We start from the raw sequence: 57,671 nt of genomic DNA on the forward strand, positions 1-57,671 counted from the left end.
TAGCAAAATCAAAATCTGAAATACACAAATATTCTCCCGAAGTTTTTACTGTCTTTTTCTAATCGGTGATAAAGTTTTTTTATTTCGGGTTGTTGTAAGAAACGAATAACTTTCTTTTTTAACTGACCACTTCCTTTACCGGGAATAATTTCAACAGTTTCTATTTTGCAATCTATTGCTTCCTGAATAATATCGTGCAAAAATTTATCAATATCTTTACTCTTATTGTATATTTCGTGAAGATCAAGCTTAAGTTTAGCCATCAAACACTATTATTTCTTAACAGCTTCTTTTATGTCAACTGCAATCACCTTAAGTTTTACTGGACTACTACCGGCATTTAGAATGCTAACTAAATCATCAGCTTCTTCTTTAGTGAAATTTCCTGAGATTGATGAGTTTCCACCTTTTATTTCCTGATTAACAATTGGAAAAGAATAAACATAATTGTCGAGTACAATTGCAATTTGTTTTCCAACATTGTCACGGGTTAATCTAGACCATATTTTAGCTCCCTCTGAATTCATTTTCATTGTAACTTCTGGACTGCCACTATAACCCATTTCTGTTTTAGCACTAGTAATTACACTTCCGTCTAATGGAGCACGCCCGTCACGATTTGAAACGCGAATACCTATTAACTGATATACTGTTGAGTTGTTATAAGGTTTTAATGACCACATAAAACGAATATTTGATGGAAATAATAATTTAATCTGTCTTAATTCAAGATATTTATTAACCTGTGCTGTATCTTTTGCGTCGGCAAGGCCAACAACTGCACCGGGGATTAACTTTTGCTGGTTATCAATATTAAGAAATAAAATAGACAATAATGGGTTTTCTGCACTGAACTTTTTATTTACTGAATCACTGCTTGATTTGATTTCATCTAAAAGTGAATTATCATTTTTTTCTTCTTCAATTATTGGTTTTTCAATACCTAAACCTAATTCAAATATTTTTTTATTTGCAGCATCGATATATTGATAAACTTCAGAATTATCATAGGTTTCCCAAAAACCAAGGCTTCCGGTAGATTGAAGTAAATTGGAAATTCTTTCTTTTTGAAATAACCCTGGAACTTCAACAAGTATAAGATTATATTCAAGTTGTTTAACATTAGCAGTCTGATCAGAAAATTTTTCCAATCTCTTAGTAACATTAGTCACTGTTTGCTCTATTCTCTTTTGTAGCTCTGATTTTAATACAGCTATAACCTGTTCATTTGTTGTAGTAAATGATATTTTATCTTTCAACTCAATTGATGCAAAATATGATGCTAACTGAATTGTAGGGTCAGTTTCTTGAATTGTTTTATTAAATACATCAAGAAATTCATCTAAACTATTATATTGACCACTACTTGTTTTTTGTAGGCAAAGATTAAATATTGAATCTTCCGGATTAACGCACATTTTCTTTAATAAATCTATATTATCAACTTCTAAATTTATTCTTATCCCACCAATCATCTCAACAGTTTTAACTTCGCTGTTGCAACCATATAAAGCCATTGCAAGCATTGATAATACAATTATTAGATTTTTCATTGTTATAGTTTATATTTTTCCAAATATAGAAAATTAATTTAATCAGGGTAATAACATCTAATATCTTTAAAAACATAAAATTTAATTGTTTGTAAATTTTTATTGACATATGTATATTTTAGTTTAAATTTGGTCATAAATTTTTTAATACAAAAAAATAGCAGAAATGATTAAGAAAATTATTTTTTCATTATTGATTTTTGTTATACTTTTTCAATTATCTGCTAACTCACAGCGATTAAATTTTGGATTTGGCTTTAATTTTCTGGGTTTTTATACTACACATTTTAAAGAAAATATTGTTTTTGCAGATCATTCTTATAAAGCATATTATGTAAATAAAACTCAGTTTTCAACAGCAGGAGCTTACCAATTTAATTTTTTAACAAATTTAGATTACGGGAGATCTACATTTACACTTGAGCTTGGGTATTTTGTAATGAATGATGGTTTAGTTACTAAGCTTTCATATCCTGTAGCAGGAAATAATTTTGAAAATTATTATTCAAAAATCTCATATGGTGGTTATTGTATAACACCAATAGTAAGTAATGTGTTTTCCTCACGCAGAATGTTTAAATTATATGCAGAAGCCGGTTTGCCATTTATGATTCTGAATAAAGCTCTTATGTCTGAAACTGTTTCATATGAATCAAGAAAGGGAGGTTCATTAACTTATTTGAAAGATAAAAATGAAATGATTAATGAATTTGGGATGACTCATGATTATTTTAACATATTAGTTGGAATAGGATTCAAATCATCAATGTTTTCAATTAGTTTACGTTATATTAATAAGATTAATAAAATTAATGATCCGGCAAATAATTTAGGTTATTTTACTTTAAATATGTCAGTATATACTAAGTTTTCTAAAATTAAAAAACATTATTTATATATTGAATAGTATGGCTAGGAAAATTGTAAATATTGTTATGGTTTTTCTGATTATATCAGTTTCTTCATGTAATAAAACAGAGCCAACTGATATTTTACCATACAGGTATGATGTTCCGGTTTTATATTCTGCAGAGAATACTAATTATCAATTAAGGGAAATAGATTTTAAACTTAAAATTGCTGTTCTTAGAGGTAATAATAAAACCGAAGCAGATATTGAGGAATATACCGGCATACCTGATACTTCATTTAAATTTACAGATTATGAGTTTAATAATGGTTGGGTAAGATTTTATCTGAACAGTGTTAGCTATTCTAATGATGTACCTACAACACCTTATTATACTTCAGTAATGTTAGATCAGAGTTCTTCTCCTGAATCATTTGATATAAACGATAAATATAATGAACGTTTTGAAGCAATTAACGGATATCTTAGAAAACTTAATGGAGATAATCAAGTATTGGTGTCTGGTTTTGCAAGAAATGGAAGTCTTTCAGGAAATATAGAATATTGTAACAACGAGCCAATTACTACATGGGATAAAACAACAGCAAAAAATTTACTCGATTTTACTCATAAGATTGGTGGTACCTCATGTTTGTTTGATGCTTTAAATTCAATGTTGGATAGGTTGATAACAGTAAATGCTGCAAATAAATCTATTGTTATTCTAATTATGAATAAGGATGACGGATCAAGTTCTTCAGATTTGGAAAGCGTTATTCAGAAAGCAAAAACAAATAACATAAAAATAAACCTTATATGGCTTATTGATAATTATGAGAATGTTGATTTTGTTACACTAACACAGTTGCCTTGTCGTACCGGTGGTTTTCTTATTTATATGGGAGATATTTATCAAGTATCAACAATTTTTTACGGACTGGACAAACTGCTCTCCAGAAAAGTAAATTATTATAATTTAGATGTTAAACTTGTAATAGATTCACCAAATTATTTCTTAGACAAGTATCGTAGCGGTGTTAAAATTTATTATCCTAACAGTAAATATTACGGTTGGAGTCATGTGCCATTTATGGTTTCGAAATATGGAAAATAGTAAATGGATATTATTGTTTTTATTGCTGTTGTTATTTAATAGCAGTTGGTGCCAGAAATCTGAATTGTCCGTTCAAACAGGTCATACATCGATGATTAAAGGACTTTCTTATTCACATGATGGAAAAATACTTGCCAGTGCAGATGGTCAGAATAATATTATTCTATGGGATATGGAAACCGGTTGCCAGATGGCAAAATTTTATTTTTCCGGTAAAAATAATTCTTATTCAAATATGTGTTTTAATGCTGATGATAATTTACTTATTGTTGGTACAACAGATGGAAAAATATTTGGATTTGATTTAATTACATCTGAAATAGTTTTGCAAACTGAAATAATAAATCCTATTAGTGTTATTTGTCCTTCTGAATCACCTGATTCAATTTTTGTTATTACTAATCAACTGTATTCATATAATCTTAAAAGTAAAAAATTAACAAAACTTAGTGAAAATTATATAGTAAATCTTTTTCTTTCTAAAAACAAGCAATATTTTGCTTTAGGTAATTTTGGCGAGTTGTATAGTATAGATAACAGTGTGCTGAAAAGAGAGTCGTTTTGTATTGTTAAACCCGAAATTCTGGAAGAAAGGCAAAAAAGATATGAAATTATTTCGGCCAGAATGGATCAGAAAATTAGTCAGACTACCAAACAGAAAAAAATAAGTAATTATCAGGCAAGAAAATATTATTCAGGCTCATTTATGACCAGATCTACTATATCCAGAGCAGTAATATCTGAAGCCGGTGACAGAATGTACCTGATTCAGATGGGAAGTCGAATAGCAGGATACTCAATTACAAGCAAAGAACGATTATTTGTCAGATCGGGGATGTATTTTGATGATTACTTTACTTCAATGGTATTATGCCCAGATAATAATTATTTATTGGCAGGTAATACTGATGGTAAAATTTATGTGATTAATAAGGAAAGTGGAAAGCTCGAGAAGTTATTAAAAGAACATAATTCAGAAGTAAATAGCTTAGCAATATCACCAAATGGTAAATTCTTTGCTTCGGCAAGCACTGACAGATCAATAATTATCTGGAATAGTTTAACATTAGAGCCTGTAAAAAGACTTTATTCAAGGGCTTTCCCAATTACTTCCCTTGATGTTTCGGAAGATGGTAGTAAGCTTGTAATTGGTGATGAGATTGGTTTTATTAAAAGTATTAATCTTAATGATGCACTTTTAGGAATTAAATTTATGAAACCTCACAATCAGGAAGTATATGTAATTTCATTTCTAAATAATGATTCATTAGTATTTAGCTCAGGTAAGGATAACAGAATAATAAAATCTAACATTAATCAGATGTCTGTTATTCAGAAAACTGCTTTTAAGAGACTGTTTAAATTGAACCTGTTTGCATTTAATATACTTGAAGCCATTGGTGTTTATATTCCTGAAAGAACTTATTTTAATAAATTTAATATAAAGACTGAAAATCATTTTGAAATAGTTGGAGGAAGATATGCTTTCGGAAATGCAAGAAAATATCATTCTATTGAATTTAATATTTCTTTTAATGGAAATAACCTAAAAAAAGAAAAAATAGAAAAACTAAGAAAAATTAAATATGCTGAAAATTCTACTTGTTTATATGATTCGGCTGCTTCAATAGAAAGTAAAATTGATTTTTATAACAAATTAAACGGACATGCAGATAAAATTACAGGATTTAAGACGATTAAAAATAAAAACCTTGTTGTTACATCCAGTCTGGATGCTACTATTAAAATATGGGATTTAAAATCTCATGCCCTTTTATTAACCTTAATTCCAATTGATAAAAATAAACTGATAAAATTAACTGCCGAAAATTATTATATGGCTCCTAAGTCAGCACTTACTGCTATTGGCTTCAAGTATGGCAAAGAGTTTTATCCTCCCGAGCAATTTGATGTCAGATTTAACCGACCAGACAAAGTGTTGTCTGTACTTGGCAACTCTGATCCTGAGTTATTACGGGCATATGAAATAGCATACAATAAAAGAATTAAAAAGCTTAATTTTAATGATGAAATGCTGAGTGATGAATTTCATGTGCCAACTGTTACAATTACTAATGTTAGCGAAGAGAACGGAACTAATTCTTCAATTATTAAAGTTAATCTCTCAGTTAATGATACAAAGTATAATCTTAACAGAATAAATATTTTCAATAATGATATTCCGGTATTTGGTACAAGTGGTATAGAATTAAAAGATAAAAATACCGGTCAGTTTAATTCAACTGTTGAAATTCCTCTAATTCCTGGTAAAAATAAAATTCAGGTTTCAGGTTTAAACGAAAAAGGAGCTGAATCACTAAAGAAAACTATTGAAATAATAAGAGCCGAATCTAACGAGAAACCAAATTTGTATATTGTTTCTATTGGAGTATCAAAGTATACAGACAAACGATTTGATTTAAATTATGCAGCAAAAGATGCAAAAGATGTTGCTAAATTGTTTTCAGAATCAAAAATGAATTATGGAAGTGTAATATGTAAAACTTTAACAGATTCTGAGGTAACAAAAGATAATATAGAGAAGTTGAAAGATTTTTTAAAACAGTCAAAGCCAAATGATGTGGTAATAGTGTTTATTGCAGGTCATGGTATGCTCGACGAGCAGTTTAATTACTATTTTGGAACAAGTGATATTGATTTTAATAATCCTTCGTTAAAAGGAATTGAATATGCTGAAATCGAGAATTTGCTAGATGGTATACCTGCAATGAAAAAAATACTTTTTATGGATACCTGTCATTCCGGTGAAGCAGATAAAGAAGATCTTGAATTAACTTCTCAAACTGTTGTTGAAACAGGAAATGTGAAGTTCAGAAACGCAGGGGCAGGAGTTAGGAATAAAAAAGCATTTGGTATGTATAATACCAGTGAAATGATGAAGGATGTTTTTGCTGATATTCGTAAAGGTACTGGATCTACCATTGTTTCATCAGCAGGTGCAGCAGAGTTTGCATTTGAAGGAAAGGACTGGAGTAATGGATTATTTACATATTGTTTAATTAAAGGCATAAAAGATAATGCTGCTGATTTAAATCGCGATAAAAAAATAGTAATTTCCGAGTTACAGGATTACATTCGAATGAAAGTTACAGAATTATCAAATGGTATGCAGGTTCCAAATGCACGTCTAGAAAATTTAAGTATGGATTTTAGGGTTTGGTAAATGCTTAATAAATGTAAATAATACGTAATTTAATTAAACTTAAAATTTTATTCCCATAACAGTAATATCATCTGTTTGTTGATAGGTTGTGTTTTTAGCATTTCTCCAGTTTTCAATAGCTTTATCCAGCAGTTCTCCTTGTTCTTTTAGGGGTTTATTACAGTTAGTTTGTAATAATTGCTTAAGTTGTTTAGAGTAAAATTTCTTTCCTGATTCTCCGCCAAACTGATCACTATATCCGTCTGATGCTAGATATATTGTATCACCCTGTTCAAGTTTTATAATGTGATTTGTGAAAGATTTCATGTTAATATAAATAGAAACAGGCATTTTGTCTGGTTTTATTTCTTTAAGCTCATTTGTTTTACTGGAAATAATGTATAAAGGACTATTTGCACCTGAATATTGTAATGTATGTGTAATTGTATCATAAGCAATAATAGAGATGTCCATTCCGTCTTTTTGTTCACCAATTATACCTTTTTGCTGGAGCGAATTTACAACGTGATTTCTTAACTCATTTAATACATGGTCAGCCTGTTTCATATTTTCTTTTGCAATGATTTCATTTAAAAATGAAACTCCAAGCATGCTCATAAATGCTCCGGGTACACCATGTCCTGTGCAGTCTGCTACTGCTGCAATTATTATATTATTGCGTTTTGCAACATAATAAAAGTCACCGCTAACTATGTCCTTAGGCTTAAAAAGAATAAAATAATCCTTTAGTAGATTACCCATAAAATCAGGTGAAGGCAATACAGCTTTTTGAATCTTTTCAGCGTAATGAATACTATCAGTTAATTCACTGTAAATATTTTCAATTTGTTTTTTCTGTAATGATACTAAGTCTCGCTGTGCTTCAATTTCATCGCGTTGGGTAATAATTTCTTCAATTTGTTGATTTAGAATTACATTTTTTTCGTCAACAACCAATTTCTGATTTTCAATAATTAATTTTTGTTTGCGGGATATACGTAATCTATGAACAATAAATATTGCAAAAATAACAACTAGCAATAATCCTCCGATTATAAATAAAATTGTTATTCTTTGTTTTTCGCCATGTTCCTTTTGAATAAATAACTCCGATAGATTTAATTCTTGTTCCTTATTAAGTTTATCAATTATTAACTGCTTTTTCTCACTCTCAAATCTTTTTTCTGCATCGGCTACAGATTTTGTTTTTTCCTCTTTAAACATGCTGTCTTTTGTGGCAATATATATTTCTGCATACTCAAGACTTTTTTCAAAATTATTTAGCTTTTTATATGCCGACATAAGTGTAAAAGCAGTAGGGTTTTCAAGAGGTATGGCATTAATTTCATGTGCTATTTCAATTGCTTTTAAACCGTATCTTACAGCCGAAACCAGATGTTCATTTCTTTTGTTTTCTTTATTGTTATAAATTGAATCTGCTATGAATACATGTAGCTGGGCTATATTAGCATTTACCATTGCAATTCCATATTTGTCTTCAAATTCTTCTTTTATTTTTAATGATTTTATATAATAATTAAGAACCAGATTGTATTCACCCTGAAGTAAAAGAATATTTCCAATATTATTATAACATTTTGACATAGCTTTTTTATCTCCGAGTTTTTCGGCAATTTTTAATGATTTAAAATAGCAATCTGTTGCTTTATCGTTTAGCCCTTGATCAAAATATACATTCCCGATATTTACATAGCATCCCGAAATTTGTTGTGTATTATCGAGTTCTTCATGAATTTTTAAAGCCTTTAAGAAATAATTTAATGCGTTACCGAAGTTTCCCTGATCATACTGAATATTTCCCAAAGGAACGTAACATTGAGTCATTCCGTTCTTACAATCAATAATATGCTGCTCACTATCGTTAAAAGTAATAAGCTCATCATAAATTTTCAGTGATTTTAAAACAAATTGTATTGCTTTATCAAAAGCTCCTTGTTCATAATAAATTATACCTATATATCTGAGTGAATTTGCTTTTAGTTTTAGGTACCTGATTTTAAGAGAAGTTTTATTTTTACTTAATTCTAAAATATTTTTATTTGCAAGTTTAATGGCTTTTTGATAATAAAAAATCGCAGAATCAGGATTTTTTCTTTCAAAATAATATCCAATTTCTTCATTTAATAAAGAGATTCTTATTGAATCCTGGCTGGCATTTTTATAAAGAATATTTAAAGAATCAAGTATGTGGTCTTGTCGGGATGTTTTAATACTTGATTGTCCAAACACATTATTAACACTTAAAATAATAAGCGTTAAAATAAGTATATGTCTGGCAGAATTCATATTTTCTTTTTACCAAATATAATGTTTTTTATGAAAAATAATTCTATATTATGTCATATAAGAGATATTAAAAATCACACTTGGTGTTGCAAGACATAAATAAAATTTAAAAAGTGACAGTTAATTAGTTTGGAACAATCAAACTCAAAACTTTATATTTTGAATAATTTAGAGTAATTTATTTCTAAAAAAGTCGTTAATAAAAATTAATATGAATAAATTAGTTATATATTTATTAATTAAAGAATATTTTATGAATAAAGCATTTTGTCTTATTTTGTCAGTCCTGCTTTTAACACAGTGTATAAACGCACAGGTAACAAAAGATGATGTGACTGCAAGTGGTTTTTCTGAAACATTATTATTTGTTAAGGATAATTCACCTGTAAATATTCAGGATTTAGGAATAGATGTTAAGGTAATAGGTAATATTGCAGTAACAACTTTCGAAATTACATTTGCAAATCCAAACAACAGAGTACTTGAAGGTGAGCTTAATTTTCCTTTAGGTGAAGGTCAGACTGTAACAAGGTTTGCTATGGATATTAATGGTGTTTTGCGTGAAGCTGTTCCTGTCGAAAAAGAAAAAGGGCAATATGTTTTTGAAGATGTTATTCGCCAAAAAGTAGATCCAGGATTACTTGAGAAAACAAAGGGTAATAATTATAAAGCACGTGTATATCCGATACCTGCAAATGGAACAAAACGTATATTAATATCTTACGAACAGGAATTAAAACCTGTAAATGGTGGCTATTTATATTTACTTCCATTAGGGTTTAATAAACCAATAGGAAAGTTTTTAGTAAATATTGAGGTACTAAAACAATCTATAGCACCCGTTATTGAGAAAAATGAATTAGAGAATTTTTCATTTCAGAAATGGAACGATTCATATAAGGCAAGTGTTATAAAAGAAAATTTTATAGCATCAGGTCCAATTGCATTTACTGTTCCCGGTGAATCAGGTTCATTAATAACGTTTGCTGAATCAGGAATGAAATCAATAAATCAGAAATATTTTTATGCTAGTATTAAGCCTGAAATTATTAAAAGAGACAAAAAATTACCAATTGATATTTGCCTTTTTTGGGATGCTTCTTCTTCAAATAAATATATTAAATATGATAGAATATTTGAGGTTTTGGATGGATATTTTAAGAAAATTGGTAATACTAAAATTAAGTTTGTAACATTTAGTAACGAAATTCAATCTGAAAAGGAATTTCAGGTTATTGCAGGTAATTGGGATGAGCTAAAATCTGTAATTACTAAATTAAATTATGATGGTGGGACTCAATTAGGGTGCTTAAATCTTAAAAAATATAATAGTGAAGAATTTATTTTAATTAGTGATGGTATTTCAACTTTTGGCGATAAAGAAATTAAAACTTCAACTGTTCCTGTAATTGTTATAAATGAGAATCAGTCGGCGGATCATTCATATTTAAAATTTATTGCTTCTTCAACCGGTGGAGTATATCTTAATTTGCTTAAATATAATACAGAACAGGCATTGAGTGCAATGTTAAATCAACCCTTTCAATTTATTTCTGCAACATTTAATTCTAATGAAATTGAAGAAGTTTATCCTTCAATACTAACACCTGTTAATGATGATTTTTCCATTTCGGGACTAATAAAAAGTACAACAGCAACAGTTACTTTAAATTTTGGTTTTGGAAACGAAATTGTAAAATCAGTTCCTGTTACTTTAAATATAAATAACACTCAACCTTCAAGTGGTATTGCAGAAAGAATGTGGGCAGTGAAAAAAATAAACGAACTTGATATTCTTTATGATAAAAATAAAGCTGCTATTTCAGAAGTTGGAAAAAAGTATAGTATTGTTACAAGAAATACCTCGCTTATTATTCTTGATAATCTTGAAGATTATATAAAATATAAAATTGAGCCACCAACAGATTTACTGAAGGATTACATTGCTACCATTGATAGATCAAAGGAAGAAATAATTGAAAAGCAAAAAAAACAAATTGAAATTGTTGTTAATGGTTTTAATCAAAAGAAAGAATGGTGGAACAGAGAGTATAATCCGGCAACTATTGCAAATACTGCATGGATAACTCAAAAGGGCGATAATATTGGAGTAACAGGGGGAGTTATAACCGGCACATTATATTCTGCAATGGATAATAATCCTATATCAAATGCTACAATTGAAATTGGTAACACCGGAAATGGAATAGTAACTGATAATGAGGGAAAATTTTCACTCGTATTGCCGGCAGGAAGTAATACTATAACATGTAAAGCAAATGAATATGTATCACAAATTGTAAAAGTAAATTCAAATATTCTGTATATATGGCTTAAAGAGAAATCAATTGCACAGACACAAAAAAATGTAAGATTTACTGCACCTGTTGTCGCTGATACGATGTATATTGAAGATGCAGAGTCATCAGAAATTGTTCAAAATGAGGAACGACTTCAATTTTTTTCAGTACAGGAAAATATTACAGAAACTAACGGAATTAGTGGAAATGGAAACGGAAATTCTAATGCAAATATGAATACAAGTAATATTTTGCGAAAAAATAAATCTGATGTTAAAAGTAGCATTAAAATGGCAGCATGGAATCCTCAAACGCCTTATTTGACTAAAATAAAAGCTGCTTTACCTGATAATATGTATAATGTATATATTGTTTTGAAAAATGAATATGGTAATGCTCCATCATTTTATATTGATGTAGCCGATTATTTTTTCGAGAAAGGAAGAAATAAAGAAGGACTAAGAATATTGTCAAACCTGGCTGAACTTGAAATGCAAAATCATCAGACTTTAAGAGTTTTGGCACATCGTTTAGAGCAATTAAAAAAGTACAATCTAGCAATCTCAGTATTTGAAGAAATATTGAAGATAAGAAGAGAAGAGCCTCAATCATTTCGCGATTTGGGATTAGTATATGCACAAGATGGACAATATCAACGTGCAATTGATACTTTGTATAATGTTGTAATAACAGAATGGAATACCCGTTTCCCTGAAGTAGGAGTTATCGTGGCAAATGAAATAAATGCAATTATTAATGAAGCAGCTAATAAAAACATTTTACTTAATACTGATAAAATAGATAAAAGGCTATTAGCTGAAATGCCTGTTGATATTAGAGTTGTTCTTAATTGGGATTCCGATAATTGTGATATTGATTTATGGGTTACAGATCCAAGAAATGAGAAATGTTATTATTCTTATAACTTAACCAGAACAGGTGGCACTATTTCCAAAGATTTTACAGGTGGATACGGACCTGAGGAATTTCAGATTAAAAATGCTTTAAATGGAAAATATCTTGTTCAGGCAAATTATTATGGCACCAGAACTCAGACAATAACAGGCCCTACAACAATTCAATTGGAGGTGTACACGCATTATATGAATAAAACTCAGAAGAAAGAAACTGTAACACTTAGGTTGACTCAGAATAAAGAAGTAATTAAGATAGCAGATGTATTATTTGATAGAAATATAAAATAAGTATTTTGAATGTATTAATTATGTAAGTAATGAATGATATATTTGCCTTTGTTTATAGTATTCTTGAGGGTATGTCAAAAATTACCGGATTAAGTTATAAAGAAATAAATATTATTGTTTATTATATTGTTGTACCTTTTGTTTATTTATCTTTATTTGATAAGCTTTTAAAAAATCATTTCTTAAAAATAGGGTTTAGTATTGCTGTTATTTTATTTTTGATATTTGTTAAAGATTTCAGTCTTTTTTCAAATGATTTATTTGATAAATCTGTAAGGTTTTTACAGTGGTTTGAAATAATTGGATGGAATTATATTGTAGCATCTGTAATTATTTGTGTTGTAGTTCCATTTTTGATTTTCGCATTACTCTTGTACTTTGTTTATGAATCAAATATTAATTCATTTTTTAATAAATTTAGAAACAATAATGAAATTAAATATTAATATGAAGTCATATCTGTATGATATTGTACTTGTTGTTATATTTATATCTTGTGGTTTTAATGAACCCGGTAAGTCAAATGCCATAAAGAATTTAATTAATGATAATGTGCCAGAATTATCCACTGTTGATAATATCTTGGATACTTTAATTGCGGATGGTTTTGATTTTCCTGTTGGAAATGTTGATGGTAAAGGAAAGTATACATCCATAGCTGATGGAAAAGTTTACGATTCATGGTATATAGCTACAAAATTTGCCGAAAACTATAGTTTAGGAGTTCATCCCGGAATTGATTTAAATGGAACCGGAGGTGGTAACACAGATCAGGGACAACCTGTGTATACTATTGGTAAAGGTGTTGTTATAGATTCTGAGAACTTTGGTTCTCCATGGGGTAATGTTGTTTTAATTAAGCATTATTATCTCGAAAACGGAAAAATTATAAGTTGTTTTTCACTTTATGCACATCTGGAGGAAATTTTTGTTTCTAAAGGTGATGTGGTTAAAAAACGGACAAAAATAGGAACCATAGGAACTGGAGGGGGGAGTTATCCGGCACATCTTCATCTCGAAATCAGAAAAGATAAAATGAAAGATTATGAAACTACTTTCTGGCCTGGTTCAAATTCAAAAAATACAGAATGGGTAAAAGAATACTACGAAGCTCCTGATGAATTTATCAATTCACACAGAGTATTAACTTGTCCATATAAAGAAGATAGAATTATAGTTGCAGTAAAAAATAAATACAAACTATTTTATTACGAAAAAGGTGAACTTAAAAATGAATATGTAATTGCCCTAAGCCAAAATCCAAATGGACCAAAGGAGAAAGAAGGTGATTTAAAAATGCCCGAAGGTGAGTATTTTATTTTTGGAAAACAGAAAGGTCCGTTTTATGGTGACTTTTCAGAGTATCTTGGAAATGAGTTGTTACGAATTAGTTATCCAAATACATTTGATGCTGAAAAAGCTTATAGCAATGGAAATATAACAAAAGAAATAAGAGATAAAATAACATCTGCAAATAAAAAACAAATTGCACCACCACAAAGTACATTTTTAGGTGGTGGAATTGTTATACATGGCTGGTTTGGAGACTGGATAGCAGATGGTAATCAAAACCTTACATGGGGTTGTATTAGTATGCACAATTCTGATTTGGAAAAATTCTACGATATAGTTCAATTAAAAACTAAAATAATTATTTTACCATAATACTAGATAGTTATGAAAAAACTATTTCTATTTGCCTTTACTATTATTAATTGCGTTGGTTGTAATTCGCAAACTCCAAATTTTGTAAATAAACAAATGGAGGAAAACATTATTAATGTTCCTATACATAAGAATGTAAGTCAATTTGATACGACAACAAAAACTATTCATGTGTTTGTTGCATTATGTGATAATAAATATCAGGGTATAGTACCTGTGCCCGAGAAAATAGGAAATGGCAAGGATCTTAATAATAATTTATATTGGGGTTGTGGGTATGGAATCAGATCTTTTTTTAAAAACAGTAAAGAGTGGAAACTTATTAGAAAATATAAAGTGGATACTTTAATTCTGGAAAGATTGGTTTTTAAAAATGTCACAAAGAATATTTATTTAGTTGCCGATGCATATGATGGACAATATATTAAAACCTGTACTGAAGACTTTTTTTATAGTTGTTCTGGCCAAACAAAAGATACATTAATTATAAAAAATATTATTATAGGTATATATGGTAATTCAAAACTAGTTTCATATATAGGACATGATGGATTAATGGATTTTCAGCTTGACAAAACATTTGAAAATAGTGATGGTAAACAACGTGATTGTATAATACTTGCATGTATAAGTAAAAGCTATTTTGCAAATCATTTAAAAGAAGCTAAGGCAAATCCATTAGTTTGGACTACTGGTTTAATGTGTCCTGAAGCATATACATTGCATGATGCATTAACTGCTTACATTAATAATGAGTCAAGAGAAAGCATTAGAACTAAAGCTGCTTTAGCTTATTCTAAATATCAAAAATGCAGTGAGAAAGCAGCTAGGAATTTATTAGTAACTGGTTGGTAAAAAAATATGAAATGAAAATTGCAATTATAGAAAAGAAAAAAATATTTACAATACGTATAATAAATAGAGTGAGTATGAAAAACTAAATATCAATAATTAACTTTTCCTAACACCTCAAATTTAATTTTAACAGAAATTCCATTTTCATCAATAAGCATAAGCCTATGTTTACCTGCTGAAGGATTTAAGGATATTTGATGAATTTCTTTTGTTTCACCAATATACTCTTCATCCATATGCCAGTATATTTTAGTGTTGTTATTTCTGTGAGTTGCTTCAAAAACTGTACGACCCATTGTGCCATCAATCTCAACCGGGACATATATTTTACTATTTGGTTTTGGATATAATATTGCAATTGCCTTGTCAGAAATTTTTGCAAGGCACTCTGGTTTAAATTCAGGTAATGCTTTATAATTAGGGTGATTTGTTTTGTAGTATTTCTCGATTAATGGAGGTAGAATAAACCATGCAATATTTTTCATGTTATAAATGGATTCACAATCGCTGTCAACTCTGTATTTACCGTTTTTAGTAAGATGCACTATTTGATGATATGGGCAAGCTGTTGTATTTAAGCATGTTTTTGGCATTTGTTTAGTTTCTTTTTTTTCGCATAAATCAGATGCACGGTAGCCACTTTCACTACAAATAGTTATTTCACATTGTTCCGAACGAGGTTCAATAAACCAGCTTTCTGATTTTGGTAATTGTGAAAACAAATCAAATAACAATGGAGCAGCGGCTTTTATTCCTGTTAAACCAGGTCTTCCTTCGCCATCAGCATTGCCAATCCAGACAGAAACTACGTAGTCAGGTGTAATACCTGTAGCCCATGCATCGCGAAAACCAAAGCTGGTTCCTGTTTTCCATGCAATTTTTTGTGCAGATGTAAATGCTCTCCAGTTTCCATCATCATCGGGTCTGTTAACTTCTACCATTGCTTCAAATGTACTGTAAATGGATGCTGCATTATTTTTTTTATAAGAATAATTACATTCTTGCTTTTCTGTTTTTGACGATTCTAAAATATATTTTAATGGTTTTATTTTGTTATATTTTAACTCCTGAGCCATTTGTGTATATATTTTATTTAAATCGTAAAGCTTTGCTTCTGCGCCTCCGAGAATCAAAGATAAGCCATAATGTCTGGCTGGTTTATTGAGCGTTGTTAAACCAAAGTTTTTTAAATCGAGATAGAATTTTTCAAGTCCATACTGATTTAATAAATTTACCATTGGTATATTTAAGCTTCTTGACAATGCAGAGTTTGCTGGTACTGCACCATCATATTGTTGTGAAAAATTTTTTGGCGAAAAACTTCCATAATGTGACGGAATATCTGGTAACAGCATTGTTGGTGTAATAATACCATCCTCAAGGCATTTTTCATAAAGTAAGGGTTTTAATATGCTTCCTGTACTTCTTGGTGCAACTATACAATCCACATCACTGCTGTTTTCAATATCTGAATTTTTAGTATTACCAACATAAGCCAGAATTTCTCCTGTTCTAACAGAACTGATTATTACAGCACCATTGTAAATTTTATTTTCTTTTAATAAGTCGTTATGAGCTTGTAATTGCTGAATTGCCTTTATTTGAATGTTGTTATCAATTGTGCTTTTTATAGTTTTTCCTGCATATCCGTTTTTTATTAATTTTTCCAATAAGTGTGGAGCTGACTGTGGCAGCTTTAATGGTTTATCTGGTAATGGCTCTGTTAAGGCTAATTGGTAAGTTGTTAAATCTATTTTTTTTCTATTGTATAATCTTTTTAATAATCTGTTTCGTTTATTTAAAAGCCTGTCATGATTTTTTCCCGGATAAATTAATCCTGGCGCGTTTGGTAAAACAGCTAAAGTTGCACTCTCTGCCCAGCTTAATGAATTTGAACTTTTTCCATAATATCTCCACGAAGCTGCCTCTAGTCCCACAACATTATTCCCAAATGGTGCGTGGGAAGCATAATATATTAAAATTTCTTTTTTACTGTATCTTATTTCCATTCTGGTTGCTAGAATCATTTCCAGAATTTTTTCATAGTAAGTACGGGGTGGATTTTTTCTCATTATTCTGGCTAACTGCATTGTTAAGGTACTTCCGCCGCTTACAACTTTTTTATGTTTAAAATTTTGAATAAAAGCTCTTCCAATTCCATTTATGCTTATTCCATAATGACTATAAAATGTTCTGTCCTCAAATTCAATTAAACATATTTTAAATTTATTAGGTACGCTATCGGCAGGACTAAATCGCCACTGCCCGTCAGAGGCTATTTTAGCACCCAATAAAACTCCGTTTCTATCTAAAAGCACAGTTGATGTGCTATCGTTAAAAAGTTTTTCAGGTAGGCATTGAGCATACCAAATAAGGAATATCAATAAAAATAAGATTAATAATCTGATGCTCCATTTTTTTATTAATCTCCATTGAATTTTTAATTTTTTCATGGCATTGGGGGTAAAATCTCATCAAAATTATAAGCTAATCTTAGCTTATTTTGGGTATTTTATTATTCGCTGCTATTTTAATGGGAAAAGTTTTTTAATTTTGATTATGCGTGAAAACCTATTTTTTTATTCTACTTTGAAGAAAACGACTTTTATATTATTCCTGATATTGCTGATATCCTTTACTGGGTTTTCACAGCAGTATAATTTTCATAATTACTCTGTAAAAGATGGTGTTGCTCAGTCGCAGGTGTATAGCTTATTACAGGATAGCAGAGGCTATTTGTGGATGGGAACACGTGGTGGCGGTTTATCAAAATATGATGGTGTTAATTTTAAAACGTATTCTGTAAATGATGGATTAATAAATAATTATATTTTCTGCATTAAAGAAGATAAAGAGCATAATTTATGGATTGGAACAAATAACGGACTTTCAAAATATAATGGAATATCATTTAAGAATTATCAGCCTTTTAATGATTCTGCACAGGTTTGGATACAGGATTTAGATATTGATATTAAAGGCAGAAAATGGCTTGCAACAAATACGGGGGTATTGTTACTCGATAACGACAAATTTATTAATATAACCGATTTGATAAATGTAAAAAGAACAGTAATAAACTCTATTCTTGTTGATAAAAGTGGAGCAATATGGTATGGGAATGGAGAAGGCTTATTTAAAATAATAGAAAAAGATTCAAAATATAGTCTTGTAAGTTTTGATAAGTCTCAGGGTTTAATTAAAAATTCTATTACAAGCATTAAGCAGGATAAAAGTGGAAATATCTGGATTGGAACCTATGGTGATGGAGCTTATGTTTACGATGGTAAAAAGTTTTTCAGAATAGATTACAATCTTGAATTATATCGTAAGACTGTTTTGGATATTTATTTTGATACTCATAACAATGTGTGGTTTGCAACTTTATCGCACGGTGTTGCGGAATATAATACAAGCTCAAAATCTTTTAGCTGGTTAACCGAAAATGAGGGGTTAAGCAATAATCATATTCAGTGTATTATTCAGGACAGGAGCGAGAATTACTGGTTTGGCTCATCAGGTGGAGGTGTTTGTAATTATTTTGGAAAACAATTTACAAATTACGATAAATCGTCAGGATTAGCTGGAAATTTTATTTACAGCATTTTTCGTGATAGTGAAAATCGTTTATGGATAGGAACGTCAGACAAGGGATTAAGTGTTTCAGACAGCTCTGGTTTTTATAGCTATAATACAGTAAATGGATTTTCTGAAGTTAAAGTAAAAGCTATAAATGAGGATAATAATGGAATATTATATTTTGGAACAGACGGACAAGGAGTATTTGAATATAATGGGATTGATTTTAAGCCTGTAGCCGGATTAACATCTAAATATATTCGTGCAATAGTTAAAGATAGAAATGGTAATTTGTGGATTGCCACTGCCGGAACAGGCTTATTTAAGCTAAATATAAATGCAGGAAAAAACAAATTGCAGAATTTTACTACTTCAGATGGCTTGCTTCATAACCGTATTACCTGCCTGCATTATGATAAACAGGGAAGGTTATGGTATGGGACCGAAAATAACGGAATTGGTATTATTGTAAATAATAAAGTTCAGAAGAGATTTTTCAGTAAAAAAGACGGGCTTATTTCAAATACAATTCGTTGCTTAACCGAAGATGAAAGTGGTTATTTGTGGATAGGAACTGCAGGATACGGAATTGCAAGTTTTCCTTTATATCAGGGAGATTTTAAAATAAATTGTTATGATTATAATAAAGGATTAACATCTTCAAATATTTATTTACTGACTTCCGATAATCAGAATAATTTGTTTGTTGGAACAGAAACAGGATTGGATTATATAACATTAGACAAAGGAAGAAATCCTACAGACATAAAACATTATAGTAAAGGAGAAGGTTTTACTGGTGTTGAAACTTGTTTGAATTCTGTTTTTAAAGATAAAGATGGAACAATATGGTTTGGTACTATCAATGGTTTGTCAAAATATAATCCAGCAAATCTGGTAAGAAATAATAATGAACCTATAACAAATATTAATGATGTTAAATTGTTTTATATTCCAATTTCCAAAACCGCATATAAAGAATTTGTTGGTGACTGGAATACAATCTCTTCTATTGATTTGCCTTATGATCAAAACCATTTAACATTTGATTTTTCGGCAATAAATTTTAGTAATCCTGATGCAGTAAAATACCAATGGAAGCTAGAGGGATTTGATGAGGAATGGTCACCTGTTTCTAAAAATCATAGTATTTTATATTCAAACCTTGGTGCAGGCGATTACACATTTTTAGTGAAGGCTTGTAACGAGGATGGTGTTTGGAATAAAGAACCGGTTAAATTGCATTTTAAAATCTCAGCACCAATATGGTTGCGTTGGTGGTTTATAGCATTTATTGTGATTATTGTTTTTGGAATTGTATTTTATGTTTTTAAATGGAGAGAACAACGAATTACTGCAAAAGCCAACGAAGAACAGAAGAAACTTCAACTAGAGAAAGAAGTAGTGGAACTTGAGCAAAAAGCCTTGCGGTTGCAAATGAATCCTCATTTTATTTTTAACGCGTTAAATTCTATTCAATCGCAAATTGGAAACGATAACGAGCAAGTTGCACGTTATTATTTAGCTAAGTTTTCTAGATTGATGCGTCAGATATTGGATAATTCACGTAATGCAACTATAAGCCTTGAAGATGAAGTAAGTACTTTGGAAAATTATTTGCTTATTGAGAAATTCTGTAATGGCGATAGGTTTGATTATAAAATTATTGTTGACACAAAAATTGAAATTGATTTTGTTAAGATACCTCCAATGTTATTACAACCTTTTATAGAGAATGCAATTAAGCATGGTCTGAAACATATGGATAATACAATTGATCCTCAAACAGGAGAGGTTAAAAGGGGTATAATTGAAGTTGAATTTAAAGAAATAAATAATGTTTTAGAGTGCTCTGTTATTGATAATGGTATTGGTAGAATGAAGTCTGAGGAGTTGAATAAATTCAGTAAAGAAACTTACCATAAATCAACTGCACTAATTGTTACACAGGAAAGATTGGATTTATTAAAACTTGATGAAAATATTTTATCACTTGAGATATTAGATTTGTATGATGAGCAAGGCAATGCGAGTGGTACAAAAGTAATTTTAAGATTACCGGTAGTTTAATTAAATTTGAAGATATGATAAAAGCAATAATAATCGATGATATAGAGCAAGCCCGAATTACTTTAAAAAAAGATTTACAGGTTTATGCTTCAGATGTAATTGTTATTGGTGAAGCAAATGGAGTAGTAGAGGGAGCAAAATTGTTAAAAACAACTTGTCCTGATGTTTTGTTTCTGGATATTCAAATGCAGGATGGCAGTGGTTTTGATTTGTTGGATATTTTAAAAGATATTCCATTTAAAATCATTTTTATTACTGCTTCTGATGCTCATGCAATAAAAGCTTTCAGATATGCGGCAATAGATTATTTGTTAAAACCTGTTGATCCTGATGAATTGATTGCAGCATTGGATAAATTCAGAAATCAGAAGTTAAATGAAAATGAAAAATATAAATTACTAAATGAATCTTTAAAGAATAATTATAAGCCTCATGAACGCCTGGCTTTGCATACTCAGGATAAGATACATATTGTTAATATTAATGATATAATTCGTTGCGAGAGTAATGTTAATTACACTGAGTTTTATTTTAATAATGGAAAAAAGCTTCTTGTTACAAAGACTTTAAAAGATTTTGAAGATTTGTTAAACGATCAGGGATTTTATCGCGTACATCAATCACATTTGATAAATACAAAATTTATAAAAGAATTTATCAAAACTGATGGTGGTTATTTGTTAATGACTGATGGCAGCAATGTGCCAGTTTCTACAAGAAAACGACCTGAGGTGATGAAGATGCTGGAGGAGTTGTGAAAAGCAAAATACGTTTTCTGGCGCAAGCATCTGCTTGTGCCTACATTGTATTTTGTTTTAAATTTGTATTGTAGAATTTTTAAAATTATATGAGCAGAAAGTATAAGTTTGGTGATAAAAACGAATTGTATTTTGTGACTTTTACAGTTATTGAATGGATAGATGTTTTTACTAGAAACTCATATAAAGATATATTGTTAAATAGTTGGGAATATTGTAAGAAAAATAAAGGGCTTGAAATTTATTCATGGTGTATAATGACTAATCATGTTCACATGATTATTTCAAGTAAGCAAGACGAAGTACAAAATATAATGCGGGATATGAAAAGACATACATCAAGTATGTTAAAGAAGTCAATCGAGGAAAATCAGAACGAAAGCCGAAAAAAATGGATTTTAGATATGATGAAAAAAGCAGGTAGTTATAATAATAACAATAAGGGTTTTCAATTCTGGCAACAACATAATCATCCAATAATTTTAGATAGTAATTTTTTAATTGATCAAAAACTTGGTTATATTCATAATAATCCTGTTAAAGCTGGGTTCGTAGATAAGCCTGAAGATTATTTATATAGCAGTGCAAGAGATTATGCTGGAATGAAGGGATTATTGGATATTATAATTATCGATTAGATTAATTGTTTTTTAGGAAAGGCACAAGCAAATGCTTGCGCCAAATATAAAAAAAAACCGGGTACCAAAGGCACCCGGAAAACAATTAACCCCCATGAATAATTATTTTTTTGCAGTTATTTCTTCTTTCACAACTTCAACCCATCTGCCAGGAATACGTGCATTAATTGTGTTGTCATACATTGCTTCGCTATAAACTGTAGGCAAATAGAACCTACCCAGGTAAGTTGCATTTAATTGTATCTCGAATGTTTTAGTTGCGTTCTGGTTTAAATTGTAATAGCTGTAAACTCTGTCATCTCTTATGTCTTGGTAACGTGCAGGATTTGTTGCCCCAGTTTCATCCATTCGTGTATTATGGATTTCCCAGCCGGATGGGAAAATCTGATTTAATACCATTTCCTGCAGGTAACCTTTTGTTCCCGGATTTGTTATTGTAACAACAGCTACAAAATCAGTTCCCTGAACTATTTTATCCAGTTGAATCAAATTTCCACTCATGTCCTGATATTTTACTTCCATTTTTAAATCTTTTGCAGCAGCTGTTTTATCACCAATTAATGGAGTACCTTCAACAATAAGTTTTGCAAAAAGAGTTGTTTGACCATTGTTTTTTACAGTGAAGTTTGCTGATTTTGCAAAATCTTTTTCGTTATACTTAATCTGGTATATTGTTTTTTTTGTGTTCTTATCGTTATTTGCTGAGCCATTGAGCGAATATGAAAAATTAATTTCACAGTTATTTTTAGCACCTGTATATTCACACATAGCTAATAAACAATATGCAGTTTCCTGAGTGTTCATCCATAACTGTGAACTAAGCGAAGCAGCTATCTCTTTTGCAACAGGCCATGCTTTTGTCTTTTCCTGCAATAAACTTAGTGATTCAAGAATCATAGCTTTATCTCTTATGTCTGAACCATAGCTATATGATAATTCTTTGTAGGCTACAACAGTTGTTGGTAATCCTTCAATTAATTTTAATGCAACTTCTTTTTGTCCAATAATTTTATATGCTGCAGCCAACCTCCATTTTGCAGAAGCAGAAAGTTTCTTTTCTTCAAGTAATCTGTTCATAGCACCAAGCTCAGGAGTATTAGCCATTGCCAAAACAAATAATCTGTATGCCTGCATGTTTTCGTTTGTTTCACCGCCATGAGGTCCACTGTATGCAGGAGTTACATTTGACCAGTTGCGAGCTTTTTCCTGCTGATATTTTACCCATTTTGCTTTCATATTTATGGGTAGATTGTAACCTTGCTTCTCTGCTTCAATAACAAAATGCCCTGCATAATTTGTTCCCCATTCGCTATCTGTTCCTTCGCCTGGCCAATATGAGAATCCGCCATTTGCAGTCTGAAATAATTGTAACCTTTTTAATGCAGCTTTAATGTTAAAAGAAATTTGATCTTTACGTTTATCTGTTAATTCTATTAAATTGCTAACAAATAACTGAGGAAATACTGAAGAAGTGGTTTGTTCAATGCATCCGTGAGGATATTGAATTAAATAATCAAGTCTTTTTTCCAAACTCATAGCAGGAATGCTTGATAGTTCAATGGTTGCTTTATTTGTACCTTCAATACCTTTGAAATTAATATCTGTATTCCATTCTTTACCCGGTTCTAAAACCATATCAAAACCATCAACTACTTTTGGATTTGGAGTGCGGATATCAATTTCAATTTCCTGATATGCTTTTTCTTTTCCACTTGTTGCAGTTATTTTTACTCTGGCAATTCCTACTTTCTGCACAGTGTTTAATTTAAAATTTATAACATCATCGCCAATCTCATTAAAGTGCATTATTTGTTGTTTACTGCCCTCAATAGTGAACATTTCGTTTACTTCTACATCTATTTTAACATCTTTTACATGCTTTTCCATTGCAAAAATATTTACAGGTAAAGCAACTGTTTCTCCCGGTCCTAAAACTCTTGGAAGAGTTGCCAGAACCATTAGTGGTTTTCTTACTGCTACAGTTTTTTCTGCATTTCCATATGTGCCATTATTTTCTGCAACAACCATTACACGAACAGAGCCTACATAATTAGGAATTTGAATTTTGTGCGATTTTTCCTGTCCTGCATTTAAAGTAAACGGACCAATAAATGTTACCATTGGTTTAAATCTGTTTGCTTTTAATCCTTTTCCATTTAATCCATCGCCATCGCCACCAATACTTAACAATTTGTCCAATTTTCCTGCATAAGCTCCAATTACAAAATCGTACATATCCCATGTTTTTACTCCAAGAGCTTCACGTGCATTAAATGTTGTCCATGGTTGTGGTGTGCTAAATCGCGTTAAGTCTAATAATCCATCATCAACTATTGCTAAGGTGTAAGTCATTTTCCTGCCGTTCTTTTCTTTAATTCTGATAGTTGTGCTTGTTTCAGGTTTAATAACATCGGGCATTTTTATTTCAGGATTTAAATGGGTGAGTGGGTCATCCACAATTATAGGAACAACGCCATACATTCTTATAGGAAGATCATTTATTGTATTTGCATGTGGTTGTAACAACGTGACATGTAAATATGCATTTGGTGCCATTTCAGGTGTTGCAGGAAATTCATAAATAGTTTCACCTTTCTTTGTTGGAATCCAGAATTTTTTAACCACTTTGGTTCCTGTCTCAACACTTACTAAAGCCATACCATTGGCAGGAGAGGGGATAGACAATTTAATATTCTGACCTGTTGTGTAGTTTTCTTTATCACAAGCGAAGTTTAACATGTTAGCATTTTCATTAGTGCTTCTGTTTGCTCTGCTCCAGTAAGGCCAGTCAATGTAGATTAATTTTCCGGTCTGATGACCACCTGTTAAATCTGTTACTGTAATTAGGTAACGACCATATTCAGGATAATTTATTCCGAATTTGAATGCACCTTTTCCATCGGTTAATTTTATTAATGTGTCTTTTATTACAATTGTTCCTGCACGCGAAATATATTGAGCCAAATCTTCTTCGTCTTTTTCATACCACCAGCGCCATTGTATTTTATAAACTTTTACCTGTAGTTTTCCTGTATTTACAAGATTTCCTTTATTGTCAACTGTAACAACTTCAAACTTGTATTTATTTCCAACTTCTAGAGTGTTGTCATAATTTTTTGCTACTGGTGTATAAAGACCAACGTAATTTTTATAAGGAGAATAAGTAGTACTGTATCTGTCAATACTGAAATCGCCACCTTCTTCAAATACTTTGGTTGTGTATGTTGTTCTTAACATTCCCGGAGCTACCTGACCTATATTAAGTTTTGTTTTAATTGTAGCTTCACCTTTTTCATTAAGTTTTCCATCAAAAATGGCTTCTGTATTAGAACTGAATTTTCTTATTGGTGAATCAAATTCGTAAGCGGTATATTTATCAAAAGATGTTTTAGTTTGAGAAACACTCACAGAAATCATTGCATTTAAATTCTTTGCAATTGCTCCATGCAGCCATTTTACTGATAATTTTGCTGTAGTATCATTGTTTTTTTCTTTGTCAAAATCGAGATAAATTTTTAAGCGGTTTGGTTTTACTGTTTCAATCTTCAGAACTTTGTTAAAAACTCTGTTCCCAACTGTAACATATGCTAAATAGTTACCTGTATTAGCATCCGGACTTGTTGCTGTTCTAAAATCATATAATCCATTTAAGTTTTTTGTTTTTGTAGTCTGACAAATTACCGTTCCTTCTGGGTCTTGCAACTCAAATTTTACAGGATGATTAGCCGGTAAACGTTTTTCTTTGTCCTCTAAAATGAAATTTATATAAAGTGAATCTCCCGGACGCCATACGCCACGTTCGCCATAAATAAAGCCTTTTACTCCTTTCTGAACAACTTCCCCCTCGATATCAAATTTACTTAACGAATTTGCATATCCATCAAGTAATTTTAAATATCCACGTTGTTTCCCGTATTTTGCAACCATTAAAAAAGGTTTGCGGTTTAATTTTAAATCAAGTATTCCATTACCATTTGTTATACCTGATGCAATCAATTGTTTGGTGTAATCATAATATTCAATTGTAGCACCTGCTACAGGTTGTGTTGTAATCATATTATTTACAAAAGCATGGGAAGTTTTATTTTCATCAAGTTTGTAAATTAAACCTAAATCTGATGCTAAAATATTTCTGCTAACTGCTTTTCCATAGTAATAGCCGTTATCACAGGGGGAAGCATTGTCATCGTAATAATAATCCCATGAATCGTAACCGTCATCAAAACCCCAGTAATCCCAGCCGTTTTCGTTCCAGTTTTTATCTTCAAGACTCTCTGTTATCTCGGCATTTTCATTCTCTTCATTTTCTTCTGCAGGGCAATCGCATAAAGCGTATTTCTTAGTGAACTTAATGCTTACACGATAAATAGCACCGGGATCAGGAGAAATCAGTTTACCTAAATCAATAACAAACGTGTTCCATTGTTTAAGGTTTATTTTTTTGTCTTTTCCGAGGTCAATTTTTTTCTCTATAATTTGTTTTCCAACTCTGGTTAGCTGTGATTGTCCATCTAAATCATTTACCTGTAAAAACTGATGTACATTATTTGCATAAATTTTAATAATTCTAACATCAACAGCTTTTAAATATATAGCTTCAAAAGGAAATATTAATCCGTTGGAATTAGGTAAAATACTGCCTTTCCCTTTTATTCTTACCATTGGGTTAGGTTCTTCAAAATAAAGTTTTTCGCTATAAGCAATATTCATTTTATAACCTTTAAAGTTTTTAATGCCATTTGTTATTGAAATCATTTTTTCGCCCTGAATACGATTAGGCAAGAATATTTTCACCACATTATTCTCAATTGCATAAGTTAAATTTTCAATTCCTTGTAAAGTAACAATCCCTTTTAAATTCTGATTATAATCAAGAGGATCGCTAAAAGTTAATTCAATATATTGGTCGCCATCATCTACTACTTTGGAATTTGTTACAGAAAAATCGCCTAATGCTTTAACCTCAATTTCCCTGCTACCGCTTGTGTTACTGTTTATACTTTCACCATCCCATGTAACAACAATTCTTCCAGGTTTATTTTTACGCTCAATACTATCTACATAGAAATAAAATGTATTATCATAATAACTGGGATTTATAATTACAGGAATTTCTTTACCGTTTTGTGTAACTTTTAATACTTTTTTAATTGTTGCAGTATCTGCAAAATCTGATGTTTTAATACTTCCGGTGAGTTTCTGCCATTCAATATTATAATCATTATAACTACGCAGACCATCAATCACTACACTTAAACTTTGAGGATAAATAGAAAATTGAAAATTGAAAGTCTCGAAATCACATTCTACATCAATTATCTGTTTTAAATTAAACTCTGCATTAAAAAACTGGTTTGAAGGCAACTCTTCATCTGGAATAAATTCAATAATTCTATCAGATATCCAAATGGCATGACCTTTAATATTTGGTTCAAAATTAAAAATATCGTCTAATAAACTTGAATCGGGTAATGTTAACGCAGATACTGTTTCAACACCATTTGTTGTTTCCGGAATAGTTGTCTGAGCTACCGAATCGGTTGTCTGTGCAATAATATTTTTTTCGTTAATACTTCTCGCCAGTTCAATTCTGATAGTGCTTTTACGCGATATCATTCCGGAAGTGAATGCCGAAATGTATTTTACAAAAGCAGGATTTGTTTTAATAATTTGTGGTCTCGAGCTTATTGTTGAATAAATCAAAACCATTGCTATCACTACGACAGCTGTAATTAATAAATACTTTTTTGTTTTCATGTGGTTGTTTTTTATTTTTATTAAATATGTCACATGGAATACGCCAAAAAAATATTTTATAGAATAAGAAATTATTTATTTTGGCGTAATTCATTAGGGGTTTAATTTTATGATACAAATTTGTATGCATAAAATTTTAAACTCTTTGCACTTTTATAAGACGAAGTACTTCATTTATTAAGTGCGTGTTTTTTTCAATTATTTGCAAAAAGAAGTTATATGTATCTATAATACTTAAAGTGCCTAAAGTTGAAATACAAAATTTTGATTAACATATTTCACTTAAATTTTCTCATATCATTTAAAAAAAGATGTTATGAGTAAATTTTATAGCTCTTTTCTTTTTTTTAAAATTTACAAGAAACAATATTCTGCTAAAAAACACCTATGTATAAGGATATTTATATAAAAATAACTATATTTTTGTATATGCTGTATACTATTATGATTTGCAGTACATTTAAGAAAATTTATATTTGTCTAATTTGCAGGTAAAAACAAACATATGAACTATAGTTTAGAAGATTTAATTGACATTCCATTACTTCAGGAATTGCAAGATAAACTTAATAAAATATATTCTTTTCCTTCAGCAATTATTGATAATAATGGAAAAGTTCTTACGGCTGTTGCATGGCAGGATGTATGCACAAAATTTCACAGAACAAATCTACAATGTGAAAAAGAATGTATTAAGAGTGACCAGTACATTATAGAACATATTAAGGAAGCAAACCCTGCTGTAAGTTATAACTGTCCTCATGGATTAATTGATAATGCTACACCGATTATTATTGATGGAATGCATTTAGGGAATTTTTTTACAGGACAGTTTTTTCTTGAGAAACCAGACATAGAATTTTTTAAACAACAGGCAAAGAAATACGGATTTAATGAAAAGGAATATATTGAAGCAGTAAATAAAGTTCCTATATGGACAAAAGAAAAACTTACACTTTATTTAGATTTTATTAAAGGTTTTATTGAAGTTATTGCAGGAATAGGATTAAAAAACCTTAAAGAAATTGAAACATCTAAGATTTTAAAAGAAAGTGAAGCACGAAACAATTCAATAATTCAAAGTACTTCAGACTGGATTTGGGAAATTGATAAAAACGGTAAATATTGTTATTGTTCTGAAAGAGTTGAAAAAATTTTGGGATACACTTCTGCCGAAATGATTGGTAAATCTCCATTTGATTTCATGTCTAATGAAGAAAGTGAAAAGGTAAGTATCATTTTTAAAAAGATAATTGAAGCAAAAAGTAATATTGTTGATTTAGAAAATTGGAATTTGCATAAAGATGGGCATAGGGTATGTTTATTAACCAATGGTTTTCCAATTTTTGATACTGAGCAAAATCTTATTGGCTATAGAGGAGCAGATAAAGATATAACATATCGCAAACATATTGAGTATGAATTGCAGGAGAGTAATGCAAAATATCAGTTTATAGTTGAAAACACTAATGATATTTTATGGACAATGACACCAGATTTTAATCTGGATTATGTTTCTACTTCTGTATTTAAATTTTTGGGTTATACTCAGGAAGAGCATCTAAAACAAACACTTGACGATTTTGTAACACCTGAATCTGCTAAATTAATAAGAGATGAATTTAGTATTGGAATGATGCATTTTCATAAAAAAGAATATGATAAACTAAGAAATTTTGCAGAATTAGAAATTGAATATATAAAAAAGGATAAAACACATGGATTTGCCATTATTTCTATGGTGTTTCTTCGGGATAAAAACTATAATCTTTTAAAAATAAACGGAAAAACAACAGATATAACAGAGCGCATAATTATTGAAAAGAAACTGAAAGAAAGTGAAGAAAAGTATCGTATACTTATTAATAACTCAGGAATTGGTGTAGGGGTATATGCTTTAGATGGAAAAATACTTTTTTTCAACCAAAAAGCAATTCAAAACTTAGGTGGAAAGGAAGAAGATTATATAGGGAAATCGTTAATTGAAGTTTTTGGTAATGAAGCCGGTTTAATATACCTTCAGCGTATTAAAGCAGCCTCAGAATCTAAGTCAAGTTTAGAATATGAAGATTATGTTGAAACAGATACAGGAAATTTTTGGTTTTTGTCAAATCATACAAAAATTAAAGATGGTGATGGGAAAATTATTGGAATTCAGGTTCTCGCAACTGATATAACAGAGCGCAAATTAGCAGAAAGAAAACTTTTAGAAAGTGAAGAAAAATTTCGTGCTGTTTCAGAATATTCTTTTAATTCAATTTGTATAATAAATGAAGTAGGGAAAATTGTCTGGGCTAATCAGGCAATGGCTAAAATGGGAATGTTTACAATTGAAATGATTTATGCTGCCGATTCATTTACCGCTTTTATAGCTCCTGAATCATTAGAGTTTGTTGTCTCAAATTTTATGAAATTTGTTAAAGGTGAAGAATATGAACACCATTATGAATTTTATTTTATTCGTGCTGATGGTGAGAAACGCCTTTGTGAAAAACATATGTCGCATTTTAAAGATAGCAATGGTAAGCTTAACCTTGTTATTAGTATGTTAGATGTTACAGAAAAGCAACAATCTTTGGTATTATTAAAACATAGTGAAGAAAATTTTCGAGCAATATTTGAAAGCAGTTCATCTGCTATTGCAATTATTGAAACTGATACCACTATTTCAATGGTTAATGATGAATATCTAAAAATCAGTGGATATACAAGAGACGAAGTAATAGGTTTAAGTTGGACTAAACAAATTCCACCGGAAGATCTTGAACGATTAAAAGAGTACAATAGAATCAGATTAATAAATCCAAAAGCTGCCCCAGATAAATATGAATTTACTTTTTATCGTAAGGATGGAGAAATAAGGCATTCGTTAATGTCTGTTTCAATGATAGAAAATAAAAATAAAATAGTGGCATCTTTTGTTGATATTACAGAGCGTAAATTGTCAGAAAAGAAATTAATACAAAGCGAAGAAAAATTCAGATTGTTTTTTGAAAAATCCTCTGACCCTATTACTATTTCAAATAAAAATGGTGACTTTGTTGATTGCAATACAGCTACTTTAGAATTTCATGGAATAAAATCTAAAGAAGAACTTTTTAAATATAAAACAACTGATACTTATGAAGATCCTAATGAAAGAGATTTGTTGATTACAGATTTACTTAATAACGGTTATATTAATAACAGAGAAATAAATTTTAAAACTATATCAGGTAATATAAAAACTGTGTTAGTTTCTATTGAAATAATAAATATTAATAATGTGCAATTATTTGTATCATGGTACAGGGATATAACTGATCGAAAACAAAATGAAAAACTATTAGAAATTCGTTATAAATTTGAAAAACTAATTTCAGAAATTCAGAATGATTTTCTGAAAATATCTGTTGATAATCTTGATTCATTTATTATTTCAGCACAAAGAAAGTTCTGTCAATTATTGGGAATGGAGCGCTCTGCACTTTGGCAAGGTACAATAACTGAACCAGAAGTAATGTATATGACTCATTTGTGCACACTTGATGAGATACCTCCTGTTCCTGAAAACGTTACTACAAATTCATTATTTCCATGGTTTACAAAGCAGCTGCTTGATGGAAAGATTGTAGCTGTAAATGATGTTAATTCCATGGCTATTGAATCTAAAGTAGATAAAGATAATTTACTTTATTATAATGATAAAGCTACACTTGCTATTCCTTTTTCATATGGAAATCCAATTGTTTACGGTACTATATCTTTTGCCTCAACAAAAAATGTAAGAGCATGGTCAGATGAAGAATTTATGTATTGTCAAATTTTTGCTCAAATAATTTCCAATATTATTGCAAGAAGTAATGCAGAAAAGTTAGTGCGCAAAAGTGAAGAAACATACAAAGCTTTATTTGAAGGTATAAATGATGCGATATTTATTTCTGAATTTACCAATGAAACCAAAACAAACCGGTTTATTGAAGTTAATGATATTGCTTGTAAGAGATACGGATATTCTAGAGAAGAATTTTTAAACCTAACTCCTTTTGACATAAATTCTGAAAAAACAAAATTTTTATTACCCACATTACTAAAAGGGATTAAAGAGAAAAAACATGCTTTGATTGAAGTAGAACATGTTAAAAAGGATGGAAGCATAATACCTGTTGAAATTAGCACACATATAATCCAATATAAAAATAAAACTGTTTATCAATCTATTGCACGTGATATTACTGAACGCAAAGAATCAGAAAAAAAATTAAAAGAAATAGAAAAACTGTTTTCATTGTTTATGCATTATTCACCTGTTTACACTTTTATAAAAGAAGTTACTCAAACTGAAAGCAGAGTGATACAGGCAAGTGAAAATTATAAAAACATGATTGGAATACCGGGAAGTGAAATGATTGGTAAAACAATGGAAGAATTATTTCCACCTGAGTTTGCTTCTAAAATAACAGCTGATGATTGGTCAGTTGTTAAAAAAAGAGAAATTTTTCAGGAAGACGAATTTCTGAATGGATTTTATTATACTACAATAAAGTTTCCAATAGAATTTGATGGAAAAAATCTTCTGGCTGGTTTTACAATTGATATAACAGATCGCAAAAATACAGAAGAAAAAATAAAAGAAAGCGAAGAAAAATTCAGATATATAGCTGAGAATACATTTGATGGAATTCTTGGTTTTGGTCCAGATCAGAAAATTAATTATGTTTCTCCTTCTTATATTAAACAACTTGGATATACTATCGAAGAATCTTTAGGTAAAGATGCTGAAGAAATAGCCTTAAATATTCATCCAGATGATAAAGATGAACTTTTTGCTAAAATTTATAATGCAATAAAATTAAAATTGCCCGATTTGATTTATACCTATAGGGTAAAAAATAAAAAAGGAGAGTATTTATGGAGAGAAGATCATGCAAAATTTAGTTACGATATTTATGATAACTATTCTGGATCTGTTGTTATATGTCGCGATATAACAGAGCGCAGGCAAATTGAAGCAAAACTTCGTGAAAAAGATATAGAATTCAGAAAACTTTCTGCTAATGTTCCCGATCTTATTTTTCAATTTACAAGAAAACCTGATGGCTCATATTGTGTACCGGTAGCTTCAGAAGGTATTGTAAATATTTTTGGCTGTTCTCCTGAAGATGTTTTAAATGATTTTACACCTATTGCAAAAGTTATATATCCCGAAGATGCAGAAAGAGTGATTGCTGACATTGAATTTTCTGCCAAAAATTTAACTTATTTTACTTGTGAATTCAGAGTGCAAATACCTGGAAAAGAAATACAATGGATATATTCAAGATCCAATCCAGAAAAATTGCCTGATGGAAGTATTGCCTGGTATGGGTTTAATGTTGATATTACCAGACTTAAACAAATAGAAATTGAACTTATAAAAGCAAAAGAAAAAGCTGAAAAAAATGAGCGTAAATTAATTGAGGCACAAGCTGTTGCTAAAGTAGGAAGTTGGGAAACCAACTTAATTACTATGGATGTTATTTGGTCAGACGAAACCTACAAAATTTTTGGTCTTAATAAAGAACAATTCAAAAACACACATATTTCTTTCTTAGACTATGTTCACCCTGATGATATCGACCGAATTGAAGATGTATTTACAAAATCCTTTTCATCAAAAGATTATAATAGTGTTCAACATAGAATAATAACACCTTTAGGAGAGATAAAACACGTAGAAGAACGATGGATTACTTTTCAAGATAGTAACAACAAACCCATAATGTCTTTTGGTACATGTCAGGATATCACCGAAAATAAAATCATCCAAACCCAATTAAAAAAAGCTAAAGAAAAAGCTGAAGAAAGTGAATCAGTTTTACAATTAATTATTGATAATTTTCCAAATGCAAATGCAACATTATTAGATAATAACTTAAATATTGTTTTAACAGGAGGAAGCGAATATATTAAATATGGTTTTAATCCAAAGAATTTAAGAAATAAACATGTAAGTGAAATTTTATCAAAAGATAATTATGATAAATTAAAGTTCAATATCGATAAAGCAATTAAGGGAGAGACTTCAAATTATGAAGTTGAATATAAAGATGGAGTTTTTTATATGAACTATGTTACACCTATTAAATTTAGCGAAGATATAATAAGTAATTTCTTAATTGCAAATATAAATATCACAGATTTAAAACAAACACAACTTGATTTAATTAAAGCTAAAGAAAAAGCTGAAGAAAGTGATCGTTTAAAATCGGCATTTTTGGCAAATATGAGCCACGAAATTCGAACACCAATGAATGGAATATTAGGTTTTGCAGAACTTCTTAAATTGCCAGATCTTAAAACCGAGAAACAAAAGGATTATATTAAAATTATTGAAGAAAGTGGTAACAGAATGCTAAATATTATTAATGACATTATTAACATTTCTAAAGTTGAAGCAGGTTTAATGGATTTAAATATTTCTGAAACAAACATTAATAAGCAGATTGATTATATTTATTCATTTTTTAAACCTGAAGCAGAATCAAAGGGACTAAAACTAATTCACAAAAAATCATTACAAAACAATGAATCAATAATAAAAACCGATAGTCAAAAATTAAATTCAATATTAACAAACCTTTTAAAGAATTCTTTAAAATTTACCCCTGATGGAGTTATTGAAATAGGCTATGTGAAAAAGGAAAATATTTTGGAGTTCTATGTTAAAGATACCGGTATTGGCATTCCATTACATCAGAAAGAACTTATTTTTGAAAGATTCAGACAGGGCAGCGAACAATTAAATAGAAAATATGAAGGTTCTGGTTTGGGGTTGTCCATATCTAAAGCCTATGTAGAGATGATGGGTGGAAAAATATGGGTTAAAAAAGATTCTGAAGGTAATAGTAATGAAAAGGGCTCTGAGTTTTATTTTACTTTGCCATACAATCCAGTTTCAGAAGAAGAAATAGAGATTATTCACGAACCTGTTTCATCTATTAATAATAAAATAAATTCAAAAAAACTAAAAGCATTAATTGTTGAAGATGATGAAGCATCAATGATCTTTAATAAAATTTCTGTCGAAGATTTCTGTCATGAAATATTATTTGCTGTAAACGGAAATGAAGCTGTAACATATTGTAAACAGAATCCTGATATTGACTTAATATTGATGGATATTAAATTACCCGATCTTGATGGATATGAAGCCACTCAGCAAATAAGACATTTTAATAAAAAAGTTATTATTATTGCTCAGACTGCTTTTGCACTTGCCGGAGATAGAGAAAAAGCCATTGAAGCAGGATGCAACGATTATTTAACCAAACCATATAATAAATCGATGTTAGGCGAGAAAATAATGAAATATTTTTTAAAATAAATTATTATTATATTTGTATACCAAACTACAACATAATTACCTATGATTAATGTTATAATTGTTGACGATCATCCTATTTTCAGAAAAGGAATCATTTTCCAATTAAATGCTATTGAAGGCATTAATGTTATTGGAGAAGCGTCAAACGGAAAAGAGTTCATTGATAATTATCTTAATATGAACCCCGACATAGTTTTTATGGACATTAATATGCCGGAAATGAATGGTATTGAAGCAACAAAAATTGCAACAACTAAAAATCCTCAATTAAAAATAATTGCAATAAGCACAAATGGAGATGAAGAATGTCTTGAAAGCATGCTGGAAGCTGGTGCAAAAGGATTTTTATTGAAAACTGTAGATATTGAAGATATCTCAAATGCAATAAAAGCTGTAATGAGTGGCAAAAGTTATTTTTCAAATGAGCTTTTATCAATATTAACTTCTAAATTTGTAGATAAGCCTTCACTAGATAATTCTAAAGAAAATATTCATTTTTCTAAAAGAGAAATTGAAGTACTCGAATTAATTACAAATGGCTTAAATAATCATGAAATTGCTGAAAAGCTTTTTCTGAGTGCCAGAACAATTGATGGGCATCGTGCCAATTTAATTGCAAAAGTTGGAGCAAAAAACACAGTTGGTTTAGTTACTTATGCCATAAAAAATAAAATCATAAAGATTTAATCAAGTAAAAATACCTGAATAAATCTTTTGTTTTATCACTATTATTACTGTGTAATATTTATTTAATATTTAATTAAATAAAAGTATTCTTATCTTTATTAAACTCAATAAATAATAATGATAACAGCTTTATTTACACGAAAATTTTTTCAGGCTATAATTTTTTGTTTGCTTATAATTCTGGGCTGCTTTTTTGTTTACTCAACATGGAAAAAAGCAGAAAAAGAACAATCCATTTGTATTTTAAAAATTGCAAGAACATGTGTTGCTTTAATGCCAATTGATGACATTAAAAAACTTAATGGAATTATTGATGATACAAGTAAATTGGAATATAAACGTATTAATCAACATTTATTTGAAATTGTTCATGTAGATAACAATATACAGTTTGCATATATCTGGGTTAATAAGAAAAATAAAATATATTTTTTATCAGACTCTGAACTAAAAAATTCAAAAGATTATTCTCCTCCAGGTCAGGAATATACCGAAGCTAAATTTGAAGATAAAAAACCTTTTTTGGACGGAAAAGAGTTTATTACTTCGGAATTAACAGACAGATGGGGAACCTGGAGAAGTATTTATGTGCCAATTAAAGATAAAACAACAGATAAAATAATTGCTGTTTTAGGTTTAGATTTCGATGCAAGTTCATGGAGAAATAATGTTATCTCAGCAGTTATAGAATCAGTAATATTAATAATCTTAATCATTGTTTTATTTTTAATTCTTATTAATGTTTTTGTTAAAAACAATATGCTGAATAAAATTCTGACTGAAAGAAGAAATGCAGAAAAAGCTCTTGTTAATAGCGAACTAAAATTTAGAAATCTTGTTGAAGCCTCAAGTGACATTATATGGGAAACCAATATTAATGGTGTGTACACATATATTAGCCCACAAATTGAAAATATTCTCGGTTATAAATCTTCAGATTTATTAGGCAAATCACCATTCGAAAATATGCCACCTGATGAAGCAATAAGAGTAAAGAAAATATCTGATGAAATAATTTCTTCAAAAAAAGCATTTGATAGTTTAATAAATACTCTTATTGATAAAAACGGTAAATTAAAAATATTTGAGACAAGTGGAGTGCCAATATTTAACAATGATGGAAGTCTTATCGGATACAGGGGAGTAGACAGAGATATTACAGAACGAAAACAAAATGAAGAATTAATAATTAATGCAAATAAAAAAGTAAATATAATATTAGATGTTGCTGGTGAAGGTATTTTAGGAATTGATAAAAAAGGTGCTATTAGCTTTATAAATCCAATGGCATCTAATTTATTAGGTTATGATAGGGAAGAATTATTAGCACAGGATTGTCATTCTAAAATTCATCATTCATATCAAAATGGCGATGTTTTTCCTAAGGAAAGTTGTCCGAATTATTCTACTTTAAAAAGTGCAAAGCAAATGAGTGGAGAGGATTACTACTGGAGGAAAAATGGTACAGGTTTCTATGTTGCTTATAGTACCTCTCCAATTATTGAAAATGATGTTATTACAGGCTCTGTTATTACATTTGTTGATATTACTGAAAGAAAAAAGGAGCAAAATGAAATTATTCGCAAATCAAATGAATTGGAAAGATTTAACAAGTTATTGATAAATAGGGAATTAAGAATGATTGAGCTGAAAAAAGAAATTAACGAATTATATTTAAAATTAGGAGGAAGTGAGAAATATAAAAACAAGATTGATTAATATTAAGATATGGTATTTTTTTAATTTTCTACTTTAAGGTTTGTATTTGTAATAATGTGAGTTAGATATAAAGTAATAGTATTCTTTGTTTTGTTAGTTCACTGCAGCAAATTAGCATCGTTTTCTTATATCGAACTAACGTTATTTTATTATCTTTACTTTGTTAAAATATTTGAAAATAATATATATGACTTCAAATTCTGGTAATTTTAAAGGAAAAATATTGATTGTTGATGATGTATTTCATAATTTGAAGTTATTAGGTGAAATTCTTCGTAGTGAAAATTATGAAATAAATTCTGCATTAAATGGTGCAGAGGCTATAGCATCTGTAAATGCTGAGATACCTGATTTAATACTATTAGACATATTGTTGCCAGATATTAGTGGTTATGAAGTTTGCTCTATATTAAAAGCAGATATAAAATTTAATGAGGTACCTATCATATTTATAAGTGCGCTCGATGCCCCTACAGATAAAGTAAAAGGGTTAAAATTGGGAGGTGTAGATTACATTACAAAACCCTTTAACCGTGATGAATTACTATCCAGAGTAAATACACATATAGAATTAAAACATGCAAGAGAAAGGCTTAAAGAAAATAATACAATTTTAAGTATTGCCAATCAGGCTCTTAATAAAGAGATCGAAATTAGAAAAAGGGCTGAAATAGAATTACAAACATCATTTGCAGAGCTTAAAAAAAGTAAAATAGCAACTCTTAACTTATTAGAAGATTTAGAGAAAGAAGTTGAAAACCATAAAAATACCGAAAGAATACTTAAATTAAGTGAAGAAAAATATCGTTTAGTTTCTGATAATTCAGCTGATGTGATTTTTACTTTAGATAACGAACTGAAATATAGTTTTATCAGTCCTTCAATTAAAAATCTGAGAGGATTTGAGGTGGATGAATTAATCGGTAAATCTGTTTTAAATACCTTAACAATTGAAGGGATAAATGTTATAAGAAATGCAGTTGAAGAGGAGATGAAACTTGAAATGTCTGGTATCGCTCCATTAATTAGAACCAGAACATTTGAACTCGAATTAATATGTAAAGATGGTAGTTATATCTGGACAGAAACAAAAGCCTCAATTTTAAGGGATGATAACAAAAAAATGATCGGTTTTTTAGGTATTACAAGAGATATTAGAGAACGTAAATATTCGCAGGAATTAATAAGAAAAAGTAATGAGACTTATAAGCTCATTTCTGATAAAATTACAGATGTTGTTTGGTTAATGGATTTAAACGGAAAAAGCCTCTATGTTTCACCATCTGTAGAAAAGTTTACAGGCTTTACAGTGGAAGAATACCTTAAACAAAGCATTACAGATAGATTTACAAAAGAATCTGCCATTTATGGTATGAATACAATGCAACGTGAAATTCAGCTTTACCATAATAATTCTGATAAACTAGTTAATTATGCTAATCGTCTTGAACTTGAATATTTATGTAAAGATGGTTCTACTAAATGGGGTGAATTAGTTATTACACCATTTTTTGACGAAAATAATGTACTTATTGGCATACATGGAGTTACGAGAAATATTGATGAAAGAAAAGGAGTAGAAACAAAATTAAAAGAAAGCGAGGAGCGATTAAGAGGCTATATTGAGAATGCTCCTGATGGTGTTTTACTTATTAATTCTGATGGAATATTTACTGAAGTAAATTCTGCAGGATGTAAAATGTTTGGTTATTCTAAAGAAGAATTCAAACAATTGCATTTATTGGATTTAAGTTTTGAAAAGGATAAAGAAATTAGGATTCATGCTTTTGAAACTCTTAATAAATATGGTAAGTATACAAATGAATTTATATATAAACGCAAAGATGGTTCTGCGTTCTACGGTTTGTTAAGTGCAGTTAAAATTTCAAATGATACTATATTAGGATTTGTTAAAGATATTTCTGACCGAAAAGTTCAGGAATTGCAGCTGGTTAAGCTGTCAAAAGTTGCAGAGCAAAACCCTGCTTCAATAGTAATTACAAATAAAAAAGGTGATATTGAATATGTTAATCCTAAGTTTACTAAAATTACAGGATATACATATACAGAAGCTATAGGTAAAAATCCAAGAATTCTAAAGTCAGGGCATACATCAGAAAATGATTATAAACTTTTATGGGCTACAATTAATGCTGGTAAGGATTGGAAGGGTGAGTTTTTAAATATAAAGAAGGATGGGTCAAAATACTGGGAATCTGCTTTTATCTCACCAATTATACAATCAGATGGAAGTATATCCAATTTTATTGCTATTAAAGAGGATATAACAAAACAAAAAGAAATTGAGAATGAGTTGAATATTTACCAGGAAAAACTTGAGCATCTTGTTGTAAAAAGGACTTCTGAACTTAAAAATACAATTTCAGTTCTTAACTCAACAATAGAATCAACAAGTGAAGGCATAGTAGTGGTAAATTCAAATAATGTTATAACAAAGTATAATAAAAGATTTGTTGAATTCTGGAATCTAAAAGAAGACAATTTAAATTCATTAGATTGGAAAGTCATTATCGAATATATTATAAACCAATCTATTAATCCTGAAAAGGGTAGGGAAAGAATTAAAATAATTGATCAAGCTAAAGAACTCTCAGATGTATATCAATTTGAGCTTAAAGACGGTCGCATTATTGAAAGAACTACAGTTCCACAGTTAATAGAAGGTAGTATAGTTGGTAGGGTGTGGAATTATAAAGATATTACTGAAAGAGCAACTTTTGTTAAAGAATTGCAAAAAGCCAAAGAATTTGCCGAGAATGCAAATAGTGCAAAAGGAATCTTTTTAGCAAATATGAGTCACGAGATCAGATCTCCATTGAACGCTGTTATAGGATTTTCAAGTTTATTGCATAATCAGTTGGAAAGAACCGATTTAAAGGAATATGTTGATTCAATAAAAACATCGGGTCAGACTTTACTTAATCTTATTAATGATATACTTGACCTTTCTAAAATTGAAGCAGGTAAAATGCGTATTCATAACGAACCTGTTAACATTAAATCATTAATTAATGAAACTGAACAGATTTTTACACTAAAAACAAATGAAAAGCAAATTAATGTAATAAATGATTTTCCAAAAGATTTTCCCGATTCATTGGAATTTGATGAATTAAGATTACGTCAGATACTTATTAACCTGATAGGAAACGCCGTTAAATTTACCGATTCCGGTTTTATTAAAATAAAATTAAGTCATAAATTTAAAAATGCAAGTATTGTAGATATTAGCATATCTATTCAGGATTCTGGTATTGGGATTCCTGCTGAACATTTGGATAAAATATTTGATAATTTTCAACAACAGGAAGATCAGGATACCAGAAAATATGGTGGAACTGGTTTAGGACTTGCAATTACAAAACGACTTATTGAATTGATGAATGGAAAAATAAGTTTAACCAGTTCAATAAATAATGGAAGTAATTTTACAATTGTTTTTAAAGAAGTAAAAATTTCAAAACAAGCTGCACCCGAAATAACCTCTAAAATAATTAACATTAATCAGATTAAATTTAAACCTGCAAAAGTTTTGGTTATAGATAATGATCCTATGATTTTGTTGATGTTTAAGAGCTTTTTTAAATCTTCCAACATTAAAATAATTACAGCTAAAAGTGGACAAAATGCAAATGAAGTTATTACTAAAGAAAATATTGACTTAATAATTTTAGATATTCTTATGCCCGATATGGATGGTTTTGAAACATTAGAATTATTAAGAAAAAACCCAATGTTAAATAATATTCCTGTAGTTTCAATGACAGCATCATCAACATATCAAAAATTCTCTGATGATAAAAGAATACAATTATTTAACGGACAGTTAAATAAGCCATTTATGCTGGAAGATATATATATCCAACTGATTAAATTCCTGCCTTTTAAAACTATAGATAATAATGAACTCGTATTTGAAAAAAATATTTTTTCATTAGTTAGTAAAAATGATGTTAATTTTTTACCGGAAATAATTTCGATTTTAGAAGAATCAGTTTCGCCATTATGGGAGGAATTACAAATCAGATTGTCCATGTCTAAGGCTGATGAACTGGCAAAAATAATTATGAAGATTGGAAATAAGTATAAATCTCAGGCTATTATTGCTTTTAGCAATGAAATATCTTATTGTGTTGTTAACTTTGATATTGAAAAATTGAAATTAACATTAAGCAAATATCCTGATTTACTTAAGCAGTTTAATACATTACTTAAAAAATAACATTTTATTAAAAAAAGTAATATGTGAAACTATTTAGGAAGACTTACAGAAAATGTACTTCCTTTTCCTTCTTCACTTTCTACTATAATTTTTCCGGAAATAAATTCTAAAATGTCTTTAATCAAAAATAAACCCAACCCCATTCCAGATTCTGTAAATGTATTTTTTTTGAAATTATCAGGATCAACAGAGAATAATTTATGCAATTTTTCCTTATTTATTCCTGAGCCAGTATCTTTAATGCTTATTAAATGTGAGTCAATATTGTTATAATTTATTGTTATTTCTCCATTTATTGGTGTAAATTTAATTGCATTATTAAAAATATTTCTGATAACAATTTTTAATAATTCTTTATCAGTTTCAATAATAATATCTGAATTGATATTACAGTTTACTTTAATATTATTTTTTTCGGTAACAGTGGAAAAAGCGTATGTTATTTCTTTTATCAAATCAAATAAATTGAAAGATGTTTGATTAATTTTTATTTTACCAAGTTGAACCTTTCCCCAGGCAAGCAGATCGTTTACTATTAAAAAAGACTCTTTAATCGAGATATCTAATATTTCTAATATTTCCCCTAATTCATTAAACTTTTGTTGTTCTTTTTTTAATGTTGCAACATTAATCATATTAGAAATAATTGATAACGGAGTTCTAAGATCGTGTGCAATAACTGACATTAGAACATTTTTAAATGAGTTTTGGTACAATAACTCTTTGTTTTGTGATTGAATTAATAAATGAGTAGAAACTCTTGCCAAAAGTTCATCAATATTAAATGGCTTTGTTATATAATCAATAGCTCCGGTTTTAAATCCCAGTGTTATGTCTTTTGAATCACTTTTAGCTGTTATGAAAATTATGGGAATATCTTTAGTTTCAGGATTATCTTTTAATATCTTACAAACTTCAATGCCATTCATACCTGGCATCATTATATCGAGCAAAATAAGATCAAATTTACTCACCTTTACCCATTCTAATGCTTCCGGACCATTAGTTGCAAACTCTACATTGTAATTGGATTGTCTAAGAAGATTCCCAAGTACCTGAATATTCTTAGGCATGTCATCGACTATTAAAATAGAAGCCGGTTTATTTAAATTAGAATTCATTTTAAATTAAATTGACTTATTTAATAATTTCTATCTATTAAATAAGTCCAATTTACTATTATTTTTCTAAACAAAAAATTAACGGGATAAAAGTATTTTCTCAGAGTAAATATTTTCTTTATTAATAACACTTACAATGTATATTCCTTCATTAAAATTAAGTTGATTCAGTATAAATGAATTATCGCCGGATATTTTATTTTTATATATTTCTTTTGAAGTTAAATCGTAAATAACAAAATCGCTACCCTTCCAGATTTCGTTATAGTTAAAAATAATCTGGCTTCCATATGAATAAATATTAATGCCATTGGTTAATTGTTTTTCTGAATTGATATTTGTTATTCCTTCAGGAATCATAAAATAAATAGAATCAGATGAGTTATTAATTATCCATAAGCCTTCACCGTCATATGCAATACCATTTGGATATGCACCTCCAGGAGTTTTAAATGATTTTAGAACAGAGTGAGTAATTGGATCCATCATATTTGTGGCCTGACTAGGATTATCATTTATCCATATATGATTTCCATCAAATGCTATACCTGTAGGGAAAGCGCCAGCTGCTTCAAATGAATTGTTTAATAATAATTGTTGAGAGAATGAATATGTAGAGTCGTTTGTTGCTGAAGGATTAGGACCTTTAGTGTCATTATACCAGAATTCATTTCCAGTATAGCATAATCCGGTAGGGTATACATGACTTGCTACATTTGAAAGGTTAAAACTATCTAATAAAGTGCCTGTTTCAGTATATTCAAATATATTTTTAGATATGTTATCTAAAATAAATACATTGTCATTTTTAAATGTAATACCATATGGTTTTTGAATTGAAACAGGGAATGTACCAACAACATTTCCTGTTATTGTAGAAACCTTATAAACAACATAATCATTATAACCGGTTACCCATAATAATCCATCGTGATATGTAATTGATGTTGGCATTGAAGTAGGTGATGCAAATTGTTTTAAAATAGGTATTATTACAGCATTTGTGTTTTTTACAGGAATATATTCATTTACTAATTGAGAATTTTGTTCAGTTGGTATTCCCATATAGTCTAATCCGTTTTGTGCAAATAAGCCTGAACTTATTAATATTACTGCAAAAATTAATGTAAGCGATTTCATGGCTCTGGTGTTTTAAGGTAATATGTAAAATTACTTTCAAAACACTCCTCAAAATAGAGCGTAATAACCTGAAATTCTCAGGAAATTTACCTGATTAAAACAGGTATTTTTACTTATATTTCATATTAAAACTTTAGATTTTAATAAATGCATTAAATGAACTTTATAAAATTTTATGTAACATCGTCAATTTGTGTAAGTTCCCCACATCAATTTTTAGTCTTTTTTGAAATCCTATTTCATTACATAAAGTTTAAATAAAAAATGGAACAACTTTTAAAAATCTAAAAAAGTTCCATGAGGTGGAGTAGAAGATTTGCATATACTGCCTTAATAAATAGTCTAATTATCTGCATATTATACATAAGTGTAACCTGTTCGTGTTATCATAGAAAAAGAGAACTATGAAAAACACATTTATTTTATTTCTGATTTTTATAATATTTATAACAATACAGAAAACAGCAAAGGCTCAATTGGAATATTTGGGTTTTGGATGCTCATTTGGAGTTGTAAATTCAAAACAACCCGGTAGCAATGAAAATAATCTTTTAATTCGTAACCATCCTTCGTTTAGTTATTATAAGGGAGTTTTACTTCGAAGTAATAACGATCCTCCCATGGATTTTGGGATTGGTTTTACCACAGTTAATGCCGAACGTGAAATACAAGGAGTATTTCCTGAATCTAATCAATTTGGTGTTGCGGTAATTAATACTACTCTTAATTACTGGTCAATACCAATATCGTTGCGTTTTGTTAGAAGAAATATGCCTGTGGTAAGTATTTCATATATCCCTTCATTTCTGGCATCTTCAAAACAATCTATACAAAAGTATGGAGGTGCAACAGAAAGCAATTACATTAAAAAATACCCAAAAGACTTTTCCATTTTTCAACAATCTCTGATTTGCTCATTAAACATGGAATTTGGAGGTAGGCATAGCATCTTTTCACTAAATGTTAATCCTTATTTTGGAATGGGAACTGGGTTTTTAAGAGATCAGAAGCCTTTAATTTCAAATGTTATGTATGGGGTAGGAATGAGCATTTCATTTGATGTTACTGCAATACATATTACCAGAACAACGTATGATAATCCAACCTTAAAGAAAAAAGAAGAAGAATTAAAAAAGAAACAGGAAGAAATTGAAAAAAAACTAAATAAAAAATAATAATATGAAAACTCTAATTTTTTTAGCTCAAACATTATTAATTGTTATAATGTTTACATCATTTATCCATGCACAGGAACATCATGGACCATTAACACCAAACGGTTCTCTATATTTAAGAGCAGAACCGGTAAATAATTTTATTATGGAAAATCAAAATAACAATGATGTTTATTATTATGTACACCTACAGGGAATAAAAAAGGAGAATACCGTAAACTCTAAACATGTACCATTAAACTTATCATTGGTGCTTGATCGTAGCGGATCTATGAGTGGAGAGAAACTTGAAAATGTAAAAAAAGCTGTAATTTATGTTATCAACCAGTTATCCAGTGAGGATATTCTTTCTATTGTATTTTATGATTCAAATGTTGAAGTTTTAATGGAGCCGCAACGATTAGAAAACAAAGAAAACATAATAAAAAAAGTGAGTGCTATCAATAGTGGTTCTTCAACAAATCTCGAAGGTGGAATAAGAAAAGGGTATGATTTGGTAAAAGGTGCAAAAAAACTGGTTGTTGGTGAAATGGTAAACAGAGTATTGTTACTATCTGATGGATTAGCTAATGTAGGAATTTCTGAGTCTGGAGCACTTGCGGAAATTACCAGTGGCTTTTTTGAGAATGATGGTATTTCAATTTCTACATTTGGAGTAGGTCTTGACTATAATGAAGATTTGATGGCTAAAATTGCTATTCAGGGTGGTGGTATGTATTATTTCATAAATTCAGTAGATAAGCTTCCTGATATTTTTAATATGGAATTGAAGGGGATTTCAAAGGTAGTTGCACAGAACACAAAACTCGAAATTTCTTTTCCTGAAGATATATTGGAATACAATAAAACATATGCATATAACGGACTGTTAAAGGGTAATATATTAACAATAAGTTTCAATGATATATTTTCTGAGGAACAAAAAGCAATACTAATCCAATTTAAAACAAGGCATAAAATAGATTCTATCATAAATGTTGAATGTAAATTATCATATAGCAATAGTGCCAATGATAATGTGAACGATGTTATTTTTACAACAAAGTCAGCAGTTACTGTTTCAAGAAACGCAGGTCAGTATAATTCAGGATACAATAAGGCTGCGAGTGAAGGATATGCACTTCAGGTTACCGGAGAAATATACGAAGATGCAGTACAATCAGCTAATAACGGAGACTTTAAAAAATCAAGGGAGAAAATTGTCGAGGCAAAAGGTATATTAGAAAATCACTTTAAAAATATCGGTGATAATGTTTACCTGAAAAGTCTTTACCAGGATTTTTCCGATTATGAAAAAATAATTGATGACCTTAAAACAATGGACAGAGAAAAGACAAGCTATCATATTAAAGGTTATAAAGCAAAGAAATTCAGATCAATTTCATGTCCTAATTTTTAAGAAAATGGATATTTTGCGTACCTTCGTGACACAAAATATCCATTATAGTGAAGTTTCCGAAATTTGGAAAAAAAAATAGTCTTTCTAAAACCGATATCTATAACAAATACGGTAGAAAGCTATATGGATATGCAATTACAAAATGGAATATTAGTGAAGATGAAGCTTGGGATATAGTATACAAAACGATTGATAAAACAATTGAAACATATGAAAGGTATACTTTTGAATCAGAAGAAAAGTTCGCAAGCTTCATCTTTAAAATCTTTATTAATTATTTGCGGAATCATTATCGCGATACTAAAAACAAAAGATTGGAAACAGTGGCATTTGAAGATGGTGTTGAATATGTAGAGAATGACTCTGATAGCACTAATGATGAAGATGAACATGAAAGCTCGAATATGAAATTATTGAATGAAGAGCTGTCTAAACTCGAAGATTGGCAGAGAGTGTTATTACTGATGAGAGCACAAAATTATTCTTATGAAGAGATTTCAGTAATAATAAAAAGACCGGCAGATCAATTGAAAGTGTATTATCTTCGCTATAAACAAAAAATTCTGAAAAGCATAAATGATAAATTAGTACTACCACAAAGTGACAGAAGAGAAATATAATATTAATGACGACGAATTGAACGAATTGTTGCGCAAAACATTTTTAAATGATAATGCAGGCAATTTCAATGATGATATTTCAAAGGTTGTTTTTAGTCAGGAATACAATGTAAAGATAGATCCTGAAAAAGAAAAAAATCTATTGAAACGTTTTTCCGGTAAGGGTACTATGGGAACAGGAATGATTTATAGTGTTATTTTTATTTCAGTAATAGTAATTATTGGTTTTATTGCTCATCTTGTTTACCATTCAGCCTTCGATTTTCAAACTTCTAAAAACACAAATCTTATTAATGAAGAAATAACAAAAATTGCAAGTAATTCTGATTTTAACATAGAAAAATTGGAAGGATTAGGTTACTATTCACAACAAAGTACAGATAAAAAGAAAAAAAATATTGAAATATCACGTGAAGTTAATGATCAAATAAAATCATTCATTGCTTTACATGATACAAACCAGTTGTCTTTGAAAAAGCAGATAGCTGATACTAACCGGCAGGAGTTGTTTGTGCTTAATCCAAAGCTTATACAGCGCTATTGGAAGATTAAGCAGATGATGATGGATAAACTTCTTAACAAAGATAAAAAATTATATAGGTACATCGATGATGGAAGCGTTAACTACAAAGGGGAGGAGATTGGTATTACAGCATTTACAATTCACAATTGTGTTATTACAAACTTAGAATATAGAACATTTTTGATAGACCTTTTGATACAAGGACGATTTTCTGATTATAGTAAAGCTAAAGTAAAGCCTGAAATCTGGAATAATTATAAATTTTCTAAACTGGCAGTAGATTATTTTAAGGCAGAAGAATATAATGATTTTCCGGTAGTAAACATTTCACAGGAAGGAGTTGAATTATTTTGTTCATGGTTTGAACAGGAAACAAAGAAGTATGCTAAAACAATAAAAAAGAGTATTGTAGATTTCAAGTTGCGATTGCCTTATGATGCAGAATGGATGCTTCTGGCAGAATATGGCTATACCTCTTTACCAGATAATGGAGGGTATCTTACAATTTTTGATATTAACGAAGGGTATATCGACAAATCACTTGATAGGCGAATAAAGTCGTTGCAGAAAAAATATAAAATAGAAAGTACTGTTGATGAGTTTTATGCTACAAATCGTTATGGCATGAGCGAAAGCGAGGTAATAAATATTTTGAATAAAGGTTTTGAAGTTCGTTCTGTCGAACCTTTTGATACAATTTACCCTTCCAGGATGAAAGATTATACTGCAATTGGGCATGTAAGCGAAATGATTTTAGAACGGCAATCCGGAAAAAAGATTGTTTTTGGAGTCGGCTGGCGAAGTAAAGATGAGTTTAATGATATGCTGAAGGATTACACAAAGTTCTCAGGCTCTCCTTTTGTAGGGATGAGATTTGTTGTGGTTTATAACAATGCTCCCGAGTATAAAAATCCATTTTGGTAGTAATGCATAATTTAGTAGTGTTATTATTGCAAATTATAGTAAGCATACGTATTTTACTTTATATTACTCAGAAAAACATTAGAAAGCAGAGTGTGTAAGATTAACAATGCTTTATCCATTAAAGTTCCTTAATAACTAAACATTGTTAATGTGATTTGAAAAAAAAAAGCCTCAGATGTTTCTTTTTGAGGCTTTTAGTTACTTTTTGAAGGATTCCCAGTGGAGCTGCCGGGAGTCGAACCCGGGTCCAAACAAGGCACCAAAATGCTTTCTACATGCTTATTACTTATTAGATTGTCGGAATAATAAAAGCAAAGTACTGCCTATATTAAACTTAGTTCCTTTATTTCGCGCCGGTTCGGAACTTACCTTTGCTATCCCATGCGATTCGATACTCCATATACAGAAACAGCCGGGAGGAATTTCTGCGGAGCACTCGTTCTAAATGCCTTGCAAATAGAATTAAGCTTGTATCGCTAAGCGATTAAGCTGCGAGAGCGAAATTATTGTTGCCAGTTATTGGCGTGAGAATTCTGATTTACGAGAGGTACTCCCAAGTCTCGGCATGCTTACATTTCCACACTCTTGCTGTCAAAACCAGTTCAGCCCCATAAGCACTGCAAAGATAAGCATTTCCAAGCTTATTTTTTGTTCTCTATTTAATTTTCTTGTATTTTTGTAAAAAATTAAAATATAGAACAATGAAAAAAATTACTTTTTTTGCAATAATATCAGTTCTTGCTTTCACATTTGCCTGTAAAAAAGACAGTAAAATTACAGATATCGTAAACCTTGAAGCTTCAATGAAATGTAAAGTTAATGGTGTTTCCTGGTCAGCTTTAAGCAGAGTTACAACAAAACAAGGAAATAATTTTTTAATAAACGGTACAAAAGGGAGCGATGTATTAAATATTACTATTTTTGGTATTTCAACAGGTACATATACCTTGTCAACTTCTATTCCTATACAGACTCAGTTTTCTGCTACATATACAAATAGTACCGGTACTACCGATAGTTTATATACAGCATATGAAGGCACAGTAACATTATCTTCTGTTGATACAACTACAAAAAAAATAAGCGGTACTTTTTCTTTTAAAGCTAAAAATCCAACAAATCTTTTATTACCTAATAAAAATATAACAGAAGGTACTTTCTCTCATCTTATTTATCAGTAAATTCTACCTTGTTATTATTAGTTTGTGATTTGAGCAAATCTTTTGATTTGTTATTCTTATAATATATACTCCTGCTGGTATCTCAGAAATATTGATATTTTCGAAATTTGTGTTTATGTCTTCAGCTTTTATGACTTTCCCTTGAATATCTAAGATTTCTACTGTTGTGTTTTGTAAATTGTTATTATTTTTTATAATTTCAATATAATTGCTCGCAGGGTTTGGGTAAAATTTAATTTCAACAAATGAATTAATTATATTTAATCCTAATATTGTGTCGGCAAGTAAAGAATCGCAAATGTATGGTTGACCCCATGAAATCCCATGTACATAATAATAGCTATAATTACTACCATAAGTAATATTCATAAAGCCATCGCTGGCAAAAGTTTTACCTAAGCTATTTTTATAATAAATATAATTCCATCCATCAATTTGTAAGGGATAAAGAGTATCATTAATTTCCTGAAAAAACAGAGTACTACGATAGCCGGTACTATCATGCTTATAATAATATCCGTAAAACCCTTCATCAAAAATGGGTTCTAATGGTAATTTGTTAAATTCTCCTGTTAAAGCGAAGTTTTCTATAACTGTATCACGAGAAGTCATTATCTGTAATATGTTTTGATTGTATTTTTCTATACGCCAAAAACATCTGTCAATTGTAAATTTTACTGTATCATGATTTGCATTTTCTACTCTTCCAATATATTTGTTAATATACTTTTCGTTAAAATTATTCATGGTACCTGTACCGTTAAGAGCATCATAATAATTGACCGATAGATGAATCTCATCGCTTGTATTCATGCTAAACACATCAGATAATGTAAAATTTTGCCATCCAATTGTTGGGTTCGATAAACCTATTAAATCCATTACTGGACTTGAAACATAAAAGAAATCTGCCGATCCAGGGTTAAAGGGGAAATCGTAAAAATTAAATATTTTAATAAATCCATAATTCTTACTTAGCTTCAACTGATAATTATTAATATTATCTGTTATATTGTTACCGGCAGCATCTTTAACCTGAAATGAAATTGTTTTGATTGAATCAATTAAACCAAGAAAAGCTTCTGAATTATGATTTGAAATAGTTGCGTTAATGTAACTACCATTTGAATATGTATAAAACCTCCAACTGTCATTAATTAATGCATTAGTTTTAATGTGAATAGTATCATTCTCATAATTGAAAAATAAATTAATCCCATTACCACAATCTGTCATTTTTTTTCCAATCCACGATGCTCCATTTTTTGTAAAATTATAATTTTCAATAGTCCTGATCATACAGAATGAATAATAATCAGTACTATCACCATGAGTTTTAATGCTGTCAATTCTTATAGGGAAAACAGTCTCGTTATTCTGACCAAAATAATATGAGTTGGAATTTGGCTTAACTGTAAGATAATTCTGAGAAAAAGAAAATACAGAAATTAAAAATAGTAGCAAAGAAAAGTATAATATCTTCATATATAAATATATATTTTATGTTAATAACAAAACTAACGAAACATTTTAATTAAAGACTTAACTCTTTTATCAAAGGTTGTTTAAATAGTGTATTTATAATTTGTCTAAATAATAATAATTGTTTACTTTCGTATCATAAATTTTGTCATTAAATATTATTAAAACCAGAATGAATAATTTCGATTATCTTGGTGATATTCAATATATAGAAGATCTTTACAAGGATTATATAAGCAACCCCGAAAGTGTAGATGAAAGCTGGAAAAAGTTTTTTCAGGGCTTTGAATTTGCCAGAACAAATTTCAAACAAACTTCTGCAGGTGCAGAAATGTTATCTGATGAATTTAAAGTTTATAATTTAATTGATGGTTACCGTAAACGTGGTCATTTATTCACAAAGACTAACCCTGTTCATCCAAGACGAACATATTCTCCTACTTTAGATTATATAAACTTTAAGCTGACTGAAAAAGACCTTGATAAAACTTTTCAGGCAGGAAACGAAATTGGAATAGGACCATCAACATTAAGAAAAATAATTGAACATTTAGAACAAACTTATTGTCAGTCGGTAGGTGCAGAGTTTGTTTATATCCGCAAGCCAGAAATTGTTGATTGGCTTACAAAGAAAATGGAGTCAGCTAAAAATTCCTTTCAGTTTTCAAACGAGCAGAAAAAAGATATTTATAAGATTCTTGTTAAATCTGTTGGTTTCGAACAGTTTTTACATAAAAAATTTGTTGGTCAGAAACGTTTTTCATTAGAAGGTGTAGAAGCATTAATTCCTGCACTTGGTTATGCTGTTGAAAAAGGTGCCGACATGGGAATAAAAGAATTTATTGTTGGCAATTCTCACAGAGGCAGACTTAACGTTTTAACAAACATTTTCAAGAAACCATTTGAAAGTATTTTTTCAGAGTATACAGGTAAGTTTTATGACGATGAAAATATACTTGGAGATGTAAAATATCACCTTAGTTACGATACAAAAATAAAAACACAGAAAGGATTGGAAGTATTTCTTGCTATGTTGCCAAACCCTTCACATTTAGAAACTGTTGGACCTGTAACACAGGGACTTGCACGTACGAGAATCGATTGCGAATACAATGGCGATTTTAACAAAGTGTGTCCGGTCGTTATTCATGGAGATGCTGCTGTTGCTGCTCAGGGAATTGTTTACGAAACAATACAGATGTCTCAGTTACCGGGTTATCAAACCGGAGGTACTTTACATTTTGTAGTAAATAATCAAGTAGGTTTTACTACAAATTATCTTGATGCCAGATCAAGTACATATTGCACTGATATAGCAAAAGTAACTTTAGCACCGGTATTTCATGTTAATGGCGACGATGTGGAAGCAGTATTATACACAGTTAATCTTGCATTAGAGTACCGCGAAAAATTTCATACCGATGTTTTTATTGACTTATTAGGATATAGAAAATATGGTCACAATGAAGGTGATGAACCTCGTTTTACACAACCTATACTTTATAAAGAAATAGCTGCTCACCCAAATGTAAGAGATATTTATTCAAAACATTTGATGGAAAGTGGTGTTATGACTCTTGATGAAATTGTAGAAAAACAAAGAGTATTTAACGACAAACTTGAATCAGAACTTTTAAAATCAAAACAAAGTGAAAAAGTTGAAATAAGACATTTCTTACAATCAAAATGGAGCACATTCAGATATGCCAATGAAAATGATTTTATTTCATCGCCAAAAACAGGAGTAAACAAAGAAATACTTTTAAATCTTTGCAATAAAATAAATTATTTGCCTTCCGATAAAAAGTTCTTTACTAAAATAGAGAAAATTGTAAACGACAGAAAAGCATTAGTCTCGGAAAACAAACTAGATTGGGCAATGGCAGAGCTATTAGCTTATGCAAGTTTAGTTTCAGAAAAACATTCTGTAAGAGTAAGCGGACAGGATTCAGAAAGAGGAACATTCAGTCATCGCCATTCTACATTTCATGTTGATGATACTGATGAAAAATGGTGTCCACTAAAGCATATAAGCGATGATCAAGAAGAATTTCAGATATATAACTCATTACTTTCTGAATATGCTGTAATGGGATTTGAATACGGATATGCAATTGGCAGACCTGAAGGATTAACTATATGGGAAGCTCAGTTTGGCGATTTTCATAATGTGGCACAGGCAATAGTTGATCAGTATATTAGTTCTGCAGAAGATAAATGGGGATTGATGAATGGTTTGGTTCTATTGTTACCACATGGATACGAAGGACAGGGGCCTGAGCATTCAAGTGCCAGAATTGAAAGATTTTTAGTTCTTGCTGCAAATTTAAATATGCAAATAGTAAATTGCACAACTCCTGCTAACATATTTCACGCACTTCGTCGCCAGGTATATACAGAATACCGTAAACCTTTAATTGTTTTTACACCGAAAAGTTTATTACGTCATCCGCAATGTATTTCAACAATTGATGAACTTTCTGAAGGATCATTTAAAGAAGTAATTGATGATATTTCAGTTGAAAAAAATAATATAACTCAAGTTGTTATATGCAGTGGCAAAATTTATTATGAAATTTTTGCCGAGAAACAAAAGATAAATGATACCCAAACTGCAATTGTTAGATTAGAACAATATTACCCACTTCCATTAAATCAATTAAAAGAAGTTTTAGTAAAATATCCTAACTTCAAAAGAACTTTATGGGTTCAGGAAGAGCCTGCAAATATGGGAGCCTGGCCATTTATTAAAACTCATTTTGATATTCCTGATTTATTTGTTGTTTGTCGTCCTATGAGTGGAAGCCCTGCTACTGGTTTGTTAGAAGTACACAAACAAAGACAACAGAAAATTCTTGATAAAATTTTTAAACGTTGCAAATGCGACAGCAGCGAAGTTTATTGTAGTATGAAATGCACTGAAATTTAATAAATTTAAAATGATAATCGAAGTAAAAGTTCCATCTCCCGGAGAATCTGTATCACAGGTTACAGTTGCTAACTGGCTGGTTACCGAAGGCAGTTTCGTAACAAAAGATTCTGAGTTAGCCGAACTTGAATCAGATAAAGCTACACTTCCATTAATAGCACCGGAATCAGGACAAATTAAAATAATGGTAGATGCAGGAAACAATATTGCAGTTGGTGCAGTAGCCTGTACAATAGACACCTCCGTAACAAATAGTGTGGTTGCTGAAACAAAACCAGGGAACGTTGTTAAGGAAGTAGAAATAAGTAATATTATTGAAGTAAGTAAAAATTCTGTGTCAGAAATTAAGACTACTCCACTTGCTCAGAAAATAATGGAAGAAAATAATTTAAATATTGATGACATTATATCGGGTTTAAGAAAAATTACTGCAAAAGATGTTGAAATTGTTTTAGCAAATAAGCCTAAACAAAGTGCACAAAAAGAAACAATTTCACGCTCAGAAGAACGTATTGCAATGTCATCTTTAAGAAAAAAGTTAAGCGAGAGATTAGTTTCTGTAAAAAATCAAACAGCAATGCTAACAACTTTTAATGAAGTTGATTTAAGCGAAATTATTGGTATAAGAAATAAATACAAAGATGAGTTTTATAAAAAACATGGTGTAAAAATTGGCTTTATGTCCTTTTTTGCAAAGGCTGCAGCAATTTCTTTAAAACTTTTTCCTAATGTTAACTCCAGAATTGAAAATGAAGAATTTGTTTATCCAAATTTTGTAGATTTAGGAATAGCTGTTCAAACAGATAAAGGTTTAATGGTTCCTGTTTTAAGAAATGCCGACACCTCACCAATTTTTGAACTTGAATTATCTATTTACAATCTTGCAGAAAAAGCCAGGAAACATAAGATTTCATTGGAAGAAATGGCAGGAGGGACGTTCACTATTACTAACGGTGGTGTTTTTGGTTCGCTACTTTCAACACCTATTTTAAATCCCCCGCAATCTGCAATTTTAGGAATGCATAATATTGTTGAAAGACCAATTGCGGTAAATGGTAAAGTAGAAATCAGGCCTATGATGTATATTGCAATGTCATACGACCACAGAGTTCTTGATGGAAAAGATTCAGTTTTATTTTTAAAGAAAATAAAAGAATTGCTGGAAAATCCTGTCCTATTAATTAATGATGGTTATAATGCTATATATCATCAGCTTGGTTTGTAAATAATAAAAATTTTATAAAAAAACATTGACTTTATTTTTAAAATAAACTAATTTTGTAAAAAACAAAAACAAACGAATATGAAAAAGATTGCTTTACTTACTTTGGCTTTATTTTTAGGAACATTTGTATTTACATCTTGTCAAAAGGACTGTAAAAGCTGTAAAACTGTTACAACAAATAATTCAGATGGTTCTCAGGTTCAAGCTGGTTCTGATGCTGAATATTGTGATACTGCTTTAGATGAAAAAGAAAGTCAGGAACCTGTAAATGATGGCAGTACAACTACAAAATGGGTTTGCGAATAGCTTAAACCTTTACTCCAATTATAAGCATATCGTCGACCTGAAATAGGTCGCCTTGCCAATCCTCGATTGTTTTTTCGAGGATTTTTTGTTGATCAGACATTTTTTCATCCTGAATATTTACAAGTAACTCTTTCATCTTTTTATACATGAATTTTTTACCTGAGGGTCCACCAAACTGATCAGGATATCCATCAGAGAAAATATAGAATGCGTCATCTTTCTGAAGCTGGAAAAGATTATTTGTAAATGGTTTATTCTCGTCATAAAGTCCGATAGGCATTTTATCGGCTTTTGTTTCAATAAGCTCCTTATTTCTTATTAAGTATAATGGATTATTAGCACCTGCAAACTGAAGTTCGTATGTGTTTAAATCTAAAACACATAAAGCTAAGTCCATTCCATCTTTGGTTATACCTTCTGTTCCTGCCTGATTTAAAGCATTTATAACTGATTCCCTCAATTTATCGAGTATATTGTTAGCATAAATTTCATCCATTTTATTAATTACCTCATTAAGAAATGAAACTCCAAGCAAACTCATAAATGCTCCGGGAACACCATGTCCAGTGCAATCTGCTGCTGCAATAATAGTTTTATTACCTTTTTGTGCCATCCAGTAGTAGTCGCCGCTAACAATATCTCTAGGTTTATTAAGTATAAAGAAATGATCGGGTAATATTTTTGAAATAAATTTTGATGGGGGCAGAACTGCAGTTTGTATACGTCGTGCATAATGAATACTAGCCATTATTTCTTCTTTTTGTTCAGTAATTTCGTCACGCTGGTCTTCTGCTGTTTTCTTTTGAATTTCTAGTTCTGCATTTTGTTTCTCAATCTCATCGCGTTGTGCCTCAATTTCCTCTTTTTGCTGACGAATTTCTTCGTTTTGCTCCATTATCTCGAAATTCTTTTCTTTTAATAGCTTATTTGCACGTTTTTTAACTTTATATGCTTTAAAAATAAAATATCCCATTACGGTAATTAAAAGTATTATAGCAATGAACAAATAAAGAATTAATTGTTGCATTTCTATTTTTGCAAGTTGTTCGTTAAGAACTTTTTTCTGTTCAGATATTTTACTTTCCTGTTCTGCTATAGATGTCTGCTGTTCTTCTAAAACCTTTGACTTTTTACTTATCTCATCATTCTTTGAAATAAGTTCTCTTTCTTTTGTGTTTAGCTCTTCTATTTTAAGTTTTAGTAATTTTTGTTGTGCACCAACCTGTGACATTACTTTAAATAATTCTGTTTTTTGTTTTTCAATTTGTTGTATTTGCAAAGCAATCTCTTCTCTTTGTTTGGCAATTTTCTCAGTTTGTTCTGCAATTTCTTTCTTTTGTTTTTCAATTTCTATGCTTTGAGCTTCTACAATTTCTTTTTCTTTTTGAAGCTGTACATCGGTTTGTTTATATAAAGATTCCCAATCTGCCTGAGATTTTACTGCACCTGCAACAAATAATTCGTTAGCAGTAAACCCTTCTTCTTTTAGTTTTGAATCATTAAGCTCGTATCTTCTTACACCTTTTACCAAAATATAATTTACCATCGATTTGTGAAAGGGATAATTTTCAGTAACTAAAAGAGTGTGTTTTCCAGAAAGTTTTTTAAGAATTTTATCAATATCAAATCCATTATCATTATTGGCAAATAAAGTGGTACAGTTATTAATATCCTCAATATTTGAAAATCTTATAACCTTAATAGGTTTCTTATGTAATAAAGGAGAGGTTTCTGCAAACTTTTTAAGCTCTGTTTCGAGGTAATAATTCGGATCTAATACAGCTATTTTAAAAGTGTCTATATTTGCATCATTGGGCCAGGTAATATACTTTGAAATA

The 57,671-nt window shown here is 29.9% G+C and carries 31 protein-coding genes and 1 other RNA gene (1 of these 32 running past the window's edge); 22 read left to right on the forward strand and 10 right to left on the reverse strand.

All coding sequences use genetic code 11. The features are described from left to right. Window positions 1-8: 8 nt before the first annotated feature. Window positions 9-263 (reverse strand): Smr/MutS family protein, encoded by a 255-nt coding sequence (locus HY951_12145; GenBank protein MBI5540805.1) that lies wholly within the window; start codon window positions 261-263, stop codon window positions 9-11. A 9-nt stretch (window positions 264-272) separates the two neighbouring features. Then, window positions 273-1,553 (reverse strand): hypothetical protein, encoded by a 1,281-nt coding sequence (locus HY951_12150; GenBank protein ID MBI5540806.1) that lies wholly within the window; start codon window positions 1,551-1,553, stop codon window positions 273-275. Between the two features lie 166 nt (window positions 1,554-1,719). On the opposite strand from HY951_12150, the gene HY951_12155 reads away from it, so the two are divergent. The 3 genes from HY951_12155 to HY951_12165 are packed head-to-tail and all read left to right on the forward strand — an operon-like array spanning window position 1,720 to window position 6,701. After that, complete coding sequence (locus tag HY951_12155) at window positions 1,720-2,460, forward strand: hypothetical protein (protein MBI5540807.1); 741 nt, start codon at window positions 1,720-1,722, stop codon at window positions 2,458-2,460. A gap of 1 nt (window position 2,461) precedes the next feature. After that, the gene (locus HY951_12160) at window positions 2,462-3,517 is read left to right on the forward strand and encodes a VWA domain-containing protein (GenBank protein ID MBI5540808.1); all 1,056 of its coding nucleotides are present in this window, start codon (window positions 2,462-2,464) and stop codon (window positions 3,515-3,517) included. Beyond that, window positions 3,507-6,701 (forward strand): caspase family protein, encoded by a 3,195-nt coding sequence (locus HY951_12165; protein ID MBI5540809.1) that lies wholly within the window; start codon window positions 3,507-3,509, stop codon window positions 6,699-6,701. The genes HY951_12160 and HY951_12165 overlap by 11 nt, the downstream gene beginning before the upstream one ends. Window positions 6,702-6,740: 39 nt before the next feature. Here HY951_12165 and HY951_12170 read toward each other — a convergent pair whose 3' ends face one another. After that, window positions 6,741-8,987 (reverse strand): tetratricopeptide repeat protein, encoded by a 2,247-nt coding sequence (locus HY951_12170; protein MBI5540810.1) that lies wholly within the window; start codon window positions 8,985-8,987, stop codon window positions 6,741-6,743. Window positions 8,988-9,198: 211 nt separating this feature from the next. On the opposite strand from HY951_12170, the gene HY951_12175 reads away from it, so the two are divergent. From HY951_12175 to HY951_12190, 4 genes are all read left to right on the forward strand, one after another. Next, on the forward strand, window positions 9,199-12,492 hold the full coding sequence (locus HY951_12175; protein MBI5540811.1) for a DUF2135 domain-containing protein: 3,294 nt from the start codon (window positions 9,199-9,201) through the stop codon (window positions 12,490-12,492). A gap of 29 nt (window positions 12,493-12,521) precedes the next feature. Next, window positions 12,522-12,938: a hypothetical protein gene (locus tag HY951_12180; protein MBI5540812.1), complete on the forward strand. Its 417-nt coding sequence runs from the start codon at window positions 12,522-12,524 to the stop codon at window positions 12,936-12,938. Beyond that, complete coding sequence (locus tag HY951_12185; protein ID MBI5540813.1) at window positions 12,922-14,157, forward strand: peptidoglycan DD-metalloendopeptidase family protein; 1,236 nt, start codon at window positions 12,922-12,924, stop codon at window positions 14,155-14,157. Before HY951_12180 ends, HY951_12185 begins: the two co-directional genes overlap by 17 nt. Window positions 14,158-14,253: 96 nt before the next feature. Further along, on the forward strand, window positions 14,254-15,012 hold the full coding sequence (locus HY951_12190; protein MBI5540814.1) for a hypothetical protein: 759 nt from the start codon (window positions 14,254-14,256) through the stop codon (window positions 15,010-15,012). Window positions 15,013-15,101: 89 nt separating this feature from the next. Here the strand turns inward: HY951_12190 and pbpC are convergent, their stop codons facing one another. After that, the gene (pbpC, locus tag HY951_12195; protein MBI5540815.1) at window positions 15,102-17,465 is read right to left on the reverse strand and encodes a penicillin-binding protein 1C; all 2,364 of its coding nucleotides are present in this window, start codon (window positions 17,463-17,465) and stop codon (window positions 15,102-15,104) included. A 106-nt stretch (window positions 17,466-17,571) separates the two neighbouring features. On the opposite strand from pbpC, the gene HY951_12200 reads away from it, so the two are divergent. The 3 genes from HY951_12200 to HY951_12210 all read left to right on the forward strand — a co-directional run bounded on the left by HY951_12200 (window position 17,572) and on the right by HY951_12210 (window position 22,057). Then, the gene (locus HY951_12200) at window positions 17,572-20,661 is read left to right on the forward strand and encodes a histidine kinase (GenBank protein MBI5540816.1); all 3,090 of its coding nucleotides are present in this window, start codon (window positions 17,572-17,574) and stop codon (window positions 20,659-20,661) included. Window positions 20,662-20,675: 14 nt separating this feature from the next. Next, window positions 20,676-21,419 (forward strand): response regulator transcription factor, encoded by a 744-nt coding sequence (locus HY951_12205; protein ID MBI5540817.1) that lies wholly within the window; start codon window positions 20,676-20,678, stop codon window positions 21,417-21,419. Between the two features lie 89 nt (window positions 21,420-21,508). Further along, a complete protein-coding gene (locus tag HY951_12210; protein ID MBI5540818.1) occupies window positions 21,509-22,057 on the forward strand; it encodes a transposase in 549 nt (182 codons plus the stop codon). 102 nt (window positions 22,058-22,159) lie between these two features. Here HY951_12210 and HY951_12215 read toward each other — a convergent pair whose 3' ends face one another. Further along, on the reverse strand, window positions 22,160-27,814 hold the full coding sequence (locus HY951_12215) for a hypothetical protein (protein ID MBI5540819.1): 5,655 nt from the start codon (window positions 27,812-27,814) through the stop codon (window positions 22,160-22,162). Window positions 27,815-28,319: 505 nt separating this feature from the next. Here HY951_12215 and HY951_12220 point away from each other — a divergent pair. The 4 genes from HY951_12220 (at window position 28,320) to HY951_12235 (ending at window position 41,808) form a co-directional block, all read left to right on the forward strand. Further along, entirely contained in the window at window positions 28,320-35,159 is a 6,840-nt protein-coding gene (locus tag HY951_12220; protein ID MBI5540820.1) for a PAS domain S-box protein, read from the forward strand. Window positions 35,160-35,201: 42 nt separating this feature from the next. Further along, entirely contained in the window at window positions 35,202-35,846 is a 645-nt protein-coding gene (locus HY951_12225; protein MBI5540821.1) for a response regulator transcription factor, read from the forward strand. A gap of 117 nt (window positions 35,847-35,963) precedes the next feature. Beyond that, window positions 35,964-37,565: a PAS domain S-box protein gene (locus tag HY951_12230; GenBank protein ID MBI5540822.1), complete on the forward strand. Its 1,602-nt coding sequence runs from the start codon at window positions 35,964-35,966 to the stop codon at window positions 37,563-37,565. Window positions 37,566-37,752: 187 nt separating this feature from the next. Continuing rightward, window positions 37,753-41,808 (forward strand): PAS domain S-box protein, encoded by a 4,056-nt coding sequence (locus tag HY951_12235; protein ID MBI5540823.1) that lies wholly within the window; start codon window positions 37,753-37,755, stop codon window positions 41,806-41,808. A gap of 29 nt (window positions 41,809-41,837) precedes the next feature. Here HY951_12235 and HY951_12240 read toward each other — a convergent pair whose 3' ends face one another. Further along, the gene (locus tag HY951_12240) at window positions 41,838-42,929 is read right to left on the reverse strand and encodes a hybrid sensor histidine kinase/response regulator (protein MBI5540824.1); all 1,092 of its coding nucleotides are present in this window, start codon (window positions 42,927-42,929) and stop codon (window positions 41,838-41,840) included. Between the two features lie 78 nt (window positions 42,930-43,007). Beyond that, window positions 43,008-44,069, reverse strand: coding sequence for a T9SS type A sorting domain-containing protein (locus tag HY951_12245; GenBank protein MBI5540825.1), 1,062 nt, complete (start codon window positions 44,067-44,069; stop codon window positions 43,008-43,010). Between the two features lie 404 nt (window positions 44,070-44,473). Between HY951_12245 and HY951_12250 the strand changes: the two genes are divergently transcribed. The 4 genes from HY951_12250 to HY951_12265 are packed head-to-tail and all read left to right on the forward strand — an operon-like array spanning window position 44,474 to window position 48,710. Then, window positions 44,474-45,244, forward strand: a complete 771-nt coding sequence (locus HY951_12250; GenBank protein ID MBI5540826.1) for a hypothetical protein — start codon at window positions 44,474-44,476, stop codon at window positions 45,242-45,244. A gap of 4 nt (window positions 45,245-45,248) precedes the next feature. Then, window positions 45,249-46,643: a VWA domain-containing protein gene (locus tag HY951_12255; protein MBI5540827.1), complete on the forward strand. Its 1,395-nt coding sequence runs from the start codon at window positions 45,249-45,251 to the stop codon at window positions 46,641-46,643. 47 nt (window positions 46,644-46,690) lie between these two features. Then, window positions 46,691-47,263: a sigma-70 family RNA polymerase sigma factor gene (locus tag HY951_12260; GenBank protein MBI5540828.1), complete on the forward strand. Its 573-nt coding sequence runs from the start codon at window positions 46,691-46,693 to the stop codon at window positions 47,261-47,263. Continuing rightward, window positions 47,244-48,710: an SUMF1/EgtB/PvdO family nonheme iron enzyme gene (locus HY951_12265; protein MBI5540829.1), complete on the forward strand. Its 1,467-nt coding sequence runs from the start codon at window positions 47,244-47,246 to the stop codon at window positions 48,708-48,710. The genes HY951_12260 and HY951_12265 overlap by 20 nt, the downstream gene beginning before the upstream one ends. 217 nt (window positions 48,711-48,927) lie before the next feature. Here HY951_12265 and ssrA read toward each other — a convergent pair. Further along, window positions 48,928-49,320: a transfer-messenger RNA gene (ssrA, locus tag HY951_12270) on the reverse strand. 91 nt (window positions 49,321-49,411) lie between these two features. Between ssrA and HY951_12275 the strand changes: the two genes are divergently transcribed. Next, window positions 49,412-49,891: a hypothetical protein gene (locus tag HY951_12275; protein MBI5540830.1), complete on the forward strand. Its 480-nt coding sequence runs from the start codon at window positions 49,412-49,414 to the stop codon at window positions 49,889-49,891. 3 nt (window positions 49,892-49,894) lie between these two features. Here the strand turns inward: HY951_12275 and HY951_12280 are convergent, their stop codons facing one another. Beyond that, window positions 49,895-51,376: a T9SS type A sorting domain-containing protein gene (locus HY951_12280; GenBank protein ID MBI5540831.1), complete on the reverse strand. Its 1,482-nt coding sequence runs from the start codon at window positions 51,374-51,376 to the stop codon at window positions 49,895-49,897. A 169-nt stretch (window positions 51,377-51,545) separates the two neighbouring features. Here HY951_12280 and HY951_12285 point away from each other — a divergent pair, with 169 nt between their 5' ends. From HY951_12285 to HY951_12295, 3 genes are all read left to right on the forward strand, one after another. After that, the gene (locus tag HY951_12285; protein ID MBI5540832.1) at window positions 51,546-54,302 is read left to right on the forward strand and encodes a 2-oxoglutarate dehydrogenase E1 component; all 2,757 of its coding nucleotides are present in this window, start codon (window positions 51,546-51,548) and stop codon (window positions 54,300-54,302) included. Window positions 54,303-54,312: 10 nt separating this feature from the next. Further along, window positions 54,313-55,527 carry a 2-oxoglutarate dehydrogenase complex dihydrolipoyllysine-residue succinyltransferase gene (odhB, locus tag HY951_12290; GenBank protein MBI5540833.1) on the forward strand — a complete coding sequence of 405 codons (1,215 nt, stop codon included), beginning with the start codon at window positions 54,313-54,315 and terminating at the stop codon, window positions 55,525-55,527. A 78-nt stretch (window positions 55,528-55,605) separates the two neighbouring features. Beyond that, window positions 55,606-55,833 (forward strand): hypothetical protein, encoded by a 228-nt coding sequence (locus HY951_12295; protein MBI5540834.1) that lies wholly within the window; start codon window positions 55,606-55,608, stop codon window positions 55,831-55,833. 1 nt (window position 55,834) lies between these two features. Here HY951_12295 and HY951_12300 read toward each other — a convergent pair whose 3' ends face one another. Further along, window positions 55,835-57,671, reverse strand: the 3' portion of a protein-coding gene (locus HY951_12300; protein ID MBI5540835.1) for a DUF4154 domain-containing protein. The gene runs 98 nt beyond the window's last position; only the last 1,837 of its 1,935 coding nucleotides appear in the window; its start codon lies off the right edge, out of view; its stop codon occupies window positions 55,835-55,837.

The organism is Bacteroidia bacterium (assembly GCA_016218155.1).
Lineage (GTDB): Bacteria > Bacteroidota > Bacteroidia > Bacteroidales > GWA2-32-17 > GWA2-32-17.

Excerpts from the sequence above, each read along its gene's own strand:
- HY951_12145 (MBI5540805.1), bottom strand. The coding sequence starts at position 263 with ATGGCTAAACTTAAGCTTGATCTTCACGAAATATACAATAAGAGTAAA.
- HY951_12150 (MBI5540806.1), bottom strand. The coding sequence starts at position 1,553 with ATGAAAAATCTAATAATTGTATTATCAATGCTTGCAATGGCTTTATAT.
- HY951_12155 (MBI5540807.1), top strand. The coding sequence starts at position 1,720 with ATGATTAAGAAAATTATTTTTTCATTATTGATTTTTGTTATACTTTTT.
- HY951_12160 (MBI5540808.1), top strand. The coding sequence starts at position 2,462 with ATGGCTAGGAAAATTGTAAATATTGTTATGGTTTTTCTGATTATATCA.
- HY951_12165 (MBI5540809.1), top strand. The coding sequence starts at position 3,507 with ATGGAAAATAGTAAATGGATATTATTGTTTTTATTGCTGTTGTTATTT.
- HY951_12170 (MBI5540810.1), bottom strand. The coding sequence starts at position 8,987 with ATGAATTCTGCCAGACATATACTTATTTTAACGCTTATTATTTTAAGT.
- HY951_12175 (MBI5540811.1), top strand. The coding sequence starts at position 9,199 with ATGAATAAATTAGTTATATATTTATTAATTAAAGAATATTTTATGAAT.
- HY951_12180 (MBI5540812.1), top strand. The coding sequence starts at position 12,522 with ATGAATGATATATTTGCCTTTGTTTATAGTATTCTTGAGGGTATGTCA.
- HY951_12185 (MBI5540813.1), top strand. The coding sequence starts at position 12,922 with ATGAAATTAAATATTAATATGAAGTCATATCTGTATGATATTGTACTT.
- HY951_12190 (MBI5540814.1), top strand. The coding sequence starts at position 14,254 with ATGGAGGAAAACATTATTAATGTTCCTATACATAAGAATGTAAGTCAA.
- pbpC (MBI5540815.1), bottom strand. The coding sequence starts at position 17,465 with ATGAAAAAATTAAAAATTCAATGGAGATTAATAAAAAAATGGAGCATC.
- HY951_12200 (MBI5540816.1), top strand. The coding sequence starts at position 17,572 with ATGCGTGAAAACCTATTTTTTTATTCTACTTTGAAGAAAACGACTTTT.
- HY951_12205 (MBI5540817.1), top strand. The coding sequence starts at position 20,676 with ATGATAAAAGCAATAATAATCGATGATATAGAGCAAGCCCGAATTACT.
- HY951_12210 (MBI5540818.1), top strand. The coding sequence starts at position 21,509 with ATGAGCAGAAAGTATAAGTTTGGTGATAAAAACGAATTGTATTTTGTG.
- HY951_12215 (MBI5540819.1), bottom strand. The coding sequence starts at position 27,814 with ATGAAAACAAAAAAGTATTTATTAATTACAGCTGTCGTAGTGATAGCA.
- HY951_12220 (MBI5540820.1), top strand. The coding sequence starts at position 28,320 with ATGAACTATAGTTTAGAAGATTTAATTGACATTCCATTACTTCAGGAA.
- HY951_12225 (MBI5540821.1), top strand. The coding sequence starts at position 35,202 with ATGATTAATGTTATAATTGTTGACGATCATCCTATTTTCAGAAAAGGA.
- HY951_12230 (MBI5540822.1), top strand. The coding sequence starts at position 35,964 with ATGATAACAGCTTTATTTACACGAAAATTTTTTCAGGCTATAATTTTT.
- HY951_12235 (MBI5540823.1), top strand. The coding sequence starts at position 37,753 with ATGACTTCAAATTCTGGTAATTTTAAAGGAAAAATATTGATTGTTGAT.
- HY951_12240 (MBI5540824.1), bottom strand. The coding sequence starts at position 42,929 with ATGAATTCTAATTTAAATAAACCGGCTTCTATTTTAATAGTCGATGAC.
- HY951_12245 (MBI5540825.1), bottom strand. The coding sequence starts at position 44,069 with ATGAAATCGCTTACATTAATTTTTGCAGTAATATTAATAAGTTCAGGC.
- HY951_12250 (MBI5540826.1), top strand. The coding sequence starts at position 44,474 with ATGAAAAACACATTTATTTTATTTCTGATTTTTATAATATTTATAACA.
- HY951_12255 (MBI5540827.1), top strand. The coding sequence starts at position 45,249 with ATGAAAACTCTAATTTTTTTAGCTCAAACATTATTAATTGTTATAATG.
- HY951_12275 (MBI5540830.1), top strand. The coding sequence starts at position 49,412 with ATGAAAAAAATTACTTTTTTTGCAATAATATCAGTTCTTGCTTTCACA.
- HY951_12280 (MBI5540831.1), bottom strand. The coding sequence starts at position 51,376 with ATGAAGATATTATACTTTTCTTTGCTACTATTTTTAATTTCTGTATTT.
- HY951_12285 (MBI5540832.1), top strand. The coding sequence starts at position 51,546 with ATGAATAATTTCGATTATCTTGGTGATATTCAATATATAGAAGATCTT.
- odhB (MBI5540833.1), top strand. The coding sequence starts at position 54,313 with ATGATAATCGAAGTAAAAGTTCCATCTCCCGGAGAATCTGTATCACAG.
- HY951_12295 (MBI5540834.1), top strand. The coding sequence starts at position 55,606 with ATGAAAAAGATTGCTTTACTTACTTTGGCTTTATTTTTAGGAACATTT.